The sequence below is a fragment of the Candidatus Soleaferrea massiliensis AP7 genome, assembly GCF_000820765.1.
Classification (GTDB): Bacteria; Bacillota; Clostridia; order Oscillospirales; family Ruminococcaceae; genus Soleaferrea; species Soleaferrea massiliensis.
This window is the reverse complement of sequence record NZ_CCYH01000040.1, coordinates 1-42018: the sequence shown is the minus strand read 5'-3', so window position 1 is coordinate 42018 and position 42018 is coordinate 1. Positions and strand designations below refer to the sequence as shown.

Here is a 42018-nt window from a genome sequence, read left to right as displayed (position 1 = left end):
AAAAGGCCATGAATGTATGACATTCATGGCCTTTTTGCACAGAGATTTATGTGAAATAAACCATTAACTCAGTTTTCAACATAAAGCACAGGAGTTTTAGTATTTTGATCCAGGAAAGCTGTTTCCCGTACTTTATCGCTCTTTGACGTTGCGATGCTTTCCAATGCGTTATAAATTGCATTGGTTCTGTAGCGGAAAAATGGATGCGATTAAAGTTAACTATATTATAAGCAGACGCAGATGCGCAGAAAGCATCTGCGTCTGCTTATATTTTTATCAGTATCAGGTGAACCCAGAGCGATACGCTACAGTCTATCTGCTGCCGTTCAAGAACGGGATACCCGAATAACGCATAACAGAAAAAACGATACAGGCACAAACCAAAGCCGATTTTCAATATATGGAAAATTCTTCTATATCATAGCGCAATATTTAACCAAATCGTGCAAAGAGATGTAAAGATGGATGTACTTTTATTTGAAATATTTCTGTCATGATTCTATGAAAGATGGTCAATATGTGTTATAATGAAAGAAACAAAACTGTGGAATTTCCTCGATTCATGGAGAAAAAGATATGCGTTTGATAGGGATAAAAATGATATTATAGAATCAGTTTAAAACGGGTATGGTGAAAACAATGTACAGTGTAGTTTTGGTAGACGATCAGGAAGAAGTCAGGGAAAGAATTAAAAAAACCGTCAACTGGGAAGAGGTCCAGTTTCAGGTGACCGGGGAAGCGGCCAATGGACTTGACGCTCTGGAGGTCATTGAGAAGACCGATCCGGATGCGGTCATCATGGATATCAGCATGCCGTTTATGAACGGGCTGGAACTTGCCAAGCTTGTCGGGGAGAAGTTTCCGACGACCAAATCTGTAATCCTGACCGGTTTTGATGAGTTCGAATTCGCACAGAAGGCTATCCGGTACGGCGTTGCCGATTATCTGTTAAAGCCACTGTCCGCCGAAGATATCACGGCATTATTTGAAAAGCTGAAAGGCATGCTGGACCAGGAACGGGCGCGCATGGAGGACATCGAGTCGCTTGAAAAGTATTACAAAGAGAGCTTTCCGGTGCTCAAAGCGCAGTTCTTGTCCTCTGTGATCAGCAGCGCCATGGACCGTGAAACGATCGAGCATCAGGCGCAGGTGTACGGCATCCGGCTGGCGGGGGATTACACGCTTGTTTCGGTGATTAAGATCGATTATCTGTCCTGTGATGAACATTCCCCATTCAATCACCGCAACGATTTCGACAAGAACCTGATGCGTTTTGCAGTGATGAACATTGTGCAGGAGATCGTTGAAAAACACAAGCTCGGCTTATCATTTCTGCACAATGAGTACATCGTGACCATCTGTATGCCGCAGGCCCAGTCCTCACAGCAGGCATTCGAAATGGTCAGCAACGCTTTTTCAGAGGTCAGCCGCAACATTGAAAAATATCTGATGTTTTCAATTACTGTCGGTGTCGGAAATCTCTGCGAGGACTGCTCGCAGCTTAAAAATTCCTACGAATATGCGCTGAAGGCGCTGGATTACCGGGCGGTTATGAACGACAACAAGGTGATCCTGATTGACGACGTTGAGCCGAAGCATCCCCGAAAGGTGTCGGTCGAGCCGGAATTTGAGAAGAAGCTGATCTCCTGCATCAAATTCGGTTCGGTCCAGGAGATCGACGAGCTTCTCGACGCCATGTTCCGAAATGTCGTGATTGCCTCCTATAAGGAATATCAGATCTATCTGCTGGAGATGCTGACCTGCATCCTGCGCATCTCCAAGGATGTCGGCATCGAGACGATGGACCTGCTCAGCGGGGATTTCAATGCCTTTCAGGAAATCCTGACGCTCAACAATCTGGACAGGGTCAAGCGCTGGTTCCACGATGTCTGTGTCAGCATCATTCAGGAGATCTCCACCGAACGGGAGAACAACAACAACAATATTATCTATTCGGCGATCGAATACATCGAAAAGAACTACGGCGACAACACGCTTTCCGTCAATAAGATCTGTGAAATCCTGCATGTCAGCCCCAACTATTTCAGCACCCTGTTTAAAAAGAAGATGGGTGTGAGCTTTTCCAATTACCTGTCCAGCAAGCGGCTGGAGATTGCCAAGGAGCTGCTCAGGACCACCAATTTAAAGGCGTTTCAGATATCCGATGCAATCGGATATTCGGAATCAAATTATTTCAGCCACAGCTTTAAAAAGACCTTTGGCGTTTCCCCAACAGAATACCGCAGTTCATTTAGTAAGGCATAATAACAATCGGAATGGGAGTCATTTTTGTGCGTAAGGATAAGTTGTTATCAAGGGATAAGCGGACAAGCATCCGTTTTTTGATCATGATCTCCATGACTTTGACGGCTTTCATCGCAATTCTGGTGATCGGCGTCACCACCTTGACAAGATATTCTAAAAGTGCGGAGGACAGTGCGACCTTTTATATCAAGCAGATCATCGGACAGGTCAATATGAATGTCGGCACCTATCTGCAGAGCATGATGGACATCTCCAACTATATCGCCGACATCTGCTATGAAAATGACGTGAGCGAATCGGTTATCCGCAGCCAGATGGAGGTGCTGCTCAAATCCAGGACGGATATCGTCTCGATCGTACTGTTTGACCGCATGGGCAACCAGGTTGCGGGTGTGCCGTTCTCATCGCTGCCCCCGTATACGGTCGTTTCATATGAGGAATGGTTTAAAAAGCCGCAGCAGCAGCCGGAGAACACCTACTTTTCATCCCCGCATGTACAGCAGATTTACAGCCAGCGCGGTGAAACCGTCATCTCGGTCAGCCGCAGCATTCAGTATAAAAAGGACGACAGGCTGGAAACCGGCGTCCTGCTTGTGGACCTCAACTTCAACACCATCGATCAGCTTTGCCAGCAGACAAAGCTGGGCGAGGACGGCTATATCTACTTCATCGACGCCAACAACGATGTGGTGTACCATCCGTTCCAGAAGGAAATCGATTCGGGAGATTTCAAAGAGAATGTAAGCTCGGTCCGGGATCAGATTTACGGCAGCTTTTTTGAGTATCTGGACGGTGAGCGGAGGTTTGTCTACATTGAAACGGTCAGCTATTCACGCTGGCGGATTGTCGGCGTCTCCGGCATGAATGAAATAGCCGATTACACCACACAGATGATCAGCTTCTTTATCATCACGCTGCTGGCCGGGCTTCTTGTAATCATCTTCGCATCGTCGCTGATCTCCAAAAAGATCGCCGATCCGATCCGTGAGATTGAGGAGACGATGCAGCTGGTGGAGAATGGAAACTTTGATTTAAGCCTGGATGTGGACGGCTGTTATGAGGCGCAGAAGCTGGCCGACACCTTCAACACCATGATCCTCAAAATCAAGGACCTGATGGATCAGATCATCCACGAACAGCGCGAAAAGCGCAAGAGCGAGTTCAGCGCGCTGCAGGCGCAGATCAATCCGCATTTCCTTTACAACACGCTGGATTCCATCATCTGGATGGCGGAAAACGGCAACCACAGCGAGGTCATCACCATGACCACCTCGCTGGCGCGCTTCTTCAGAATCAGTTTGTCCAAGGGCAAGAACATCATCCCGGTCCGGGATGAGATTGAGCATGCCAAGAACTATCTGGTGATTCAGAAGATCCGCTACAAAAACAAGTTCGAATACTCCTTTGACGTCAGCGAGGAGGTTTACCAGTACTATACGCTGAAGCTGCTGCTGCAGCCGATCATTGAAAATGCGCTGTACCACGGCATCGAATACATGGTGGATCCCGGCTTGATCCGTGTCACGGTGCGCGTCGAGAACGACAGGCTTCTGTACATGATCGAGGACAACGGCGTGGGTATGGATGCGGATACCGCAAAGAACCTGCTGACCCTTAACAAAAAATCCGAAGCGCGTTCGGGCGTCGGCGTCAAGAATGTCAATGAGCGCATCCAGCTGTTTTATGGAAGCGAATACGGTCTGGAAGTGGAAAGCGAACTGGAAGAGGGTACGACCGTAAAAATATGGCTGCCATTGATCGACAGTCCGAATGAATGACGTGTTATTGTAAAAGTGCGTAGAAATTTGCTAATAAATCGTAGAATATTGAATTGCTATTGAACGGTATACATGATACACTTTTATCAGGGATCGAATTCGATGGAAAGGAAGTTTTATGATGTGAATAGCACGTTAAGGAATCATATCATGGTGATCTTGCTGTGTATTTGTTTGATCCTGCCGCAGACCGGATGCGCGAATGTTTCTGCGGGAGGCGACGAAAAAATTTCAGTAGGTGTAGTTGTCTACAGCTTTGATGATACATTTATGGAAGAGGTTCGCAGTGCGATAAAGAACACCGCAGATAAAGAAAATGTGAGGGTCGAAATCTGGGACAGCCAGGGCAGCCAGAACAAACAGAATGAACAGATCGACCAGTTTATCAAACAGGGCGTGGATGTTCTGGCCATCAACCCCGTCGACCGCACCGCAGCCGGTGTGATCATTGAAAAAGCAAAGCAGGAAAACATTCCGATCGTGTTCTTCAACCGGGAACCGATTGCGCAGGACCTGCAGAAGTGGGACAAGCTCTACTATGTGGGCGCGCAGGCATCCATGTCCGGTATGATTGCCGGACAGATTCTGGCGGAATACTGGAAGGAACATCCCGAGATGGACAAGAACTCCGACGGCAAAATGCAGTATGTCATGATCAAGGGAGAGCCGGGCCACCAGGATGTGGAGCTGCGCAAAAAATACTCAATCAGCTACATAGAACAGCAGGGCATCCAGGTTGACAAGCTGGCGGAGGATTCCGCGATGTGGGACCGGCAGAAGGCGAAGGAACGTATGCTGGCAATCATCTCCACCTACGGCGACCAGATTGAGGCCGTCATTGCGCAGAACGACGACATGGCGATCGGCGCGATCGAAGCGCTCAAGGAACAGGGATATTTTACGAGCGACAGGACCTTTGTCCCGGTTGTTGGCGTAAACGCTACCCTTTCGGCCATCCAGGCAATCAAGGAAGGCGTGCTGCTCGGCACCTCCTACAACGACGCGCAGAGGCAGGGGCAGGCGACGCTGCTGCTGGCCAAGGAGCTTGCGGAGGGAAAGAACCCACAGGAAAGCGGCTTTGAAAAGGAAACCGGATTTTCGATTGATCAGGGCCACTATATCTGGGTCAGGTACATTAAGATTACAAGTGAGAATACCAATGACGCTCTCAGAAATCGTTAGAAAAAAGCTCTCTGAATGGAATTCAGGGAGCTTTTCTTGTGTTTTGAAAACCATCGGCTCTGCCGGTGGAGAAACTCTGTCAGTTTTTGCTGCAAGCGCCGGCCGGCGCGAATGATGACAAAAATGTTTTACGGTAACCAAACGCCTTTGACCGTGATGATCTCGGAAATGCGCGTGACGCATACTTTTTTCAGTGCTTTTAAGAAGTGGGATGATGCCCTTTTAAGGCTGGTGCATACCGATTCCTGGACACGTGTCTTTGAAGAAAACGCTGTGCCTATCTTTCCGGCATGATGTCGGGGTTGTACATACCGCTGCCGGACGTGTCTTTGATGATGTCCATCGTGCCGGCACTGCGTCGGGTTTTTGCATCCCGCATGCTGGGCAATGTCTTTGATGAGATTGCTGTGTCCATCCTGCCGGCATGATGTGGGTCCCGCGCATATCGGCGCAGCAGTACACAGAACGGCCCCTTTTGCATCCCGCAGCAGGGGGTTGTGCCCCCATCTGCCGGTGCAGCCCTCGTGGTTTACGGGATGGATGGCGCAATGAAATTTATAATCATCTCACGCGCTTTTTATACAAGCTTTACCTGAGCATGATAGCTGCTTTATACACAAAACGGTAAAATGGAATTGCAAAGTAATTTGCGATTACAATGAAGAAGGGTGAATATGATGTTCAAAAAAACCACAGCGGCTATTTTAGCGGCAGCAGTACTGTCCAGTGCGTTTGTTACTGGAGCGGCTGCTCAGCAGCAGGACGGAAAGGGCGTATTGGATTTTACCATCGACAGCCCCTATGCCAGTGTCAATTGGAGCACGTTTGGACAGTACAAAGCGGATTTTCACGCGCATTCCAATGAAAGCGACGGTTCTCCGCAGCCAGCCGACACCGTAGAGGAGCATTATAAAAAGGGATTTGACATTCTGGCTTTAACCGACCACAATGTCACAAACACCACCTGGAACCGGAAGGACGATCCGACAGGCAAGGGACGCACCTATCTGACGGACGAGCGTCTGGAGGAAATAACCAATGGGGCCGGCAGAGACGGCCGCGGCATGGTCGCCATTATGAATTCGGACGAGCAGTCGGTGAGCGACCATCTGAACACCTTTTTCACGCCTTTCAACAACGAGGCGGGAGCAACGCTGGAAGGCAACATCGCAAAGACCCAGGAGCTGGGCGGTATTTGCCATATCAATCATCCCGGCCGATATACCGGCGGCAGCAACACCAGCGGAACCACCGGAGAGGATGCCTCGAACAATCCGTCCACAATCCGGAAGTATGTCGAGCTGTTCAACAAGTACAGCGCCTGCGTGGGCATGGAGATCATCAATAAGCTCGACGGGGATTCCTACTCCGATCGAATTCTGTGGGACAACATTTTGAAAGAAACCATGCCGGAGGGCCGCTTCGTTTGGGGCTTCTCCAACGATGACACCCATTCCAACGCCGCGACGGGCCATAGCTACAACATGATGCTTCTCCCGTCCAATACCGCCACCAATGTGCGGGCCTCGATGGAGAACGGCACATTTTACGCAAGCGCGAAGGTAGCCAAAAGGGAAGGCTACACCGTAACCGATATCGCGGCCATCAACGACTATCTGCCGCCCATCATCACCAATATCGCGGTGGATCAGGCCCAAGACACAATCACAATTGAAGGTGAGCGGTATCACACCATCGAATGGATTGCCGACGGCGAGGTCATCGCAACCGGAAACACGATCGACCTCAACGATTATGAGGGAAGGATCAACAGCTATGTCCGCGCCCAGCTGAAGGGCGACGAGGGCATCAGCTTTACACAGCCGTTTGGAATTACCGCCGTGAACGCCGGCAGCGCACGGATTCATACCGACAAGACGCTGGCGGTAGTTGAAAACGCGGACACGGTAACCTGCACGGTGTCCATGGATGGGCTTAACGGCTTGAACTCCATCGACGCGGCGGTGGCCTATGACGCGGATGCGTTCGAGGTCGTACAGGTGAAATCCCTGCTGGACAATACGGTGATTGCGGCAGATAAGAGCACCGAAGGCACCGCGCGGATGGTGATTGGAACGAGTGCCGCCGTCTTCGGCGACACGGATGTGATGCAGGTGGTGCTGAGGCTCAAAGACAAGGCGGCTGCCGGGAACACCAAGCTGACGATTGAACGCATCAACACATCTGCAACCAATGAGGACGGCACCTTCGAGGGACCCATTGCGATAGCCGATGGAGAGGCCGCCATTGAGATCATCTCATACCGCGCGGCTTCGGATATCAACGGGGACGGTTCGGTCACGCTGGCCGACCTGTCCATCGCGCTGAGCAGATATCAGAGCACAGACGCGGCCTGCGATATTGACCGCAGCGGCACTGTGGACACGGCGGACTTCATCATCCTGACCGGGTTTGTTGACTAAGCTATATACACGTCGGACAGCACATGCGGGAATTGGGGCTTGTCAGGATATGATGATCCCCAATTCCCTATATACTTTACTGAGAAAGGATGATCCTTTTGAAAAAGATTGCCTCCATATTTGTCTGCTGCTGTATGGCCTTGGCGCTTACGCTGACGGCGTTCGCAGAAGCATCGGAAGTCAGCCTAGAAAAAAATCATATCGCACTGTCGGACACACAGACCGCTTTTGAAGCGGTGATCGAGATCAAACCGCAGAACGCATATGCCGGAATAGAAATTGGGATAGCCTGCCCAAAGGGCGTTGCCGTAACGGCCTCCTCCGGTTCGTCCGGAAGCATGTCGGCGCCGCCGGTGCTGGCCAACGGCCTGTATTGGACCAGCTTTTTTGAGTCCGGCAACAAGCTTTCGGGTACGATGAAGATCACCCTGCAGCTGTCCTGCCCGCAGACCTTTGAGGCGGGGGACCTTCTTGTTCAGGAGGTCAGGGTTCTCACAAAGGACGGCGCCTCGGTCGTCACGGAAACGCTGAAGCCCTCCTTGAAGGTATATGTTACCCGAACCGGCGCGGACGCTTCTGCCGGTCAGTCCTCCGGGGCTGAAAGCACCGTCTCCGCAGCCAGCCGGCCATCCGCAGGGGATGACAGTGCTTCCGATGCCGGTTCATCCTCCGGGACGGACAGCGCCGTCAAGAACAATCCGAACAATGGAAATCAGAAGATCCCCGCCACCGGTGAGCGCGGCGGCCTGCATCTTGGAGCTGTCCTGCTGTGTATTGCCGGGATCGGCGTCATGGGAACGGCGCTTGTTCTGAAGAAGAAGGCAGATCGATCGTTATAAAGAAAAGCAAACGCGCAGGGGCTTTCCTGTATAGCCCTGCGCGTTTATTTTTGCGGGTGACCATCATGGATGATGATTGACTGTGCGCCCTGTTTCTTCACCGATACCGGAAACAGCTTTCCGGATTTGAAGCGTTGGATGTATGCTCCGTTCGGACGCTGGATAAAGGATTCGGCAAGAAAAGAGAGTTAGCCCCAAGAGTCACCGGAGTGGCATTGGCAGTTACGGTGTGTCTGCTTGCAGGAGTGCCGCTGACTGCGGCACAACGGCCATTCCTGCAGACGCGCCTGGAAGCCTTGAAAAAGGATAAAACACGCGCCGCTGCTTTGACCACCGTGTGCAGGCACGGATGAATATCTCGTTTTTTATCAGCCGCGGTGCCGTGTTTCTGTATAAGAATGTGTTTTACGGCATCGGCACACGGGAAACGGCGTCAGGCTTTATCTTGCCGCATGTATGATACCCTATAAAAAGGCGTCTGGAATACGAATCGCGTATTCCAGACGCCCTTTTTGTCCTATCGCAGCTTTGCCGCTGCTTTTTGGTCAAACCGTTCGCGGCTGACGACCACCCGGGTGTGCGTACCCTCCCCAATAAGCCCCGCTTCATCGAACGCGGCGACATGGAAGGTGATTTTGCGTCCGTCCACCTCGGTGATGATCGCTTCGCAGCGCACCTTCATGCCGGCCGGCGTAGCGGCCGAATGGGATACGCAGATCGAGGTGCCCACCGTGGTCATGCCCTCGTCGAGCGTCTGCGCCGCGCATTTCGACGCGGTGTTTTCCATCAAAGCGATCATCATCGGCGTCGCGAAGACGCTGACATCCCCGCTGCCGACGTTTTTGGCCAGCAGCTTTTCTGTGACGGTCGTTTCCATTTCATAACGATCGGATACCTGCATCTTTATGTTTCCTCCCTTAAGCTGTCTGATTCTTTCTCCAATGAAACCGACGGAATCGGCAGAAAGACAAATTCATCGTTCTGAACGTCGCACTGCACGCGGTCCGAGGCTTTGACCTGGCCGGACAGGATCTGTTCAGCCAGCCGGTCCTCGATTTCCGACTGGATGGCGCGCCGCAGCGGCCTTGCGCCGTATACCGGATCGAATCCGGTTTTCGACACCTTCTCGACGGCGGCGGGCGTGAACGATATCTCGATGCCCAGCTCCCGCACCCGCAGCACGAGCTGGTCGAGGATTTTGCCGGCGATCTCTGCGATGTCCGTTTCAGACAGCCGGTGGAAGACAATGATATCGTCCACGCGGTTCAGAAATTCCGGCTTGAAGGTTTTGCGCAGCTCGTTCATCACGTCGCTTTTGATCGACGCGTCGTCCTGTGCGGACGGTCCGGTCATGAAGCCGAGGTTCTTCTTCTCGGTGATCAGCCGCGCGCCGACGTTCGAGGTCATGATGATGACGGCGTTGCGGAAGCTGACCCGCCGGCCCTGTGAGTCGGTCAGGATGCCGTCCTCCAGCACCTGCAGCATCATGTTGAAGACATCCGGATGCGCCTTTTCGATCTCATCGAACAGCACGACCGAATAGGGCTTGCGGCGGATCTTTTCAGTCAGCTCGCCGCCCTCGTCGAAGCCGACGTATCCCGGGGGAGAACCGACCAGCCGGGAAGCGGCGTATTTCTCCATGAACTCCGACATGTCGAAGCGGATCATCGCGTTTTCATCCCCGAACAGGCTTTCGGCCAGCGCCTTGCACAGCTCGGTCTTGCCGACGCCGGTGGGGCCTAAGAAGATGAACGAACCGATCGGGCGCTTGGGATCCTTGAGCCCGACCCGGCCGCGCCGGATGGCTTTTGCGACCGCCGAAACCGCTTCGGACTGCCCGACGACACGGCGGTGCAGCTCATCCTCCAGCCTCAGCAGCCGCTGGGACTGCTCCATCGAGATCTGCACCACCGGAATGCCGGTGATTCCGGCGACAATCTCCGCGATGTCCTTGGCGGTGACCTCCTCCTGGCCGCGGAAACTGGAATCCTGCCAGTCGGTCTTCTTGTGTTCCAATTCTTCGCGCACCGTCTTTTCGTTGTCGCGGATCTTCGCGGCAAGCTCAAAGTCCTGCGCGTTGATGGCAGCCTCCTTTTCATTGGAGAGCCGTTTTAAATCTTCCTCCAGCTCCTTGAGGTTCGGCGGAGCGGTGTAGACCTTCAGGCGAACCTTGGAGGCCGCCTCGTCGATCAGGTCGATCGCCTTGTCCGGCAGGAACCGGTCCGCGATATAGCGGGAGGACAGGTTGACCGCCGCTTCAATCGCCTCATCGGTGATCTTGATGCGGTGGTGTGCTTCATATTTATCGCGCAGCCCTTTGAGAATGGTCACGGCGTCGGCTTCGTTCGGCTCCTCGACCAGTACGCTCTGGAACCGGCGTTCCAGGGCTGCGTCCTTTTCAATGTATTTGCGGTATTCATCCAGCGTCGTCGCGCCGATCAGCTGCAGGTCGCCGCGCGCAAGCTGCGGCTTCAGGATGTTCGCCGCGTCCACAGCGCCCTCTGCCGCGCCCGCGCCGATGATCGTGTGCAGCTCGTCGATGAACAGGATCACGTTGCCGGCCTCGACGACCTCCTCGAGCGCGGTCTTGATGCGCTCCTCGAACTCGCCGCGGTACTTGGTGCCGGCAACCATGCCGGACAGGTCCATCACGACCACGCGCTTCTCCTTGAGCGTTTCGGGAACCTCGCCCGCCACGATCTTCTGCGCCAGCCCTTCAACGATGGCCGTCTTGCCGACGCCCGGCTCGCCGATCAGGCAGGGGTTGTTCTTGGTGCGCCGCGAGAGGATCTGCACAACCCGCTGGATCTCCTGGTACCGCCCGATGACCGGGTCGAGCCGGTTTTCACGGGCGTACTGGGTTAAATCCTTGCTGAACTTATCGAGTGTCTGGGTCTGCTTGCCGGCGGATTCCGGCTTGGAGGCGGCCTTCTGCGCGCCCTTATACGGCGCCAGCTCACCCAGCTCCGCGCCCATCGATTCCATGAGTTCATAGTAGACGCTGTCGATGACGTTGCCGTACAGGTCCTTTAAAAAGCGGACCGCGTAGCTGTCGGTCTCCTTGAGCAGCGCGATCAGGACGTGCTCGGTGCCGACATAGTTGTGGCCGAGAATCCGCGCTTCCAGAATCGAACGCTCCAGAATGCGCTTGCAGCGCGGCGTGAAGTCGTTGGGCGTCAGGATCGACTTGATGCCCTTGCCGACCGTTTCAACCAGCTTTTTTTCAAGCTCTTCCGCGGTGATGCCGTTTTCGGTCAGGATGTTATAGGCGACGCCGGTGCCCTCTCCCAGCAGTCCGAGCAGCACATGCTCGCTGCCGATATAGGTGTGCCCCAGGCTGGAAGCTTTCAAAATGGCTAGATTGAGTGCATTGTTGGCTTTCTGCGTGAATCCGTTGAATCGGAACATAAGCGTTCTCTTCCTCTCAAGATGAATTGGCAAGGCTGCCGCGTGCGGCATGCTTCCTTAGGAATATGGTCCGTTTTGCCCGGCGATATACCCCGCAAAAAATTTCGCGGGGATGTTGTAACACAATTTCGCCCGATCACATAGTATATCTTGAAAACTTTATTAAGGAGGCAATTCCTTATGTGTTGTAATAATGGTGGTTTCGGTGGCGGTTGTTCCTGGATTATTATCATTCTGCTCCTGCTCTGCTGCTGCGGCGGCAACGGCTTTGGTGGCAATGGCTGCGGCTGCGGCTGCAACAACGGCTGCGGTAACAACGGATGCGGTGGCTGTGGCGGCTGTGGATGCTGCGACTAATACTTAGATGAAATATCTATAGTATCACCACGCACAAAAGGATACCTGAGAAATCAGGTATCCTTTTTTCCTTTTCCTGTCGTCAAACAGCCCTTCCGAAACCCGGCATCCTTTTATATCCGGACCGGGTTTGGATACCTTTCAAACGGGCCTGTATGCAAACAAATCCCTGTTGTCAAAATGGCTGCTGAAAATTTTCGTCCTTGGCGGATGGAAAATATGCCGCGTTCCGGTTCTGCTAAGTCCGCGGCCGCACAGCAAAAAATGTATCTGCGTACGGTGCCGCAGTGGGGAGGACAACCCTGTCTGCCTGCGGATGGACCGCATAAAACATCCTTGCGGTCACCTGTGTGCAGTCTGCGGTGTTCCATTCTGTGAAAACAAATGACTGTCCCGGACTGGGCACATTTTTGTGGGCAGCTGATTAAAACATCTGTTTTACAAATTCAGGACGCGAACTGAAATTTTCCGATGATCCGCTCGGTCGTTGTGATATATTTATCGAACAGCGCGCTTCCGAGCGCTTGATAGCTTTTGACGTCCTCCTGCTCGCAGAGCTTTGCAAAGGTTCTGCCGATGCAGTCCTCAATGTGATCGGTATGGGTGCGCCGGCACAGAATATAGAGTGTGAACGCGCCGGATTCACTGATGTCGTTGTACAACAGCGGCGCGGATTCCTTTAAATGATCATAAAAGCTGTTGAGCGCGGTCTGGGCGGTCAGCGAGTTTGGAAGATATTCCTCCAGGCTGATGTCCACCGCATAGGCGAACAGGATGCGGCGGTGCTTGATCGCAAGCCGGTCCTCGGTGTCGTCGATGCCGAACAGGCTTTCCCCGTCCTCGCGCAGCACCTCTTCGGCCAGCTTGTAGCCGAGGTCATGCGCCTTCGCGATGTTCCCGTTGTTTTTTTCCGTCAAAAATTCATCCGCCTCTTCGTCGCAGTCCAGCTCGACATGCTGTTCGAAATGTCCGGGCGCAATCTTGATGTCGCTGTCGTCTTCATGCATACACATTTTTAACACTTCCTTTGACGGATTTTTGAGCGGAATTCAAACAATCCTGTCGTTTTATTTTTCGGTCTCCTGCAAAGCCAGCGCCAGCTGAGCGGGGCAGGAGGTGTTCTTTGCACCGCAGCGGATGCCGGATAACAGGGAAATCACCTCGTCGGCTCTGCGGCCTCTGCAGAGGGCCGCGACGCCCTGCGCATTTCCGTGGCAGCCGCCGATAAACTGCACGTCCTGAATGATGTGGTCCTCCACATCCAGAATAATCTCCCGGGAACAGACGCCCCTGGGCTTGTAATGATACTGCATGGTTACTCCTTCTGAGGTCCCTCGGCGCGTTTCTCAGCGCCTAAGCTCTCGCTTAATGAAAACAGGCGCTTGATCGAAAGCTCGGTTGTGATGCGTGAGGAGATCGGACAAACCTGAGAGGTGTACGAACCGTGAAAGTCCGACCCGCCGGTTGTGATCAGCCCATACTGCCCGGCGATTTCCCCGATGCGTTCATCGTCGCCGTCGAGGTTGCGCGGATGGTGCTGTTCAACCGCATCGATCAGATGGCCGGCGGCCAGCTCCTCGAGCAGCTCGAAGCTGTCATAGGTGCGCGGGTGCGCGAGACACGCGATGCCCTGCGCCGACCGGATCATGTTGATCACCTGGTAGACGTCGGGGTATTCGACATACTCATAGCAGAGCCCGTTTTTAGAGGAAAACAGCCTGTCATACAATTCGCCGTAGATGGAGGAGGTGTATCCCAGATCCATCAGTGCCTGCATGATGTGCTGCTTGTAGATGCTTTTGCTCGAAGCGCTGTAGCGCAGGATGTGCTCCCTGGTGACCGGAAACAGCCGGACGACCTTGTCAATCATCCGCTGGCCGGCCTGTGTGCGCAGGTTCAGCGTTTTCTGGAAGATGCTCTCCAGACGCATCGGCTTTTTGGGAAGATAGCAGAGCATATGCACCTTTCGATGGCCGCGCCTTGTGTCGACGCAGGAGATCTCCACACCGGGTATGACGCCGATGCCGTACCTTTGTCCCAAAACTGTCGCTCTGGTGACGCCCGCCATCGTGTCGTGGTCGGTGATTGCGACAAAGTCGAGCCCCATGCGCTTGGCATAGAACACAACGTCCTCAATCCCCATGGACCCGTCAGACAACCTCGTGTGGCAGTGTAAATCTCCAATCATCCAATACACATCTCCCTGCTGCCAGCCGTTCGCTATTCATTTTTTGTCTCGTTCTTCTGCTGTCCCATGTTCAGACGGCTTCGCGATACTTTTCATAACCTGTTTTTTATATTATATATTATACAATACAAAGATATGTTGCGCAATACGATTTCTATTAACTTTTTATTGTTTTCAATATTTTACCATATTTTGCTTGGCCTGTCCACCTCTTTTTCCAGGTGTGTAATCTGTCTCATGATGGACGGATAACACGGCTAGATTTTTCCGGTTCGCCGAATATTTTCCTGCGGGGCGTTCATACTAAGGATGTCACTGTCAAATCATGTTATAAAGGAGACTTGCAGATGGATTTTATGAAATCAGAAACCATTATCAATCTGGCAAGAAGCTTTGCCGGAGAATCCCAGGCGCGCACACGTTATGATATGTATGCGATCAAGGCCAAGGAAGAGGGATATGCCTATCTTGCCTATGTCATTTCCCAGCTTGCCGCGAACGAATATGCGCATGCCAAGGTCTTTTTTGACCATATCAATTCCCATGCGCCGCAGATTGTCAACAATCTGTTTATCGATGCGGGATATCCGTACAAGATCCGCGGCACGATGGAGAATATGCAGTTCGCCGCCGAAGGGGAGCACGAGGAAGCAACCGTGATCTATCCGAAGTTCGGCCAGATTGCCGAGCAGGAGGGCCTTAAAGAGATTGCGGTATCCTACAACCTGATCTCCAAGATTGAAGCCCAGCACAATAAAATCTTCACCGAGATTCACGACCAGCTCAAAAACGGCACCGCATACAAGAAGGACCAGCCGGTCCTGTGGAAATGCTCGGTCTGCGGACACGAGCATCTGCTGACCGAACCGTGGCAGAAATGCCCGGTCTGCGGACATCCGATTGGATTTACCGAACTGCAGCTGCAGGAACTGCACTGATGATATGACAAAAACGGCGCGCTGGCGATCCCATGCCGGGATCAACGGCGCGCCGTTTTTGTGTATCCGGGTTTATGAAAATACCGGATACACGCGGTTGTTGTACCGCTGTGGCACAGCGGTTTACTGTGTGCACCAAGTGGCACTTGGCATTGTGGCAGTTACTTCTTTGCCGGCCAAAGAAGTAACCAAGAAAGGCCGTTCAAGGGGGCCATGCAGAGTGCCGCTTAGGGCCAGATGGCCCCCTTGAAAATCCCCTCTGATATCCCGCTATCCTCTTCGGCCGCCTGCGGACGGCGTTTTGTTTCTGGCAAGGTGGTTGGGCATAGCTAGCAGCGGACGCTTCCCCGGTTACAGGTTGTGCTCATAGTACCCCAATACCTTTACTGGTTCGTTGATTGACATCGATTCTTGCAGATTGCATCGGTCACGAATATATCACGTAATCTTCGATTAAGCATCTTACAGAGGATCTACAGGGATTCAACTCTCTTAGACAGGCACATCGGGCAACCACCTTGTTTATTTAAAGCACAAAACGAAACCTTTACCACACAGCACAAAGCTGGTCATACTGCTGATGGATTCGGAATATAGGGCGAGCGGATATACAGACATTACTGTCGACGCTGCGGACGTTGGAACCCAGCGAACGCTGAGTTTCCTTGCCCTAAATATGATGCGGACGGGCAGAGGGGGGTTCCAAAGGGGGAATGACGTCCATTCTCTCTCTACCGAAGCGGCATTCCCCCTTTGGCGGCCTTTCTTGGTTACTTCTTTGGCCGCGCAAAGAAGAACATCCACTTTGCCAAGTGGTACTTGGTGAACAAAAGAAAACCGCTGTGCAGGCGGTGAAGCAAGAACCCCAATCTCAGGAGCATTAGGATATACAAAGGCGGTATATCCTAAATAAAGCTGATGCAGCGTTTTAAATCAGGCTGAACTGCCGCCGTGTTGCTTTCACGGCGGCAGTTATCGGATGTTTATCAAACAGTGCGCGTTGTCCAGTATGACAAGGGTATGCCGCCCGCTTCGCGGCTTTTCGACTGTAACATTAAAAAAATGTAACAAATGTCTGTTTATATTGCAGAAAAAGCCATCTGCATGGTACAATGAGAAACAAAGAAAGCCATGCCATCCCGCATGTTTTCCGATTTTGACGGGTAGAATAGGATGGATGGAATATTTTTCTGAATTTAAGAAGCGAAGTGAGGTTTTTTGCGATGAATGCACGCAAGCTGATAGCCTCCGTTCTTCTGACAGCAATGCTGTTTACGCAGACCTCCTGCGGGAGCTCCAACAGCTCCGGCGGCGAGATCATGCTTTATGATATTGCGGCGGAACCCGCCAATCTTGACCCCCAGCTGGCAAGCGATGAACAGTCCCTGATGGTGGTGGAAAACACCTTCGAGGGACTTTTGCGTGCCGACAGCGACGGACAGTTGGAACCGGGTGTCGCCGAAAGCTATCAGATATCGGAGGATGGTAAAACCTATACCTTTCATCTGCGCACCGATGCGAAATGGTCCAACGGCGATGCGGTGACCGCGCATGACTTTGTCTTTGGATTCCAGCGCATCCTGCAGCCGGATACCCAATGCCCGACTGCCGGGTTCTACATGGCAATCCGCAATGCCTCTGAGGTATACAGCGGATCGCTGCCGCCGGATGATCTCGGCGTTTCCGCGCCGGACGACCATACCTTTGTCGTGGAGCTTACCCATCCGAACCCGATGTTCCTGCAGCTGACCACGGCATCGGCTGCGATGCCCTGCAATGAAAAATTTTTCCTGTCGACCAAGGGCCGCTACGGCCTGGAAGGCGATATGCTGATCTATAACGGCCCGTTTTATCTGCGCGGCTGGGAGCATGACGACTATCTGACACTGCGCAGGAACGAGGAGTACCGGTCGGAATTCCCTGCCACCTGCCGCGGCGTGGACATCTCGATCCAGACTGAGAAAACCGCGACCGACCGCCTTCTGAGCGGGGATACCGATGCGGCGACCGTGGAGAGCGAGGACCTTGAAAAACTGCAGAAGAAGGGCATGAACGTCGATTCATTTGAAGATGCCACCTGGGTTCTGGCGTTTAACCTGAAGGATGAGAACGGGCTGTTTGCCAACCAGAATCTTCGCACGGCGTTCAGCTATTCCATAGACCGGGAGGTATATACACCCCAGCTGACCTCCTACCTGCTTCCGTCGGACGGCATTGTGCCGCCGGCCGTGAAGATTGGGGAGACCTCCTACCGGGAGCTTGCGGCGGAGGACCTGTCCCCTCCGTATGCGCCAAGCGAAGCCAAAACCGCCTTCGCCAAAGGCATGAAGGAGCTGGGGATTGAAAAGCTGCCGAAAATTACGCTGCTTTGCCCGGAGGAAGGGCCGCACCGGTACATCATCGGATATGTGATGCAGCAGTGGCAGGAGAACCTGTCCGCTTACATCAATCTGGAGCCGCTGCCGAACGATGAGCTGGAAAGCCGCCTGCAGAGCGGAAACTTCGAGATGGCCGTTTACCGGATCGACGCGCAGATCAACACGCCGAATGCTCCGCTGAGCTACTTCAGGCAGGGCAATCCGAACAACATTGTCAGCTATCAGTCCTCCGAATATGACAGCCTGCTGGATTCCGCCATCAATCAGGATGACGTCGACGGCGTGGTATCCGCCTATAAGCAGGCGGAAGTTATGCTGATAGGCAATGCGGTCGTTGTCCCGCTGTATTATCAGAACCTGTATTATGTGATGGGAAGCGGCGTAACCGGTGTGCGGTTTACACCGTTTGGAGGAAAGGTATACTTCAAATATGCCAACAAAAGCTGATAGACTTATCGAATGAAAGATAAAAAGGGCTGTCTCAAAAGCCGGACAGCGGTTCCGAAGAAACCGTGCATTGTCCGCAGACCTTTGAGACAGTCCTTTCCTGAGAGATCATCATAGTTATACAGCTGGTATCGGCTATGCCGCCAGTGCGCAGACGGCGACACGGACATCTGAATGCGCTGATATTCAAATGCTCATCTTTGAACCGCGTATATGGCTGCTGATCGGTTTGTATAGACATTTATCTTTGACTCATTGCAAACCGCTAAATACGCGGGTGTTTAAAGGTTCTTCTTTGGTTTGTGTGTATAACTGCTGAAATATTTGTATCTGGATATTTTTTTCAGCTTGTGAGTATGGCTGCTGAAAACATTTGAATCTAAATGTTCTTCTATTGCCTGTGTGCATAACCGCGGCATACATTGATAGCCGGGATTTTTTCTTATACACATGATGCATGGCGCTGAGTACGTTTGTATTCAGTGATTCTTCTTCCAATGATACATGATGCCATTCATCGTTTTTCCAAGACTTCCGTTATGCGATATGGATGGGCGTGACCGTCTCGCATCTGCCGGTTTTGTCGTCTACAGAGAAGATACAGCCGGACAGGCTGCATGCGCCGGATGCCGTTTCAAACCGCACCGGCATGCCGGTTTTGAATTTGTGTACAATGCTCTCCACCTTGACGCCCAGCACCGAATGGACCGGTCCGGTCATGCCAAGATCGGTGATGTAGCCGGTTCCGCCGGGCAGGACGCACGCATCGGCCGTCTGCACATGGGTGTGGGTGCCGAACACCGCCGAGACTCTGCCGTCTAGGAAATAGCCCATGGCTTTCTTTTCGGAGGTCGCTTCGGCATGAAAGTCCACAAGGACAATCGGCGCCTGGACCTTCTGCAGGATTTTATCGACGCAGACAAACGGGTTGTCCGCCTCAGACATGTAGACGCGGCCCAACAGGTTGATCACCAGCACCTGTGTACGGACGAGGTCCAGCAGGTAATAGCCGAATCCGTTTGCGTATTCCGAGTAGTTGGCCGGGCGGATGACAAAGTCGTGATGGTCGAGGTATTCGCCGATCTCCTTTTTGCGGAAGACATGGTTGCCGGTGGTGATGACATCCACGCCGCTGGTCAGGATATGCTCCGCCGACTGCGGCGAAATGCCGTTTCCGGGCGCGGAGTTCTCTCCGTTGGCCACCACCACGCCGATGTCGTAGAATTTCTTGAGCGTGGGAAGCTTCTCCCGCAGGAACTGACAGCCGGCGGTATCGACGATATCGCCGATTGCTAATATGTTCATGATGATCTCCTTCTCCCGTTCATTTGTATGATAATGGTATTATAGCACGAAATGATCGTTTTTTCTATGACCGCAATGAGAACATATCGTGCGATGTTCTTGACCTTTTGCATGAAAATGCGGTATGACTGTTTACCGGGGAAGAATCGCGTATAAAATACTGATAAAAGGACGAGGGATAACGTTGAAAATTGGAACGATTCAGATAGAACCGACCGCCTGCCTGGCGCCGATGGCGGGGGTTGCGGACCGCGCCTTCCGGCAGGTCTGCAAGGGATTCGGCGCATCCTTTCTGGTTTCCGAGATGGCCAGCGCAAAAGGGATGCTGTTCAGCGACAAGAAGACCGCCGAGCTGTTGGAGATCACCCAAGAGGAACGCCCGATGGCAATCCAGCTGTTTGGCTATGAGCCGGATATTCTGGCAAAGGCGGCGGTGCTTTCCATGCGGTACCGTCCCGACGTCATCGACCTGAACATGGGATGCCCCGCGCCGAAGATCACATCGAACCGCAGCGGCAGCGCGCTGATGAAGGAGCCGCAGCTTGCCGCCGAAATCATCCGCAGCGTTGTGAAGGCGGTCGACGTCCCGGTCACGGTGAAGATGCGCAAGGGCTGGGATGACGAGCATGTCAACGCCGTGGAATTTGCGCGGATGGCTCAGGACGCCGGAGTGGCTGCGGTAGCAGTCCATGCGCGGACCCGCGCGCAGATGTATGCGCCGCCCGCAGACTGGACAATCATCCGGAAGGTCAAAGAGGCCCTCAGCATCCCGGTCATTGGAAACGGGGATGTCATGAGCGCCATGGACTGTGCGCGGATGTATGAGGAAACCGGCTGCGACCTGGTCATGATCGGCCGCGGCGCGCTCGGCAGCCCGTGGATTTTTGAGGAGGTCAAAACCTACCTTGCGACCGGAACGCTTCCCGAACCGAAAAGCCTGGAGGAGCGGCTGGAGGTTATGAAACGGCATGTCGCCCTGGTCTGCCGGTATAAAGGGGAACGCGTCGGCATGAGGGAATCGAGGAAGCACGCCGCCTGGTATATGAAGGGGCTGCGCTCGGCGGCATCCTTTCGGCGGCACTGCAGCGAGCTTGCGTCAATGGAGGATCTTGACAGGCTGTGCGAGGCAATATTAGCAGAAAATTCATAGAAATATATCCAACTGGACAGATGGATTATATGAAGCCATGTTAGAATAGTCAGCATTAAGCTGAAATTGGGGAAATTCCCCGCAGAATGACCGGTCCCGCCCGGGTCCGGCAGAAAATAAGGAGCGTAAATCCGTATGAGTGGTATTGTATCCAGCATCACGAAAATGTTCAACGCCAACATCGCCGTTTTTTTGTGCGCTATGCTGCCTATCGTCGAACTCAGAGGTGCCATTCCATTGGGCGCCGCGCTGAACGTCCATCCCGTACTGAACTTTTTGATTTCCATCGTCGGCAATCTGCTGCCGGTTCCGTTTATCCTGCTGTTCATCAACCAGGTGCTGAAATTCCTCAAGCGGTTCAAGTTCACCCGCAGGGTTGTGGAATGGGTGGAACGCAAGCTGGACAAGCTGGTCACCAAGCACAAGAACATCACGTTCTGGGGGCTGGTCTTCTTTGTAGCGATTCCTCTGCCGGGTACGGGCGCATGGACTGGTGCGCTGCTGGCGGATTTCTTTAAACTGGGATTCTGGAAGTCCTTCCTTGCCATCGTCATCGGCGTGCTGATCGCCGGTACGATTGTGAGCCTGATCGCCTACGGCGCGCTGGGCTTCTTAAACTTCCTGATTTGATGACAGGGGACATCCGCATCAAAGAGCCGGTCCTGCTTGCCTCCCAGTCCCCGCGCAGGCAGGAGCTTATTCGGCTGTTCTGCGAACAGGTTTCCATCTGTCCTTCCCGCAAGAAGGAACAGATTCCCGCCGGACTGCTCGGGAATCCCGGGCAGGTCAGCATGTATCTGGCAAGGCTCAAGGCCGAGGATGTCGCATTCGCGCATCCCGATGAAATCGTGATCGGCTCGGACACCATCGTCTGTGCCGGAAACGAGATTCTCGGCAAGCCAAAGGATGAAGAGGACGCCGTCCGGATGCTATCGATGCTGTCCGGCATCGAGCATCAGGTCTATACCGGCGTCTGCATCGTGCGCGGCGGTATATCCGATGTGTTCTTTGACTGCACATTGGTGCGCTTCCACGCGCTCAGCGAGCAGGAAATCCGTTGGTATATCGGCACGGGCGAGCCGTTCGACAAGGCGGGCGCTTACGGCATCCAGGGAAAGGGCGCGCTGCTGGTGGAGAAGATCGACGGGGATTACTACAACGTGATGGGTTTCCCGGTCGGTTTGGTTTACCGCAGGCTGAAAGCGTTTCTGGATCGGGGATGATCGGAAGCGGGAAAATATTGGTTCACAGCAGGGAAGAATGTCTGCGGCGCTGTGAGACGCGCATCAAGGTCTGTGAAAGCTTGTCTAGCTGGTGTACGAAACGGCTGGATTGTAATCCAGTGCTGTGTATTCTGGTTCAGGAGATGCCAAGGTGCTTATCTCGGAATTTCGTGTTGGACAAAGATGTTCAAACGGCGGATTTCAGACAGAGCCAAACGAAGACATGCTGGATGGCAGAGGATACCGGTGGTGACGCCGATGTAATACCTGTCAAAACTGGTGTGAATATGAAAATCCGGCATGCGAAACTGACGATTCAAATCCCCATGCTGTTGTATACACCGTCTCGGAGAATGTCAGGCTGTATTCGCGTGGCGTTTTATATGGAGAGAATGTCCGAGCGGGCTGAAAGGCTGCAAAAATGTTTGGATGCCCTTCTCAAAATCAGTGAAAACAGCAGAAAAATGCGGGCTGCGGCTTGACTTGGCGCGGTTTTTGTGATATCCTATCTACCATATGAGAAAGACGTTGACGGAGACAAGCAGGTCAGATGTGAAAGGCAAAGCGAGCCGGGGATGGTGCGAGCCCGGTGCGAGTAAGGCTGACTGAACATCCCTCCCGAGTCGCAGGCCAAACGCATGTATGCAAGTAGGCCCTGCCGGATTCCCCCGTTATAGGGAGCGCATATGCTGGTATGCTGTAATGGGTGGTATAACGAGTTCCTCGTCCTGTTATGGGACGGGGTTTTTTTGTGCGCAAACGATGAAAAGGAGAGAGCAGAGCATGTACAAAAAGGTTGGACAGAATCTGAGCTTCCCCGAGCGGGAGAAGAACATTCTGGATTTCTGGAACGAAAACAGCATCTTTGAAAAGAGCCTGAAGGAAAACGAGGGCGCGGACAGCTACGTCTTCTATGACGGACCGCCGACCGCAAACGGCAAGCCGCACATCGGCCATGTGCTCACCCGCGTTATCAAGGACACGGTGCCGCGCTATCACGTCATGAAGGGCAAAAACGTCCCGCGCAAGGCGGGCTGGGATACCCACGGCCTGCCGGTCGAGCTGGAGGTCGAAAAGGCGCTTGGACTGGACGGCAAGGAGCAGATCGAGGAATACGGCATGGCCGATTTCATCGACCACTGCAAATCCAGCGTGTGGAAATACAAGGGCATGTGGGAGGATTTCTCCGACACCGTGGGCTTCTGGGCCGACATGGAGAACCCGTATGTCACCTATGACAACAACTTCATTGAATCCGAATGGTGGGCGCTCAAGAACATCTTCGACCGCGGCCTGCTTTACAAGGGATATAAGATCATGCCGTACTGCCCGCGCTGCGGCACCCCGCTCTCCAGCCATGAGGTTGCGCAGGGGTATAAGGATGTCAAGGAACGTTCGGCCATCGTGCGCTTCCGCGTCAAGGATGAGGAGAACACCTCCATTCTGGCCTGGACCACCACGCCGTGGACGCTGCCGTCCAACGTCGCGCTCTGCGTGAATCCAGACGAGGTTTACGCCAGAGTACAGTATCAGGATGAATTCCTGTACATGGCTGAAGCGCTACTGGACACTGTTTTGGGCGAAGGAAATTATACCGTGCTCGAGACCTTCCCGGGCAAAGCGCTGGAAAATAAGGAATACGAACCGCTGTACCGGTTTGTCAGCCCGAATGAAAGATGCTGGTATGTCACCTGCGACGGCTTCGTCACATTGACCGACGGTACCGGCGTGGTACACATCGCGCCGGCGTTCGGTGAGGACGACGCGCAGGTCGGCCGCCGCTATGGACTGCCGTTTGTGCAGCTTGTGGACGGCAAGGGCGAGATGAAGCCTGAAACCGACTGGCCAGGCGTCTTCGTTAAGGATGCGGACAAACCGATTCTTGAGGATTTGAAAAAACGCGGCCTGCTGTTCGACGCGCCGAAGTTTGAACACAGCTATCCGCACTGCTGGCGCTGCGACACGCCGCTGATCTATTACGCACGCGAGGGCTGGTTCATCCGCATGAGCGAGGTCAAGGACGACCTTGTCAAAAACAACAAGACCATCAACTGGATTCCGGAAAGCATCGGAACCGGCCGGTTCGGCGACTGGCTTGAAAATGTGCAGGACTGGGCCATCAGCCGCGACCGCTACTGGGGGACGCCGCTGAATGTCTGGCAGTGCTCCTGCGGGCATATGCACGCGGTCGGAAGCATTGAGGAGCTCAAGGCGCTCAGCGATAACTGCCCGGACGGCATCGAGCTGCACCGCCCGTACATCGATGCGGTGACCATCAAGTGCCCGAAGTGCTCCGGCGAGATGCGCCGCGTTCCGGAGGTCATCGACTGCTGGTTCGATTCCGGATCGATGCCGTTTGCGCAGCATCACTATCCGTTTGAAAATAAGGAGCTGTTTGAAAAACAGTTCCCGGCAGACTTCATCTCGGAAGCCGTCGACCAGACCCGCGGCTGGTTCTATTCGCTGCTGGCCATTTCGACGCTGCTGTTCAACAAAGCGCCGTTTAAAAATGTCATCGTGCTGGGACATGTGCAGGACCAGTTCGGCCAGAAGATGAGCAAATCCAAGGGCAACGCCATCAGCCCGTTTGAGGCGCTTGAGAAGTACGGCGCGGACCCGATCCGCTGGTACTTCCTGTCCAACTCCGCGCCGTGGCTGCCCAATAAATTCTACGACAAAGCGGTGCTGGACGGCCAGCGCCGGTTCCTGGGCACATTGTACAACACCTATGCGTTTTATGTGCTGTATGCCGACATCTATCAGTTCGATCCGACCAGGCATACGCTTCAGCCCGATCAGCTGTCGGTTATGGACCGCTGGATCCTTTCCAAGCTGAATCACATGGTCAAGGATGTGGACAATGACCTGACGAACTACCGCCTGCCGGAAGCTGCCCGCGGCCTGCAGGAGTTTGTAGATATCCTGAGCAACTGGTATGTGCGCCGCAGCCGCGAACGCTTCTGGAAGGACGAGTCGGATAAAGACAGCGTGAATGCGTTTATGACCCTTTACACCTGTCTTCAGACCGTGGCAAAGGCCGCCGCGCCGATGATCCCGTTCATGACCGAGGAGATTTACCAGAACGTCGTGCGCACGGTGGACAAGGACGCGCCGGAAAGCGTGCATCTGTGCAGCTATCCGGTGTCGGATGAAGCGTATATCGATCTGCAGCTCGAAGCGGATATGGATGAGGTGCTTGAGATCGTGACGCTGGGCCGGTCGGCCCGCAGCGGCGCGGCCATCAAGAACCGCCAGCCGCTGCCGGCGCTGTATGTTGCCGGAAGCCGCGAGCTGGACGAGGGATACAGAAAGATCATCCTGGATGAGCTGAACATCAAACGCGTCGAGTTTGTGCAGGATACCGCACAGTTTATGGACTACAGCTTCAAGCCGCAGCTCAAGACCGTGGGTCCGAAGTACGGCAGACAGCTGAATGAAATCAGGAAGGCGCTCACCGAGCTGGACGGCGCCGCCGCGAAGAAGACGCTGGATGAAACCGGCGTGCTGACACTCGGTCTCGCTTCGGGAGAGGTAAAGCTTTCGGAAGAGGACCTGCTCATCAGCGTCGAGCAGAAGGAAGGCTCCTACACCGTCAGCGAACAGGGCCGTACGGTCGTGCTCGACACCAGCATCACCGAAGAGCTGCGCGAGGAGGGCTTCGTCCGCGAGGTGGTCAGCAAGCTGCAGACCATGCGCAAGGAGTCCGGTATGGAGGTGACCGACCGCATCAAAGTCGGTTACCAGGCGGACGGCTATGCGGACAGCGTCATGCAGAAGAACAGCGCGTTCATCATGGGCGAGGTGCTCGCGGAGGAATTCATCGCCGCTGAGCCTGCCGGCTATGTCAAGCAGTGGGATGTCAACGGCGAAAACGTGACCTTCGGCGTACAGAAGGCATAGGAATTCTAATATGGAGTAGAAAAAGGACGGTTATAACCGTCCTTTTTTCAGCCTGTCAAAAAACGATTTTTACACCGTTTTAAATCGGCGGCCCGCCTAGCAGTAGAGCAATCGTCTATGGCGTTCTGAGGTTGGGAAATCATTTACGCAGCGGCTGCGGGAATTGGGGTACCGGTAAAGACCGCCGTAAAGAGCGTTAGCGTCCGCTGCCAGCCGTTCAGCCACTCTGCCCAAAGCAAAACGCCGCCCGCAGGCGGCCGACCACCTGGCGGTGGAGCAAGCGCCTACGGCGTTTTTCGATTCTGGAATCATTCCGACTCAAAGCCGCCCGCAGACGGCCGAAACGGAAAAAGGGATATCAGAGGGGATTTTCAAGGGGGCCATCTGGCCCTAAGCGGCACAGTGTATGGCCCCCTTGAACGGCCTTTCTTGGTTACTTCTTTGGCCGGCAAAGAAGTAACGACCACACTGCCAAGAGTCACTTGGCAAACAGCGCGAAGCCGCTGAGCTACAGCGGTCCGGAGACCACATAGCCAAGTGCTACTTGACAATCCGCCAAATACCAAGCATCGTTTTTGATGCTGAAATGCCAAGAAATCGAAAAACGGCGATCAGATGAGAAAATCCGTGAAAACAAAAGAAATATGGCGGTATTGGCGGGGTTTTTGCAGTCTACAAGATTAGCAATTTATCAGAATAAAGTGTAAAATAGCAATACTATGTTAAATTCGAATCACTGTGCAAAAGTGGAGGGGTAAAAGATGAAAAAAATATTAGCAGCCGCGCTTGCGGCCATGATGATGGCGGCCATGCTGGTTGGATGTTCCGCCGGAAGCAGCCAGAATCCGGGTGACAGCCAGGATTCGGGCAGCAGCGCAAGCGGAAAATTCGTCGTAGGTCTTGACGATCAGTTCCCGCCGATGGGATTCAGGGATGACAACAACGATATCGCAGGCTTCGACATCGACCTTGCCAAAGCGGTTGGTGAGAAGATGGGTATGGAAGTCGAACTCAAACCGATTGACTGGGATTCAAAAGAGCTCGAGCTGGAAGCGGGCAATGTGGACTGTGTCTGGAACGGACTTTCGGTCACGCCGCAGCGCGAAAAGGATATGCTCCTGTCCGAGCCGTATCTCGCGAACGATCAGGTCATCCTGGTGAAAAAGGGCTCCGAATTCAAGACCAAGGCTTCACTGGACGGCAAAAAGATCGCGGTTCAGAAGGCGTCCTCCGCTGTCGACGCGATGGATAAGGACGGCATGAGCGACCGCGTTGAGAAGGTCGAGTTCGCGGACAACGTATCGGTACTCAACGAGCTGGAGATCGGCAGGGTGGAAGGCGCCGTGCTCGACGAGGTTGTCGCCAGATACTACATGACCAAGAAGCCGGATACCTTCGAGCTGCTCGACGAGACCCTGGCCGAAGAGTTCTATGCGGTCGGCTTCAAGAAAGGCAACAACGACCTGAAGAACGCAGTCGAAAAGGCGTTCGGAGAGCTTATCAAGGATGGAAAGGTCGCCGAGATCTCTCAAAAATGGTTTGGCGAAAATAGATTTCTTGAGGAAAACTTCAAATAAAATCATCATAGCATCACAGGCGTCGGTGAGAACGCCTGCCATAGAAAGCCGGATTTGACGAAATGAAATCCGGCTTTCCTGCTATATCGGTGTGAAAATAGAGTGAGGGGGAGACGTATTCATGACTTGGGAGTATTTCGTAAGGGTTGGAGAACCGCTTTTAAGGGGCGCCGGAACCGCGCTTTCGCTTTTCCTGATCGTACTGGTGCTGTCCGTTCCGCTGGGCTTTCTGGTGACGCTGATGGAAAACAGCAGAATCAGGATTGTGCGGTACATCGCCATGGCGTATACCTACATCATGCGCGGCACGCCGCTGCTTCTGCAGCTTCTGTTCATCTACTTCGGCCTGCCGCTCATTCCGGGCATCGGCGCGTTTTTAAAGCTGGATGCGTTCACGGCGGCAATTCTGGGCTTTACGCTCAACTACACGGCCTATTTTGCCGAGATCTACCGCGGCGGCCTGCTGTCGATCGACAGGGGACAGTATGAGGCGGCCAAGGTGCTGGGCCTTTCCCGCGTGCGGACAACCTTCCACATCATCCTGCCGCAGATGTTCAAGGTGGTGCTGCCGTCGATGACAAACGAGATCACCACGCTGCTCAAGGATACGCCTCTTGCGTTTGTCATCTCGATTCAGGAAATCATGTACTTTACCAAAACCGCGGCAAACCGCGATCTTTCGATCCTGCCGTATGTCTTCGCGTTTGTTTTGTACCTGATTCTGAATACGCTGCTGATCATGCTGCTTCGGAAACTGGAAAAGAAACTGAAGTTTGAATAGGGAGGCGAAGAGAGATGGCATTGATTGAAATCAAAGGGCTTAAAAAATCCTTCGGCGACTTGGAGGTGCTCAAGGGAATCGACTTTACGGTCGACAAGGGCGACGTCGTCGCCGTTATCGGTTCGTCCGGCTCCGGCAAGAGCACGCTGCTGCGCTGCCTGATCAACCTGGAGCAGATTGACGGCGGTACCGTCAGCGTCGAAGGGGACGATATGATCAGGGACGGCGTCTACAGCGCGCCGGACACGCTCAAGAGGGCTGTGTCGAAGATGGGCATGGTGTTCCAGCACTTCAACCTGTTCCCGAATATGTCGGTCGAAAAAAACCTGCAGCTTGCTCCCAGGCTGGTCAAGCAGCTGGACAAAAAGGCGCTGGAGGAGCAGAGCCGTCAGCTGCTCACCAAGGTGGGCATCTACGACAAAGCGGACAGCTATCCGGCCATGCTTTCGGGCGGTCAGAAGCAGCGCGTCGCGATTGCCCGCGCGCTGATGATGAACCCGGACATCATGCTGTTCGACGAACCGACCTCGGCACTCGACCCGGAGCTGACCGGCGAGGTGCTTTCGGTCATGAAGGATCTGGCGAAGGAGCACATGACGATGATCGTCGTCACGCATGAAATGAACTTCGCAAAAGAGGTTGCAAACCGCGTCCTGTTCATGGACGGCGGCGAGATTCTCGAAGAGGGAACGCCGGATGAGATCTTTAAAAATCCGAAGAAACAGCGCACGCAGGAATTCCTGCGCTGCATGCTGTAATAACGGTGCGCAAAGCGGGCATAGTATATGTTGCCGCGCATTTCCGTGCACGGATGAAGCTGTGAAAGGCTGGAAGCCGGGGCGGACGGGCCGAACTTTATTTACCGTTTTTTGTATGAAAGACTTGACAGGCCGCCGCGGTTTGATTATAATAGATACTTGAACTTAAAGAGAGCCGATATTCCGGAGTTTCTCCGCCATATCGGTTTTTCGACTATATTGCTATCACTGTGTTTGAGATAGATTGTTTTACACACGGGAAAGGAAGATGTATGATGGCCACAAAACCGGTGTTGCTGACCGATGAAGGACTCAAGAAACTCGAGGAGGAACTCGAATTTTTAAAGACAATTAAGAGGAAGGAGATTGCCGAAAAGATCAAGGTTGCAATCTCGTTTGGCGACCTCTCTGAGAATAGCGAATACGACGAAGCGAAGAACGAACAGGCGATGATCGAATCCAAAATCCAGCAGCTTGAAGCGATGCTCAAGAATGTCCAGCTGCTCGATGAGGACGATCTGTCCACCGAGCATGTCAATGTCGGCTCCAAGGTGAAGGTTCTGGACGTCGAGTTTGACGAGGAGATGGAATATCAGATCGTCGGTTCGACCGAAGCGAATCCCGAGGAGGGACGCATTTCAGATGAATCCCCGGTCGGCAAAGCGCTGCTGGGACACGGCGTCGGCGAGGAGGTCGAGGTCGAGGTGCCGGACGGCACGATATCTTTTAAAATTATTGAGATATCCAAGTAAACTTTTTATCACAAGTGGGAATGCGGGCTTGATTTTTCAAGCCTGCATTTTTATAATATTAAATAGGTAGTTTTTAAGAGATGTAACAAAGACAGGCGCAAAAGAATATCTGTCCGGCCGTATCGCTTTTAAAGGCATACCGGTCGGATATTTTTGAAGGAAGAAATGACACGCGCCCTGCCGGACAGCCGGCGCGGGTGGATGATAAAACGACGCTGGAACGTAAGCAGAATGACAGGCACAGCAGGAAACGGATTTGGGTTTCAAAGAGAAAAAACGGGAAACCATCAGCCGCCCTCCCTGCAAGACGGGGGAAGGCGATGCATCTGCCGCCGCTTTGCAGCTTTGCCGGATTTGGCGTCAAAAGAAAAGTGAGGAGTCGTGTAGAATGGCCGAGAATGTCAACAACGTCCCGGAACAGGGAAGCGAAATGGAACTGTCCGAAATTTTAAAAATCCGCAGGGAGAAGCTTTCGAAGCTCAAAGAGGAGAACAACAACCCGTTTGCCATCACAACCTATGAGCGGACGGCGACCACCAGCCAGATCCTCGAGAACTTTGAGGAGCTGGAAGGCAAGGAGGTCAGCATTGCGGGCCGCATTATGAGCTGGCGCAGCATGGGCAAGGCGAGCTTTCTGGATCTGCGGGACGCAACCGGCAAGATTCAGCTTTACATCAAGATAGACGGCGTGGGCGAAGAAACCTACAACGCCTTTAAGAAATGGGATATCGGCGACATCATCGGCGTCGAGGGCGAGGTGTTCCGCACCCGCCGCGGCGAAATCTCGATCAAGACCCATAAGATGACGCTGCTTTCGAAATCCCTGCAGCCGCTTCCGGAAAAGTTCCACGGGCTCAAGGACACCGAGCTTCGGTACCGCCAGCGGTATGTCGACCTGATCATGAACCCGGAGGTTAAGGAGAGCTTCGTCAAGCGTTCGATGATCGTCAAGGAGATTCGGGCGTTCTTAGACAGCAAGGGCTTTCTGGAGGTCGAGACGCCGGTGCTGCACACGATTGCGGGCGGCGCGGCGGCGAGGCCGTTCATCACGCACCACAACACGCTGGACATCGACATGTACCTGCGCATCGCGCTGGAGCTGCACCTGAAGCGGCTGATCGTCGGCGGCTTCGACAAGGTTTATGAGATTGGGCGCGTCTTCCGCAACGAGGGCATGTCGGTCCGCCACAACCCGGAATTCACGCTGCTGGAGCTCTATGAAGCCTATACCGACTACAACGGCATGATGGATATCACCGAGGAGCTGATCCGCACCGTTGCGATGAAGGTGCTGGGCACCGGCAAGGTCATGTTCGGCGAAACCGAAATCGACCTGGAAAAACCGTTTGAGAGACTGACCATGGTGGACGCGGTCAAGAAGTACGCAGGCGTCGACTTCAGCACGGTCAAAACGCTTGAGGAAGCGCGCGCGCTTGCGAAGGAACACCATGTGGAATATGAGGAACACCATCTCAAGGGAGACATCCTGAACCTGTTCTTCGAGCAGTTCGCCGAGGAGCACTTGATTCAGCCGACCTTCCTGATGGATCATCCGGTGGAGATTTCCCCGCTTGCGAAGCGCAAGCCCTCCGACCCGGATTATACCGAACGCTTCGAGCTGTTCATCATCGGCCGTGAGCACGCGAATGCGTTCTCCGAGCTCAACGACCCGATCGACCAGCGTTCGAGATTTGAGCGGCAGGCGCAGCTCAAGAGCGCCGGAGACGATGAGGCCTGCGACATCGATGAGGATTTCATCAACGCGCTCGAATACGGCATGCCGCCGACGGGCGGCCTTGGCATCGGCATCGACCGCCTGATCCAGCTGCTGACCAACAGTTATTCGATCCGCGACGTCCTGCTCTTCCCGACAATGAAGCCCGTCAAGGAATAAACCCAGTAAAATCAAGGGTTTCCGGCTTCTCAAATCCAAGTTGACAACAAATTGACAACAATTTTTCATATCAATACGAAGAATTGCGACGCAGAATGAATAGCTGGAGGCTGAAACGCAATACAGCACACATCGCTGAGAGGACACTTTTTGAAAGAAATTTCAAAGGTGTTCTCTTTTTTCGTTTGGTGCAACTCTCTGTCAAACAACAAATCGAATGGAGGATTCATTTTATGATTAGTGACAAGACGAAAGCCTATTATGAATTGAAAAAGCGAAATGATGTGCGGGAAAGTGCAAAAAGATTGCGCAGACAGTTTCTCAGGTATAAGGATGCGGAAATAGTTTATAGCATTACACACAAGAAGCTGTTGGAACTTGCTGGTAAAGCGGGAGCCATATATCGAATGGATGGAACCGTTCTGATTAACCGGGATATTTTTGATGAGTATCTGGAACAGTTTCATGAGCCGAGTACGTTGGTTTCACAGGAGGATAAAGAATGAGCGGAAATCTATGGATGTTTTCGGATATGTTGGACGATGAGGATGCGAAGATGATACAGCGTGAGTTCGTTACCTATTATGAAGGCGCTGATTATTACGGACTGGGCTTGAAAGTTTTTACAAGACTGGCTCATGAGGCAGGAGCAGTGTATAAGATTGGAAAGCGGGTTTTAATACGCCGAGATATTTTTGAAGAGTATCTCAGAATCTTGAGGCGCAAAGATGATGCGTCTGAGCAAGATGAAAGTATGAAAAGTGAGGATAATGATATGAGACAAGGAGCATTAACTTTAGATGCCCAGACTGGGCGAATGGACATTCGATTTGATTTGGAGGATTATTACGGAGGTCTTCAGTGTGGGGAGCGTATGGATGTCTTTATCAATGGAGACTGGAGGCCTGCCAGAATTGAAATGGGAAATGGTTGGTATTTAACTGGGATTAAGACGGACAGGCTTGAAGGATTAATTGTAAGGATTTAATTAAATTATATCGCCGGGCGGTTTCTTTAACAGGAACCGCCCTATTTTTATGCCCATAATTATGAAAGGAGGGAACCTAAGTGAAATGTTTGATGAAATACCAGTGGGTAAAGCTGCCCAGAAATTATCTTCCTGAGGGAAAGGGGATTATGGGTGCATGGGCGCGTCTGGCATCCCGTGCAGCATTTCGCAAGGGACAAGCCCTCTACTGCGGGCATATAAACGCTGTAAGCCCCGGAATGTGGTCAGGAGGCGTTGTAGGGCTAAAGAGTATTCTCGGCCTAAAAAGCCGTCAGAAAGCTCTGGAGGCGCTTCAGACACTGTCTGGCTTAGGTTATGTACAGTATACGCTTGACTCTAATACGAAAAAGCTGACCTATCAGATAACAGACTGGGTAGTGAAATGTTCCGGAGAAGAATGTATGCAGGGTGCTGTTTATGCAACGGATGGATATGGTTTTCTCTGCCTTCCTCGCAATATCACAGAACGCCTTGCGGAAAAACAATATATCTTTGAAGAAGCTGACGCTTGGATGGATCTTTGGTGCCATTCCGTGTATGAAGATCCGAACAATGCGTTTTCTTTTATGGCTCCGGTCATCCAGCATGGAAAATACGGAGCCTTACTCACGTTGGAAACCTTGGGACAGCGTTGGGGTTGGGAAAAGACGAAAGTATGGAGATTCATGAAAAAGTATGGGGATGTCTTTGCTCTATACCGTCTTCCAGGTTCCTATGGCTGTCTCATTTTTAATAAATTGTATCCGACAGGATCAGAGGTTTCAGTTCCAAACCAGGAGGAAATACAACGTATTCTTGATGAAATACGCATTTATGGCGCAGATACGCATAAAACGGGTTCAGACCATGAGCATATGAACAAGCTCATCACATGGTACAGCCGCAGACTGACCAGAAGCAACCTGCCAGATGCAGACACACAGAACGCTGAAAATCGCGTTGCACTTTCAGACCCTATAATACGCGCGTATCTTTCTCCGTGTAGGAATTGTAAGAATTGTGGATATGACTGCCAAGGTAAAGGGTATATAACACAGGCAGTGATAGAAACGAGTAAAATCCGCGGGCCATGTGAGCCGGTGGATATCACGAAAATAGCAAAGGAGTATTTTACATATGAGCAAGCAGGATGAAAAAAAGTTGTATGAACAACAGGAAAACAGGATATTAGCGCAGTCAGACGCATTTATTTCCCTTCTTACAAAGCGAGGGATTCTTGGAGACCAAAAAATTGATGATGAGAAAGTGCGTGCTGCTCAAAAGGAGAAAAAGCGAAATGCTTATCACAATACCCAGATGCTCCTCAAGAATTACCGGAAGATGGTCTGGGTGTTTAGTTGTTACCCAGAGGAGATTTTGCAGGAGTTGGAGGCCCCGTTTGAAAGCTTTGACCGAATGGTGGACAGGCTGGATCTGGAGATGGCTATTGGGAACAAACGGATGGAGAGCCGTCTGGAGGCAGCGGCAAGGTCAAGATTGCTACTGGATCGGTTTAACGAAGCGATGGCAGTTCTCCGCAAGGAGCCGACACGGGGCGAAAAGTTGTATCAGCTGATCTATACGGCCTATCTGGCACCGGAAAAGCTGAAACTGGAGGAGATTCTGTTTCGGCTGGACTTGTCACAGAGGCACTATTACAGGCTTCGTGAGCAGGCAATCTCCATTCTTTCCATTCGCCTGTGGTCAGCCCCAAGTGAGGATGTGGATGTATGGCTGGAGCTTCTGACGCTTTTTGAACATTTGGAATGACAAATTCAGGGTGAATAAATTGGCACAAAAATGGCATAAGTTCTGCCGATGACAGGGGAATAAAGCCGTGCTATACTTGTATCATCCCAAACTGGGATTGGGCAGACAAAGATGCCGTTTCTAAAGCTGAAATGCTTTGAGAAGCGGCATTTTTTATTGCCTAAAATCAAAAAAGGAGGTACTCGGCATGGTTAAACAAATCAAAAGAGGCGGAGGGCGTATGAAGACCGCCTACTGGTCGTTGGTCAGTATGGCGTCTGCAATGCTTATTTCGCTGCAGCCTGTTATGGCTGACACAATCTGGAACCGTTTTTCGACAATCATGAAGGATGTTTACGGCCAGCTGGTTGGAATCAGCACGATTGTGGCGGTTACAGCGGCGGCCATCGCATTGATTGTCAGGATGATTTCCAGAAACCAGCGCGCAGTCGATGAGGCAACGTCATGGCTTAAACGAATTGTAGTGACGTGGATTGTCCTCAATTCCCTGGGGTTCATCGTCGCCTATCTGCAGCCCCTTATTGCTGGTGGCAATTACACAGGATAACCAAAAAAGAGAAAGCAGATGGAGGAGGTGATGATAGATGCTTGATTGGATTTTTGAGGGAATCGTGACATGGATCAGCAGCATTGTTTCACAAATGATGGATGCAGTATCCGGTCTGTTCCTTCAGGCGCTGGGAACAGATATGACAGCGATGGAAGAATATTTTCCGTTTGTGTCTAAGGCATTTACAGTCATGCAATACACAGCATGGGCGATTCTGTTCCTTGTAACGGTATGGCAGCTTTTCCGTGTCTTTGGAGGACCAATCACGGAGGCAGAAAATCCGTGGGTGCTTTTGGCAAGAGGTTCTATTTTTGCCCTATTGATCGGCTATGCAAAGCCGATTTTTATGATTGTGCTGGATATCGCCCGAGCGCCATATACGGCTTTGATGGAGATTACCATGTCGGCAGAGGACTTTACTTTTGCGGGTGTGGAACAGGCACTGTCTAATGGTTTGACAACCATTGTAGCCATCGTATCAGTGGTAGGGCTGCTGCTTCTCATTATTTTAGAGATCGCTCTTGGCTGGAATTATTTTAAGCTGTTACTGGAAACCGTTGAACGCTATATTGTGGTTGGCGTGCTCTGTTACACCTCCCCTCTGGCTTTTTCCATGGGTGCTTCCAAAACAACAGCGCCGGTTTTCAAGAGTTGGTGCCGTATGGTGGGATCACAGCTTTTGCTGTTGGTGATGAATGTATGGTTCCTCAGGGGCTTTAATAGTTCCATGGGACAGTATATCGGAAACGGCGGTGCTCTTTCCACAGGTCAGGGAAGCATTTTTCTCTGGCTGTTCTGTGCATTGGCTTTTTTAAAAACGGCACAGAAATTTGACTCCTATCTGGCGGCCATGGGGCTGAATGTAGCCCAGACTGGTTCCAGTATGGGCATGGAGCTTATGATGGCAGCGAGGGTGATCAGCGGTGTTGGAGGCGGTGTGAGAAATGCGGGCAGTATGTTCCATAGTACAAGCACTGCAACCGGAACGGGTGCAGCTGCAAGTGGATTTGCTTCCGGGTTCGCATCACGTTTCAAGCCAAATTCCTTTGTCCGTGATGCGGTTGTGGATGGCGGAAGCCGTATGGGTGCCGGCGGCAGCATCGGTTTTGTCGGTCGTGCCTTTGGTGGCATGGCGGCACGCAACGGTGCCACGCTTACAGGTGACTCCATTTCTTCTGTAGCTTCAAGAAATCCCGGTGTTTCCGGAACGATTGCCGGTGACATTGCAGACAGAAGCCTTGGCAACTATATGCCTCAGATGCAGGGTCAGCAGCTGAAAGATACCCAGATTACAGGTGGTCAGATCAGTACAACTTCAATTGGCGCAGATGGAAAGAGTACAGCGCTTGAAATGTATAACGCATCACAGTTTGAGAAACCGGATGCACCGCATTCTGTTGTTACAGCATCCGATGGAAGCCAGTGGTATCAGATGGCAAGCGGAGCCGGAGCAGGTGCGTTTTATGATGCGCCGGCATTTATGGGAAGTTCGTCAGAAGCGGCACAGGTTGCAGCAACTTTCCCAGACGCTTCCGAAGGAACGACCCTCAGGACGGTTGGCGATGGCGTAATCGAAGCAAGTTCCGATTCTGGCAATACCATGTGGTACAACAGCGCTTACTATGATGAGCCGGATGCACCACATACGATTATGCAGTCGGCAAACGGTGTAGACTGGTACGCTATGCAGCAACACGCTGAAGCGCCTGTATTTGAGCAGGGCGAGGCTGCTTTTGCATATAACCAGGCACAGTTCCAGGCATTTATGCCAGGATATGAACAACAGGTATCCTCTGTGGATGGATCCGGACGTATGGATGGTCATTTTGAGGTTCGCCATGAAAATGGATCGGGAACCATGTTCTATGATACATCTCAGTATGCGGCTCCCCGAGGGGACTATCAGGTGTTTGAAGATGCCCGCGGAGGGCAGTGGTTCGCTATTCGCGGCGAAGCCGCTGTAGAACGCAAACCGGTTTATCAGGATGGAAAACCGGTTTATGATGGTGACAGTGTACGAACAGTATCTGTGGAAACTGTTCGTTATAAGAATACGCCATCACGCTTTGGAGAGCCAAAGCCCCGCAGCAAAGGGGAAATTAAGCCGCCAAGGCGGAAACGGTAAAATAAGTGCAGGCAGCCGAATCAGAGAAAGATACTGGTTCGGCTGTTTTGCATTTTTCATGTTGAAATAACGCTGCTCTTGCAGCAGCTTGATATAAGGAGGTGGATTGCATGGCTGAGCCAGAGAAACAGCAAATCGGTGATGGCTCTGATAATTATGGACAGGCCGCCGGACAAATGGCAAAAGCGGCGAAGCAGGCAGGACAGGAAGCAGCAAAGCAAACGGCAGTAAAGGGTGCAGAGGCTACAGCTAATGTGGCCGCTGCTACTGTAAAAGCCAGTGTGGAGGGCGGAAAGGCAGCTGCAGAAATCGCTGCCGGTACTGCGGCTGGTGGTCCGTGGGGCGCTATCCTGTCTGCGGCATGGGCAATGCGCCATACTCTTTTCAAGATACTGATATGTATCTGTTTGTTTCTGTTGTTCCTGATTACCATGATTGTTTCCCTGCCGACGATTGTATCAAACAGTATTTTTGGGCTGGATGGTACGCAGCCGGCGGAAGGCGCAACTCTGATGTCAGCCTATACGGAGATGTCAGGTGCTGTTTCCGATGTGGTAGATGAAGGATATAACCAATCGCTTGCCTATGCGGATAAGTTGATTACAGACGGTGGATATGATTACGATCTTTCAATGGATGCGTTGGTCAATTATGCACAGAGTTCCGCCGGATATGATGTCTGTTACATACTGGCGGCTTATTCAGCGTCCATGCAACAGCAAAACACTGGCAAGGACGATATGGTATCAAAGCTCAGAGGCTGTGCTGGAGATATGTTTCCCGTTACAGCAGAAGAAAAGGAAAAAGAGATAACCATTCCTGTTTCCTATTACACCTATAAATCAGTAACGCTCACTGTGATTACAAACAAGGTGCAGACAGGTACGATTAACGGCACACCTCAATACCGGTATGAGACAGCATCAAAAACTTACTATCTCCCGGATGAAGCACATAGCAGTGATACGGCTGTCACGGTGGATGCCTATAAAGAGGTAGCGGTGGATATCCCTGTTTATTCCGGTGGGAAGATTACAGGCACAACCACAGCAAGTTATTATGTGGCAAACGGGCAGGAAACCCTGAGCCCTGGTACTGAGATTATCAAATATCTGGAGTGTACCATTCATCCGTTTGACAATACAGTGATTTCCAAAGCGTTTGGCATTGACCTGAATGCAAAATATGATCAGTTTAACCTCACTTATGGCGAGGTAATTCAGAACATGGCGAATGCGTTAAAACGGACGCTGTATGGTTCTGTAGGCAGTGGACAGACGGTTCCTCTAACGGATGCCGAGCTGATTGATTTTGTGAACCGACAGAATTGTAATGCGACAAGAAAGCATATCCTCAGCACCGCCCTGTCCCTTGTGGGCAAGGTTCCATATTTTTGGGGTGGGAAGTCGGCACCCGGCTGGAACGATGAATGGAATACGCCAAGGCTGGTAACAGCTGCAGGGTCTTCTACAACAGGCACAATACGCCCGTATGGGCTTGATTGTTCAGGCTTCAGCACATGGGTATTTAATACAGCTGTGGGTGTAGATATCGGAGCAGGTACGTCCGGACAGTATCCAAATACCGTTGGGGTATCAGCAAGTGAGCTGCTTCCCGGTGATTTAGGATTTTTAGCAGAATCTGATGGAAACGGATGGAACCATGTACTGATTTTTGCCGGGTACGATGAGAGCGGAGAACGGATGTGGGTGCATTCTTCCGGCGGACAGGGTGTAATCCTGAATACGCCCAGTTACGAATCATTGCTTTCTTTACGCCGGCCTGTTAATGTGGATTTTGATGCGCCGGTATCCGGTGAGGTTTCAGGAACGCCGATTTCTACTTTAGAAGTAGATGTTACCCATTACTGTGCATGTGCAAAATGCTGCGGAAGCAACGCAGACGGGATTACTGCCAGTGGTAAAAAGGTGGCTCGTGGCATGGTTGCAATGTCAAGCCATTATCCGTTTGGCACGCAGATTATGATAAACGGAACCATGTATACCGTAGAAGATCGCGGTGGTTCCGGCATTGAGAATGATATCCATCGTGTGGATATTTTTGTGCCGGATCATAATGAAGCATTACGTTTGGGCAGATACAAGACAACAGCTACAATTTACAGGATAGGCAGGTGAGAAATCTTGGATGAAAAAGAGTACAGTAATATTTATGCTATACCGGCAAATTACACAGATTCCGGCAAGATTTTTGGCGGAATGCTGGAGCCGAGAAATGCAGTAGAAACAGGGATATTGTTAATTATTTTGGGATATCCGGAACTGATGCTGATTCCCATGTCCGGAACGATTCGCATTGTTGTCATGACTCTTACACTTTTACCTCTTGCGGTTCTTTCCATGATGGGGATTGACGGCGATTCGCTGTTTCAGTATATCGGACACATCATCCGATATTTTGCGAGCAGGAGAAAACTACATTACAGAAGGGTGGGATACAGATATGATCCAAAACAGCTCCGAAAAAAGAAAAAAGGTGGCAAAGCAAAGAAAAAAGGCAAAAAAACCGGAAAAGCTGGAGTTTGTCCAGGACTTCATTCCAGTTAAAAGTCTCCAGCACGGTATTATTGAAACGACCGATGGGAGATATATTCGGATTCTTGAAATTGAGCCGATTAACTTTATGCTGCGTTCCGGAGAAGAACAATTTAATATCATATCGTCTTTTGCCAGCTGGTTGAAAATTTCTCCTATGCGGCTTCAGTTTAAGAGTATGACAAGAAAGGCAGACTCAGATAAACACATTGCCATGATCCATGAAGAACTGGAAATAGAGGAAAGTGAAGAATGCCGACATCTTGGAGAAGGCTATATCCGCCTGATTAAGGATGTGGGAAGTAGAGAAGCGCTTACAAGGCGCTTCTTTTTGATTTTCCAGTATGAAGAGATTCGTCGTGGGGATGGGGATGATTTTTCCCAGATTTATGGCATGATGCAGACAGCGGAGCAGAATGCCCGCGCTTATTTCCTGCAGTGCGGGAATACGATTCTCCAACAGAAAGACCCGGATGAGGCAACTGCGGAGATTTTATATATGTTTTTTAACCGCCGGTCCTGTGTGGATGAGCCGTTTTCGTCCCGTGTGAACCGTGTGGTCGTGGATACGATGGCGGCGAAAGACAAGGTCATTGGCGTGGATCCTATCCCGCAGATTCGCATGGCGCACTTTCTGTCGCCGCGTGGAATTGACTTGACCCACTATAACTATGTCGTGATGGATGGGCTTTATTATTCCTTCTTGTTCATAAAAGGGAATGGTTATCCGGGTATGGTGCGGGCAGGATGGATGTCGGCCCTTATCAATGCCGGGGACGGGATTGACATAGATATACAGCTGAGGCGTGAGAACCGAAGCAAGACCATTGACAAGGTGGCGCAGCGCATCCGACTTAACAGAACAAAGCTGAAAAGTATGCAGGATACCAGTACCGACTATGAGGAATTGACCAATTCCATACAGGCAGGCTACTTTATCAAGAACGGAATTGCCAATAACAATGAGGATCTGTTCTATATGTCTGTGTTCATCACAGTTTCCGCCAAAGGCTATGAGGAACTGATGTGGCGTAAGCAGCAGATCGTGGATATGTTAAAATCCATGGATATGTACGTAAGTGATTGTAGATTTCAGCAGGAAGCGGCACTTCGCTCCGTGATGCCGTTTTTGAAGATTGAACCATCACTGGAAAAGAAGTCGAGACGGAATGTGCTGACCAGCGGCGCCGCATCTGCTTATATGTTTACTTCTTTTGAAATGTCGGACGATACGGGTGTGTTGCTCGGTATTAACCGGCACAATAATTCACTGTGTATCGTGGATCTGTTCAATACGAAGAAAAACAAGAACGCCAACCTGAACCTCTTAGGTACCAGCGGCGCAGGTAAGACCTTTACCATGCAGCTTCTGGCGCTCCGCATGAGAATGAGAGGAATCCAGTGTTTTATCCTGGCTCCAATCAAGGGACATGAATTCCGCAGGGCCTGCAAGAAAATTGGCGGCGAGTTCATTAAGATCGCCCCTGGTTCTCCGCACTGTATCAATATCATGGAGATCCGGCATACCATCTCCCCGGAGATGGAATTGATAGATGAGATTGATTACAGCGAAATGGATTCTATGCTGGCTCGTAAGATTCAGCAGCTGATGACTTTCTTCTCACTCTTGATACCGGATATGTCCAATGAGGAGGAGCAGATGTTGGACGAGGCTTTGATTCAGACCTATGCGAAGTTCGGCATTACTCATGACAATGATTCACTGTATATAGATCGCAGCGTATCTCCGCCAAAGATGAAGAAAATGCCGATTATCGGGGATCTTCACAAGGAACTGTTGGAGAACCCGATGACAAAGCGCATTGCCATTATCATCAGCCGATTCGTGACAGGCTCAGCCCAGAGTTTCAACCAGCAGACAAACGTGGATCTCAGTAATAAGTATATCGTGCTTGACCTTTCAGAATTGAAAGGCAAATTACTTCCGGTCGGGATGTTTATTGCATTGGATTACGTCTGGGATACGGTCAAGGCAGACCGTACCAAAAAGAAAGCCATAATGATTGATGAAATATGGCAGCTGATTGGCGCCAGTTCCAATCGGATGGCGGCAGAGTTCTGTCTAACCATCTTTAAAACCATAAGAGGGTTCGGAGGAGCAGCCGCCTCTGCGACACAGGATTTATCTGACTTCTTTGGGCTTGAGGACGGCAAGTATGGACGTGCAATCATCAATAACAGTAAGAACAAGATTATTTTGAATCTGGAGCCGGATGAGGCCAAGTATGTGCAGGAAGTGCTGAAGCTGACAAAAACAGAGATCCGTTCTGTTACCCGGTTTGAACGGGGTGAAGCGCTGGTCTGCTCCAACAATAACAAAGTTCCTGTTGTAATCAAAGCTTCCAAAGAGGAGCAGGAAATGATTACGACTGACCGGGCTGAGTTGGAAGCGTTGCTAAAGGAACGCCAGCAGGAGCAAACGCATTCTGCGTAGAATACACATTTTAAGGAAAATACTCACAAAAA

At 51.9% G+C, this 42018-nt stretch carries 32 protein-coding genes and 1 pseudogene; 27 read left to right on the top strand and 6 right to left on the bottom strand.

Annotated elements, in window-relative coordinates:
* Positions 1 to 639 precede the first annotated feature (639 nt).
* The 5 genes from BN348_RS10555 (at position 640) to BN348_RS10535 (ending at position 8487) form a co-directional block, all read left to right on the top strand.
* The gene (locus BN348_RS10555) at positions 640 to 2265 is read left to right on the top strand and encodes a response regulator (RefSeq protein ID WP_040197940.1); all 1626 of its coding nucleotides are present in this window, start codon (positions 640 to 642) and stop codon (positions 2263 to 2265) included.
* Between the two features lie 26 nt (positions 2266 to 2291).
* A complete protein-coding gene (locus BN348_RS10550) occupies positions 2292 to 4043 on the top strand; it encodes a sensor histidine kinase (protein WP_197068338.1) in 1752 nt (583 codons plus the stop codon).
* A 150-nt stretch (positions 4044 to 4193) separates the two neighbouring features.
* Positions 4194 to 5225, top strand: a complete 1032-nt coding sequence (locus tag BN348_RS10545; RefSeq protein ID WP_040197938.1) for a galactose ABC transporter substrate-binding protein — start codon at positions 4194 to 4196, stop codon at positions 5223 to 5225.
* Positions 5226 to 5899: 674 nt separating this feature from the next.
* Complete coding sequence (locus tag BN348_RS10540) at positions 5900 to 7648, top strand: cohesin domain-containing protein (RefSeq protein WP_156136500.1); 1749 nt, start codon at positions 5900 to 5902, stop codon at positions 7646 to 7648.
* 98 nt (positions 7649 to 7746) lie between these two features.
* On the top strand, positions 7747 to 8487 hold the full coding sequence (locus BN348_RS10535; protein WP_040197936.1) for a hypothetical protein: 741 nt from the start codon (positions 7747 to 7749) through the stop codon (positions 8485 to 8487).
* 517 nt (positions 8488 to 9004) lie between these two features.
* On the opposite strand, the gene BN348_RS10530 is transcribed toward BN348_RS10535, so the two are convergent.
* The 5 genes from BN348_RS10530 to BN348_RS10510 form a co-directional block, all read right to left on the bottom strand.
* Entirely contained in the window at positions 9005 to 9388 is a 384-nt protein-coding gene (locus BN348_RS10530; RefSeq protein WP_040197935.1) for a thioesterase family protein, read from the bottom strand.
* 2 nt (positions 9389 to 9390) lie between these two features.
* Positions 9391 to 11895: an ATP-dependent Clp protease ATP-binding subunit gene (locus BN348_RS10525; protein ID WP_040197933.1), complete on the bottom strand. Its 2505-nt coding sequence runs from the start codon at positions 11893 to 11895 to the stop codon at positions 9391 to 9393.
* Positions 11896 to 12698: 803 nt separating this feature from the next.
* Entirely contained in the window at positions 12699 to 13265 is a 567-nt protein-coding gene (locus BN348_RS10520) for a hypothetical protein (protein WP_040197932.1), read from the bottom strand.
* Positions 13266 to 13319: 54 nt separating this feature from the next.
* On the bottom strand, positions 13320 to 13565 hold the full coding sequence (locus BN348_RS10515) for a TIGR03905 family TSCPD domain-containing protein (RefSeq protein WP_040197931.1): 246 nt from the start codon (positions 13563 to 13565) through the stop codon (positions 13320 to 13322).
* A 2-nt stretch (positions 13566 to 13567) separates the two neighbouring features.
* Complete coding sequence (locus BN348_RS10510) at positions 13568 to 14440, bottom strand: PHP domain-containing protein (RefSeq protein WP_040197929.1); 873 nt, start codon at positions 14438 to 14440, stop codon at positions 13568 to 13570.
* A gap of 347 nt (positions 14441 to 14787) precedes the next feature.
* Between BN348_RS10510 and BN348_RS10505 the strand changes: the two genes are divergently transcribed.
* Positions 14788 to 15378, top strand: coding sequence for a rubrerythrin family protein (locus BN348_RS10505; RefSeq protein WP_040197927.1), 591 nt, complete (start codon positions 14788 to 14790; stop codon positions 15376 to 15378).
* 1223 nt (positions 15379 to 16601) lie between these two features.
* Entirely contained in the window at positions 16602 to 18203 is a 1602-nt protein-coding gene (locus BN348_RS13320) for a peptide ABC transporter substrate-binding protein (RefSeq protein ID WP_052446888.1), read from the top strand.
* Between the two features lie 537 nt (positions 18204 to 18740).
* On the opposite strand, the gene BN348_RS10495 is transcribed toward BN348_RS13320, so the two are convergent.
* Entirely contained in the window at positions 18741 to 19508 is a 768-nt protein-coding gene (locus tag BN348_RS10495; RefSeq protein WP_040197925.1) for a TIGR00282 family metallophosphoesterase, read from the bottom strand.
* A 184-nt stretch (positions 19509 to 19692) separates the two neighbouring features.
* Between BN348_RS10495 and dusB the strand changes: the two genes are divergently transcribed.
* The 20 genes and pseudogenes from dusB to BN348_RS10400 all read left to right on the top strand — a co-directional run bounded on the left by dusB (position 19693) and on the right by BN348_RS10400 (position 41986).
* Positions 19693 to 20658, top strand: coding sequence for a tRNA dihydrouridine synthase DusB (gene dusB / locus BN348_RS10490; RefSeq protein WP_040197924.1), 966 nt, complete (start codon positions 19693 to 19695; stop codon positions 20656 to 20658).
* A gap of 135 nt (positions 20659 to 20793) precedes the next feature.
* On the top strand, positions 20794 to 21288 hold the full coding sequence (locus BN348_RS10485; protein ID WP_197068337.1) for a COG2426 family protein: 495 nt from the start codon (positions 20794 to 20796) through the stop codon (positions 21286 to 21288).
* Positions 21288 to 21881, top strand: coding sequence for a Maf family protein (locus BN348_RS10480; RefSeq protein WP_040197923.1), 594 nt, complete (start codon positions 21288 to 21290; stop codon positions 21879 to 21881). The genes BN348_RS10485 and BN348_RS10480 overlap by 1 nt, the downstream gene beginning before the upstream one ends.
* Positions 21882 to 22111: 230 nt before the next feature.
* A complete protein-coding gene (locus BN348_RS10475; protein WP_156136499.1) occupies positions 22112 to 22363 on the top strand; it encodes a hypothetical protein in 252 nt (83 codons plus the stop codon).
* A 301-nt stretch (positions 22364 to 22664) separates the two neighbouring features.
* On the top strand, positions 22665 to 25781 hold the full coding sequence (ileS, locus tag BN348_RS10470) for an isoleucine--tRNA ligase (RefSeq protein ID WP_040197921.1): 3117 nt from the start codon (positions 22665 to 22667) through the stop codon (positions 25779 to 25781).
* A gap of 761 nt (positions 25782 to 26542) precedes the next feature.
* Entirely contained in the window at positions 26543 to 27358 is an 816-nt protein-coding gene (locus BN348_RS10465; RefSeq protein ID WP_040197920.1) for an amino acid ABC transporter substrate-binding protein, read from the top strand.
* A gap of 121 nt (positions 27359 to 27479) precedes the next feature.
* A complete protein-coding gene (locus tag BN348_RS10460; protein ID WP_040197919.1) occupies positions 27480 to 28139 on the top strand; it encodes an amino acid ABC transporter permease in 660 nt (219 codons plus the stop codon).
* A gap of 14 nt (positions 28140 to 28153) precedes the next feature.
* Positions 28154 to 28897, top strand: coding sequence for an amino acid ABC transporter ATP-binding protein (locus BN348_RS10455; protein ID WP_040197918.1), 744 nt, complete (start codon positions 28154 to 28156; stop codon positions 28895 to 28897).
* A gap of 272 nt (positions 28898 to 29169) precedes the next feature.
* Complete coding sequence (gene greA / locus BN348_RS10450; protein ID WP_420885260.1) at positions 29170 to 29649, top strand: transcription elongation factor GreA; 480 nt, start codon at positions 29170 to 29172, stop codon at positions 29647 to 29649.
* Between the two features lie 388 nt (positions 29650 to 30037).
* On the top strand, positions 30038 to 31543 hold the full coding sequence (gene lysS / locus BN348_RS10445) for a lysine--tRNA ligase (RefSeq protein WP_040197917.1): 1506 nt from the start codon (positions 30038 to 30040) through the stop codon (positions 31541 to 31543).
* 233 nt (positions 31544 to 31776) lie between these two features.
* Positions 31777 to 32049, top strand: coding sequence for a DUF6462 family protein (locus tag BN348_RS10440; RefSeq protein WP_025641423.1), 273 nt, complete (start codon positions 31777 to 31779; stop codon positions 32047 to 32049).
* Positions 32046 to 32243 (top strand): annotated as a pseudogene (locus tag BN348_RS10435) (DUF6462 family protein); the annotation flags it as partial. The gene BN348_RS10440 and the pseudogene BN348_RS10435, both read left to right, overlap by 4 nt.
* Before the next feature lie 75 nt (positions 32244 to 32318).
* Positions 32319 to 32531 carry a DUF5348 domain-containing protein gene (locus BN348_RS10430; protein ID WP_025641487.1) on the top strand — a complete coding sequence of 71 codons (213 nt, stop codon included), beginning with the start codon at positions 32319 to 32321 and terminating at the stop codon, positions 32529 to 32531.
* An 80-nt stretch (positions 32532 to 32611) separates the two neighbouring features.
* Complete coding sequence (locus BN348_RS10425; protein WP_040197916.1) at positions 32612 to 33685, top strand: hypothetical protein; 1074 nt, start codon at positions 32612 to 32614, stop codon at positions 33683 to 33685.
* Complete coding sequence (locus tag BN348_RS10420) at positions 33669 to 34301, top strand: hypothetical protein (RefSeq protein WP_029467218.1); 633 nt, start codon at positions 33669 to 33671, stop codon at positions 34299 to 34301. Before BN348_RS10425 ends, BN348_RS10420 begins: the two co-directional genes overlap by 17 nt.
* Before the next feature lie 187 nt (positions 34302 to 34488).
* Positions 34489 to 34848, top strand: coding sequence for a hypothetical protein (locus BN348_RS10415; RefSeq protein WP_025641427.1), 360 nt, complete (start codon positions 34489 to 34491; stop codon positions 34846 to 34848).
* Between the two features lie 37 nt (positions 34849 to 34885).
* Positions 34886 to 36976 (top strand): hypothetical protein, encoded by a 2091-nt coding sequence (locus tag BN348_RS10410; RefSeq protein WP_040197915.1) that lies wholly within the window; start codon positions 34886 to 34888, stop codon positions 36974 to 36976.
* 110 nt (positions 36977 to 37086) lie between these two features.
* The gene (locus BN348_RS13315; protein WP_052446886.1) at positions 37087 to 39114 is read left to right on the top strand and encodes a C40 family peptidase; all 2028 of its coding nucleotides are present in this window, start codon (positions 37087 to 37089) and stop codon (positions 39112 to 39114) included.
* A 6-nt stretch (positions 39115 to 39120) separates the two neighbouring features.
* On the top strand, positions 39121 to 39543 hold the full coding sequence (locus BN348_RS13955) for a PrgI family protein (protein ID WP_156136498.1): 423 nt from the start codon (positions 39121 to 39123) through the stop codon (positions 39541 to 39543).
* Entirely contained in the window at positions 39440 to 41986 is a 2547-nt protein-coding gene (locus BN348_RS10400) for a VirB4 family type IV secretion system protein (RefSeq protein WP_040197914.1), read from the top strand. The genes BN348_RS13955 and BN348_RS10400 overlap by 104 nt, the downstream gene beginning before the upstream one ends.
* Positions 41987 to 42018: the final 32 nt, after the last annotated feature.

What these genes read in the sequence shown, in the direction of transcription:
- BN348_RS10555 (WP_040197940.1), top strand. Translation starts at nt 640, where the DNA reads ATGTACAGTGTAGTTTTGGTAGACGATCAGGAAGAAGTCAGGGAAAGA.
- BN348_RS10545 (WP_040197938.1), top strand. Translation starts at nt 4,194, where the DNA reads ATGGTGATCTTGCTGTGTATTTGTTTGATCCTGCCGCAGACCGGATGC.
- BN348_RS10540 (WP_156136500.1), top strand. Translation starts at nt 5,900, where the DNA reads ATGATGTTCAAAAAAACCACAGCGGCTATTTTAGCGGCAGCAGTACTG.
- BN348_RS10530 (WP_040197935.1), bottom strand. Translation starts at nt 9,388, where the DNA reads ATGCAGGTATCCGATCGTTATGAAATGGAAACGACCGTCACAGAAAAG.
- BN348_RS10525 (WP_040197933.1), bottom strand. Translation starts at nt 11,895, where the DNA reads ATGTTCCGATTCAACGGATTCACGCAGAAAGCCAACAATGCACTCAAT.
- BN348_RS10520 (WP_040197932.1), bottom strand. Translation starts at nt 13,265, where the DNA reads ATGTGTATGCATGAAGACGACAGCGACATCAAGATTGCGCCCGGACAT.
- BN348_RS10515 (WP_040197931.1), bottom strand. Translation starts at nt 13,565, where the DNA reads ATGCAGTATCATTACAAGCCCAGGGGCGTCTGTTCCCGGGAGATTATT.
- BN348_RS10510 (WP_040197929.1), bottom strand. Translation starts at nt 14,440, where the DNA reads ATGATTGGAGATTTACACTGCCACACGAGGTTGTCTGACGGGTCCATG.
- BN348_RS10505 (WP_040197927.1), top strand. Translation starts at nt 14,788, where the DNA reads ATGGATTTTATGAAATCAGAAACCATTATCAATCTGGCAAGAAGCTTT.
- BN348_RS13320 (WP_052446888.1), top strand. Translation starts at nt 16,602, where the DNA reads ATGAATGCACGCAAGCTGATAGCCTCCGTTCTTCTGACAGCAATGCTG.
- BN348_RS10495 (WP_040197925.1), bottom strand. Translation starts at nt 19,508, where the DNA reads ATGAACATATTAGCAATCGGCGATATCGTCGATACCGCCGGCTGTCAG.
- BN348_RS10485 (WP_197068337.1), top strand. Translation starts at nt 20,794, where the DNA reads ATGAGTGGTATTGTATCCAGCATCACGAAAATGTTCAACGCCAACATC.
- BN348_RS10480 (WP_040197923.1), top strand. Translation starts at nt 21,288, where the DNA reads ATGACAGGGGACATCCGCATCAAAGAGCCGGTCCTGCTTGCCTCCCAG.
- BN348_RS10475 (WP_156136499.1), top strand. Translation starts at nt 22,112, where the DNA reads ATGGCAGAGGATACCGGTGGTGACGCCGATGTAATACCTGTCAAAACT.
- ileS (WP_040197921.1), top strand. Translation starts at nt 22,665, where the DNA reads ATGTACAAAAAGGTTGGACAGAATCTGAGCTTCCCCGAGCGGGAGAAG.
- BN348_RS10465 (WP_040197920.1), top strand. Translation starts at nt 26,543, where the DNA reads ATGAAAAAAATATTAGCAGCCGCGCTTGCGGCCATGATGATGGCGGCC.
- BN348_RS10460 (WP_040197919.1), top strand. Translation starts at nt 27,480, where the DNA reads ATGACTTGGGAGTATTTCGTAAGGGTTGGAGAACCGCTTTTAAGGGGC.
- BN348_RS10455 (WP_040197918.1), top strand. Translation starts at nt 28,154, where the DNA reads ATGGCATTGATTGAAATCAAAGGGCTTAAAAAATCCTTCGGCGACTTG.
- greA (WP_420885260.1), top strand. Translation starts at nt 29,170, where the DNA reads ATGATGGCCACAAAACCGGTGTTGCTGACCGATGAAGGACTCAAGAAA.
- lysS (WP_040197917.1), top strand. Translation starts at nt 30,038, where the DNA reads ATGGCCGAGAATGTCAACAACGTCCCGGAACAGGGAAGCGAAATGGAA.
- BN348_RS10440 (WP_025641423.1), top strand. Translation starts at nt 31,777, where the DNA reads ATGATTAGTGACAAGACGAAAGCCTATTATGAATTGAAAAAGCGAAAT.
- BN348_RS10430 (WP_025641487.1), top strand. Translation starts at nt 32,319, where the DNA reads ATGAGACAAGGAGCATTAACTTTAGATGCCCAGACTGGGCGAATGGAC.
- BN348_RS10420 (WP_029467218.1), top strand. Translation starts at nt 33,669, where the DNA reads ATGAGCAAGCAGGATGAAAAAAAGTTGTATGAACAACAGGAAAACAGG.
- BN348_RS10415 (WP_025641427.1), top strand. Translation starts at nt 34,489, where the DNA reads ATGGTTAAACAAATCAAAAGAGGCGGAGGGCGTATGAAGACCGCCTAC.
- BN348_RS10410 (WP_040197915.1), top strand. Translation starts at nt 34,886, where the DNA reads ATGCTTGATTGGATTTTTGAGGGAATCGTGACATGGATCAGCAGCATT.
- BN348_RS13315 (WP_052446886.1), top strand. Translation starts at nt 37,087, where the DNA reads ATGGCTGAGCCAGAGAAACAGCAAATCGGTGATGGCTCTGATAATTAT.
- BN348_RS10400 (WP_040197914.1), top strand. Translation starts at nt 39,440, where the DNA reads ATGATCCAAAACAGCTCCGAAAAAAGAAAAAAGGTGGCAAAGCAAAGA.